Genomic DNA, 57,671 nt, shown 5'->3' with positions numbered 1-57,671 from the left:
CTAAGGTTAAAAACAGTCCAAAGCCTGTTTCTTGCCACGCTGATAGTTCATCAATGTTGAGTTTTGATGGTATTTTAATGGCAAAAGCTTGATTGCCATAATCGTAATAAATAGCTTGAACACGACAAGATAGACTTTGTTGACCTTGTTTTATTTCAATGATCTCTTGTACTGTAATCAAACGTTTGTAGGCTAGTTGTTCATTGATATAACAGCTTCTTTCTGTACTGTTAAGGGCAACCAGGCCACCTAATTTCAGTGACAAGCTTTGTTGCTGCTTTTTCGAGCTCAGACGATGGACCTCAACAGTATCTTCTTGGTACTTTGCCACCGTACTGGCAAATAAAACATATTCTTCAACACCGTTTTGTTGCTGCAACCATTGGCTTAATGGCTGCTTTTGCTCTGCGTTGTAACGCACAAACAAGTCGGCATTAAGTAACTGATTTAAATAAGACACAAAGGCACTTTGAAAACTATTCACCATTAAAGCGGCGGCAATACTGGCGGTTAAGGCTAAATAAAAAGCGGCAATGGGCAGATAACGTCTCCCCACTTGCTGACTGGCATCTTGAAAAATAAACCTTAAGCGAAAAGGCCGGCTAATTAATGCTAATGTTTGCAGAAAAAATCTCAATAAATTAGGCAATATTGCAACACTGGCGAGTAATAGCAAACCGTATTTAAACATCAAATGATGCCAGTTATTATCGGGCCACAAAACAAATAAAACCAAGAAAATAGCAGCGACGATGGCTGTGGTTTTAAAACTAAAATATTGTTGGGATAGCCGTGCAGAGAAGGCAATTTTTGCTGAGCCAATAAGTCTAAATTGTTTCAGTAACGCCGCCATAACAGCAATTGACGATATCGCAAAGGCCCATAAACTATATTGCCACTGCCATTGAAATTGCCCACTGACTTGTAATTGATAAAGTTGCTCTAGCGTCAAACCCAATAATGGCAATATAAAAGACACTAAAACAAAAGCAATAGCCATACCGAGCACACTCGCCAATAATGTTAACGATAAGGCCTCACACAGCATAACTTTCATAATGGTGTTTAATTCAATACCAAGCAAACGCAATTGTGTGGCAAGCTCACGCCTTTTAGTCCAAGCTTGATTCGCTGCCTGAAAAGCAATAAAAAGGCTAACAATAAAGCCCAAAATGGCTAATGCCGATAAATTAAGATGTAAGGCGTCAGCAAAACCTTCACGTTCTGTAATGGACCAGGTTTCTTGAATAGACAGGTAAGGAGGTAACGCCGCTTTAAGTCGTGAGATTTCGCTGACTGACATCTCGCTGACCATCAAATGGCTAAAGCCTTTAATGTCTGGGAATAGCTGCCACGCCAGTGCAATATCAAGCAAAGCAACATTGCCCCAATCGGCAACATTATTAATATTTACTGCTATCGCGTCATGGTTGCTGACCGTTAACGACACTGGCACACTATTTTTAATAGTCAAACCGAGCGAATCTGCATAGCCTTTTTTAATATTAACAGCTTTACTGGTGTAGCTTGCTGGCATGGTAAGCACTAACGGCAAAATATCTATCGCTCGAAAAGCTACTTTCTCGCCATTAGCTAAAATTTTATTGAAAACATGTGTTGGATTGAGTTGATAAAAGCCTTGTGATCTTAACTGAGCATAATCACTTATTGAAATAGTTTCCCCCGACGCCGGGACAATATGAAAAGCAACAGGCGACTCTAAACGACTATTGGCAGATTGATACTGCTGCTCACTTGCATCATTTAGCACCAAAATACTCAATAAGGTGCTGGTTGCTATTGCTAAACTAAAAATAAAGCCAAGGTTGAGTAAAGGCTTATTAATGTATTCGCCCATGTGGGCTTTTAGCACTAAGAAAAATTCAGAGTGTACTTTTTTTACGTTAAAACTAACCATCACCTTAGCCTTCAAACAAGGTTAAGGTGCCGTCAACAAGACGATAAATTTTATCCATACTGCGGGCTACATCAAGGCTATGGGTTACCATCAGTAAGGCTGTATTTTTAGATTTCGCTAAATTAACTAATTGCTCAACGACATGTTCACTGTTGGTTTTGTCAAGATTACCTGTTGGCTCATCTGCTAATAACAGCTGAGGCTTTGCATTTAATGCCCGCGCAATCGCAACGCGTTGCATTTCGCCACCGGAAAGTGTCGCAGGAAATTTAGTAAGAAGTGACGATATGCCGAGTTCTTTAGCCAAAGTTAAGCCATGATTTTCATCAAAACGACCTGATAACTTGGCGCTAAATTCAATATTGTCTTGTACTGACAAACTGCTTAATAAATTAAACTGCTGAAAAATAATACCTATGTACTGTTTTCTTAAGCGACTTAACTGTTTATCTGAGGCGTTAGATAAGGATAAATTGGCAATCGCAATTTTCCCTTGCTGAATAGGCTCTAATCCTGCAATTAAATTTAGTAAAGTGGTTTTACCACTGCCACTCTCACCCATTAATGCTACACATTCACCGGGAGCAACAGATAATGATAAATCAGTAAACAAATAACGATGATTATCACCATCGGTAACTTCATGACTTAGTGCTGTTATTTTTAAAGACAAACTCATTCCTTTTAACGCCGTTGCTTGTAACAAATAAATGCTAAGCCATTTGTCAGGATTTCCCCACTATTACTTGCTATAAAACACGGAATAGAGGCGATTAGTTATTATACTTTCGTCACTATGTATTTGGATCAGTTATATTATCAGTAAAGCGGCATTTACAGCATTTATATGGCCAGCGATAGCTCAATTGCCAATAAGTCACTGAGCGTTTTTTTTCAACTTTAACCCATAGTTTTTCTTATAACTGAACGTCCAAAAACAGCTTAATACCGTTCAAACAGCATATTTGAGCATTACGCTAGCATATAAAAAAGGCCAGTGTGAAATATCACACTGGCCTTGATAAAATAATGACTGTTTTATTCGTAAGAGCGCTTTAACCAAACAATTTTCATTTTTAGATCTGCAATTTCATCATTGGCGTCAGTTAACTGCTGCTCAATAGTTTTTGGCATTACCATAGCGTTGACGCTAAGCTCTATTACATTGACTGCTTCTTCATGAACCATGAGGCTCTCCTAATTAACGTTACCACGATTGTATTATTACACAACAAGTTTCACTTTTCCCGTATTAAACGTAAATTAAATTTCAAACCGAAAGTTAATTATGATTCTATCAATCAAAACGAAACAAAAAATATAAAAACGAAACCTAATTAAGCATAAAAAAGCCTGAGTAAATATAAAAACCTCCTGAAGTGTTAAATAACCTCATTTAGAAAGCTTTTATCTAACCTTTCACTCAAGCTTACATAAAGATTCTGTAAGCTGTATACAACTCACTATTGATTTAAACGCTATCTATCCCCATAAATGATAAACATTTAACAAAAATATTTATCATGCGCTTATTAAAATCCACTCAAGTATCAGATTTACATTCAAATATTTCACATCGTTTTACCCGTAAAGCGACTCGTGCCATTGTCTTGAACGGTGAGAATATTTTACTGCTATATACCAAGCGTTATCACGATTACACCTTACCCGGAGGCGGAATTGATGAAGGGGAAGATAATATTTCTGGCCTTATTCGTGAATTACGTGAAGAAACAGGGGCACAAAATGTCAATAACATTCAAGAATTTGGGTATTATGAAGAGTATCGTAATTGGCATAAAAATGATTATGATGTGATTCATATGCTGTCTTATTGCTATAGCTGCGAAATAGATCAAGAGCTACTAGCGCCAGAATTTGAGCCCCATGAATTGCAAAATGGTATGCAGCCCCTTTGGATGAACATCCACGCCGCTATTATACACAATGAAATGGTGATAAAAAATAGTGAAAAAAAAGGCTTATCCATCGAACGAGAAACCTTTTTATTAAAACGTATTGTTGCTGAGTTACTTTAGCACCTTAGGGGGGCTATTTTACTTAGCCATAGTAAGGCTGATATTTTTTGAGCGCTGCGGTGACCATACGGTTTATTGCTTGCTGTTTTTTCAAGCGACATAATTAAACTTTAACTACTATTTACCTAAAACTAAGACTTTTTCTTAGTTTTCGTTGCTTGGCTTATGTTGCAAAGTTGAACTCAGTATCTGCTTAGGAATAGCAGATAATTAATACTAAAATACTCCTTTATTAACAACATCTTGGTTTTTTAATAATAACAAAAGTAGTTGTTATTCTCCCTTAACTTAGCCTTAGATAAAAATGAAATTTTAGCTGATAATCGATTAAGTGATACTTGCCACTGTACATTTTTTGTTAACGCGTTAATCTATCAGCAAATATAAATGCAACAGTGCTAATTTACATGATTAAACCATTAACTCTCTCAATAGCCTTATTAATTTATTCATTACCTTCCTCAGCCTTTGAGCTCCAAACAACATCACAAGCTGCAGTGGCAATGCCTGATAGTTTTAGTGCCGAGGTTTCAGCAAAAATACTTTCACAAGGAGGTAATGCCATTGACGCGGCTATTGCTGCACAATTTGTTTTGGCGGTAACCCTGCCCGAAGCCGGTAATGTCGGTGGTGGTGGTTTTATGGTGATTTATAAGGACAATAAAGCAGAATTTTTAGATTATCGTGAAGTTGCACCATTAAAAGCCCATCGTGATATGTATTTAGATGAGCATGGCGATGTTATTCCTTATCAGTCTTTATACGGTGTTTTATCTTCTGGTGTACCTGGCACGGTAGATGGTATGTGGCAAGCCCATAAAAAACATGGCTCACTCCCTTGGAAGTCATTAGTCATGCCCGCGGTAGCTTTAGCTGAACAAGGTTTTATTGTTCATGAAAACCTGGCAGAAAACATTGCATGGCGCATTGATAGCTTCAAACAAGAAGGTATAAAGGTTAATTTCGCTGGACACTTTGCCAGTGCTAAAACCGGTACTTTGTTTAAACAAGCTAATTTAGCAAAAACACTAGAGCGCATTGCAGATGATGGCCGCAATGGTTTTTATCAAGGTGAAACCGCAAAAATAATTACTGATTTTATGACAAAAAACGGTGGCATCATTGGTTATGACGATTTAGATAATTATCGTGCGACATGGCGTAAACCACTAGAAAAAACTTGGCGTGGTCACCAAGTGCTAACGGCACCACCACCAAGTTCTGGCGGTATAGCTATTTTACAGTGGCTAAATATGTATGATTTACTATCAGATAATAAAGCGCCATTAGCACATAATTCAGCACCTTATATGCATCGCTTAGCAGAAATCGGTAAGCGTGTTTTTGCTGACCGTGCAGAATACTTAGGCGATCCTGATTTTTTTGATGTCCCTCAAGAGAAGTTACTGGCTGATAGTTACTTAAAAACACGTATTGCGGGTATTTCAGCTGATACTATTTCTGTTACTAACACGATTAAACCTGGCTTAAAAGAGAGCCCAGACACCACACATTTTTCCATTATCGATAAATGGGGTAATGCCGTATCAAATACAACAACCATTAATTATACCTTTGGTAGTGGTGTTATTGTTGAAGGCGCTGGTTTTATTTTAAATGATGAAATGGATGACTTTAGCGTTAAAGCCGGTGTGGCAAATATTTATGGCGCAGTCGGAGGTGAAGCAAATGAAATTCAAGCTAATAAGCGTATGCTGTCCTCTATGACCCCCACTATCTTGTTAAAAGACAGTAAAGTTAAATTAGTGACAGGCTCTCCCGGCGGTACCACCATCATTAGTTCGGTTTATCAGTCTATTCTTAATGTGGTTGAATTTGGCATGAACGCTGAACAAGCGGCAAATGCCCCAAGATTCCACCATCAATTATTACCAAAAGATGTTATTCAACATTACCCTGGTATTGCTGAACAAGAAAAATCAGCACTAAAAAAGATGGGCTATACCCTGAACGAACGTCGATTTGGTGCGGTACAGCTGATCATTGCCAGCGAGCAACAATTAGATGCGACAGCAGAGTCTGGTGGTCGAGGTAAATCAATTGTTATCGAGCAATAACAGCAAAATTTAAAAAATATAAAGGTAAGCGCTTCGCGGCTCAAAAATATAACCGCTTAGTGTTATATTAATACCCTGTTATGTCAGTATTTTTATGACTGGGTATTAATGCAAAGTCGCGTGATGACTGATTACAACACTATCAATAAGCACTGACTAAAAATTTGTGTCTCATTAAGTCAACTTGATTGAGATAGCAAGGTACTAATGGCTTAGCATTTCACCATAAGTAAAACCAACAACAGCTTTAAGCTTTTTAACATACTTTACATGGCAACCAATATTCGTTCTAGATTAGTACTGAATATAAATCACTCCTTAACAATCACCATTTACATGTAAATAATTCTCATTTAAAATAAGTGCCTGTATCAAGTTAGGGTATACGCAAGTAAGTAATTTGTTTGAGATACTGAATGAATAATGGACGAATATCTCCTCTGAGTTTAATAGAACTAATTGAATCCTAGGGCTACAGCGCAGAATATCAACCTATTGTTGATTTAAAATCTAAAGAAATTATGGCCTATGAGTGTTTAGCTAGGTTTACCGATATAGACAATAATAATATCCCACCAGACATTATTTATGCGGCATTACATGACAGTTCATTATCTCTCTTCCAAGTGGAGTACCAACAAAAACTTCTGCAATTAAACCGCGCTCCAATGAACAGCGATATATTTGTTAATTTAGATCAAGACTCTTATTTTTCTATTGGTGAAGGTAACGAAAACAACCTTTTTTTGAAATTATTTAAAAGCTTTAATCATGCTAATATCCTGGTTGAATTAATAGAGAGTTCAGAAGTTAACGACAGCATTAAACGTTTATCCATGATAGATATCTTAACAAATAACAGTATAAATACGGCGATTAACGATGTTTGTAACCCACTTTCTATGGTATCAACATCTGTAATTCAAATGGTCGACTATATTAAGCTTGATAAACATGTGGTCGCAGAAAGCACAATAAGCACTTTCTGTTGTTAGTTAAAGCGCTAATTAGCTATGCCCATAGTGCGGGGGGGGGGGAATCATACTTGAAGGAATAGAAACTGGAAGTGATATCATTTTTGCGCGAAAAACAAATGCTGATTACGTACAAGATTTTTTTATTTAAAAAATGGTTTCATTATCATAAGTAAAAATCATAAATAAAAGCTATCAATAAATACTAGAAAATAAAAAGCCAACGAACTTAATCGTTGGCTTAAATGTGAAGGTATTATTTATCAGCTCGGCCCATAAACTTACGATCTTCGGTATTAATTTTAATTTTATCACCCGTTGACACATGCTCTGGCACTTGCACCGTTAAGCCCGTTGATAAAATTGCCGGCTTAGTACGAGCCGTGGCAGAACCACCTTTAATTGACGGATCAGTTTCTGTAATCACTAATTCAACACTTGCTGGTAAATCAATAGCAACAGGTACACCATCAACAATAATCACTAATAAACCTTGCGTATCTTCATTAATGAATAAAGCTTCATCTGCGATTGATGCTTTGCTTAAGTTATAAGGGGTGTAGTCTTCGTTATCCATAAAGACATATTCTTCACCATCGATATAAGAGAATATCGCTGGACGACGCGTTAAATCAGCAAAGTTAAGTGTGTCTTCAGCTTTAAAGGTTTCATCAACTTTACTGCCTGTTACCACATCGTACATCCGCATTCTGTATAAACTACCACCGGCACGGCCTTGAGGTACTGAACGTTCAATATCTCTTACAATCATTACTTTACCGTTATATTCTATCGCGGCATTCTTTTTTATATCACTAGCTTTTGGCATGAAAAACCATCCTAATTAAATTTATGCAAGAAAATAGCATGAATAGCTAATTATGCAAGAAAATATTGGTTAATTGCTAGTCATATATATGTTAAACCATCAACAATAGCCATTGTTCTAATGAATAGAGAACTTAACGAGCATGAACAGCTTTATAGCGTCATTAAATAATTTAATGCACCACTGATTACCGCCACTTGAGCAACAGTGCAATTTTCATCATCAACTAGCGGACTATCAGGATAAGCTTCCGTGGTGGTAACGTAGGGCGCGTCAGTTAAGCCCATACATAAACCTAAGTCACGAGCAGCATAGTTAATCACGCCAGCTTGCGCTAAAGGTACACCGATTAATTTATCTTCACTATCCGCGGGCGCAATATGCGTCACTTTCTCTACTGACGCAATAATAGCTTGTTGAAAACTCGCTTGGGGTTTAGTGCTATCGCCAACTAAATAAAAGCCGTCTGGTATATTCCAATTTTTCTGTTCAATAGCATCTCTTGCAGAAAGTGCTGGCCTAAATTCACTGTTATCAGTATCTGTGGTTTCATGTAGATCTATATGCGCCAAAAAATCAATACCTAGGGTTTTCATATACTGCATAACTGCTGATGACTCTTGTGCCGGGCTATTCTCATAAAATGAGCGATTAGGGTCAACTGTCAAAGGGTTCCAACGATTAATAGTTTCATAACCCCAAGGACTAATACAAGGTAAAACCACAAAGTTAAACGCGTCTTGAAATGGCTGTGCAGCGGTTTGTAGAAAACGAATGGCACCCTGAACACCACTGGTTTCATAACCATGTACACCACCTGTGATTAAAATAGCCGGTTTATCTGCTAACCAATTTGACGATTTTAAAGCATATAATGGATAAATCTCTTCATCATAGAGTAAGTTTCCATACTGCTCGATAATATAACACTCGCTTAAACCCTCTAATTTAGTAACAACCTCTTCAAAGTAGCTGCGCTTTTTCTGCTGTTGTTGAAACCATATTTCCTTATCGCCATCGGTCCACTTTTTGCCAAGCTCACCAATAGGGTATGCTGCTTCTATATTCATATTGTTACCTAATAAGTTTTTCACAGTTATAAATCGTATTAACCCTTGGTATGTTAACAACTAAATATAGTTAAAAATTTAATTGTCTTATCCTCGTAAGGCTAATATATTCGGTATTATTGCCACTTGAAATCAATCTTTCAATAGCAGACTCTGCGCGTTTAATGAAAATACAACTGTATCATTTTTTCATCATAGCAATGATAGAAATAAACCAAGGCAGGTATAGATTAATAGTTACACACCTTACATAAAAATATTATCACTCTTCATATTCTATTCTTACTATTAGCTCTACGCTGAAGCGGTCGCCATTGCAGCAAATATATATTAGTTTAAAGTCGGCACTAATTGATAACTTACTAGGCCAATAAAAATAGTATCTATAAGTACAAGCCTTATTTATTTTTATTGCTAAAACCAATCTGGTTAAAATAGCAGATTAAGGGCGTAAGAATATTAATCGTATATCAATAATATTCATCAAAATTATTTAGTTCGATTGCTATAATATATGCTAATTTAAGCTATTGTAAAAAATTGATCTTGAGGACGGCATTTACCATGCCAAAAACGCTGCAAAACAACGAAATACATCCAGTTGAAATTCAGTGCTATGAGTGTGCGCTGACCATCAAATTACCTGTATTAAAAGAAAATCAAAAAGCACAATGCCCGCGTTGTGGCTATAAATTAAGCGCAATTCATCGCAATGCTAATGAAAGAATTATTGCTTTCGCTATTACCGCATTAATATTTTTATTAGCTTCATTACCTTTTACCTTCTTGTCTTTTAGTGCCAAAGGCTTAGAAAACCACTTTAACGCCATGACAAGTTTTATAGTCTTAATCGATAATAATTATCAACTTTTAGCACTCATTGAGTTTCTCACTATATTTGCCATTCCAACTGTCATTTTGTTGTCGCTTATTTACTTGCTTATTCCACTAAATAAAGGCTTATATCCTAAGTATGGCGGTCAAGTATTGGCCTTAGTTTTTAAGTTATTACCTTGGAGCATGGTGGAAATATTCCTGATTGGTACTTTGGTTAGTTTAATCAAAATTATTTCTATGGCTGATATTGAATTAGGCTTATCTTTTTATGCTTTTATTTTCTTTACATTGTCGATGACACTGGTAATTTTACATATCGATAAGCGCGAGTTGTACCAATTACTGGCTAAAGTTGAAAAAGCGCATAATATCGAAAGACACCAAAGTCACACAAAAGCAGCCCAAGAAGACCCAATAAAACAGGCACTAAGTGTGCAAAAAACTTGGGCGCTACTGCTCACCGCAGTGGTATTGTACATCCCAGCCAATACACTCCCGATCATGACTACACACTTTTGGGGCCAAGATGAGCCCAGTACAATTATTGGTGGGGTTATTTTACTGTGGAACTTAGGCTCCTACCCTATCGCTGCCATTATTTTTATTGCGAGTGTTGTTATACCTGTTGCTAAAATATTAGTGCTGGCTTGGTTAAATTATAGTGTTCAAAAACAAAGTGATAGATTAAGCTTAGAAAGAATAAAATGGTATCGTATGGCTGAATTTGTCGGTCGTTGGTCAATGGTAGATGTTTTTGTCGTTATTATTCTGGCTAGCTTAATTCAGCTTGGCCCGGTCATGAGTATAGCACCTGGAGCTGCTACCTTAGCATTTTCCGGTTTAGTGATTGTCACTATGCTAGCCGCAATGAGTTTTGAACCACAATTAATCTGGAAAAATATAAAAAATGATGAATGATGCTCAAATACCAGACGCGACAATAAAGCCAATTAAAACCGTATCAACTATCTGGTTTATTCCTGCCATTGCAATCTTTATTGGCTGTTGGATGATTTATTATCAATGGAGTAATGAAGGCACAGAAGTCACCATACATTTCCTTACCGCTGAAGGCATGGAAGCTGAAAAAACCAAAATAAAATCTCGCAATGTTGATATTGGAGAAGTAAGCTCCATTGAGCTTAATCAAAACGGTAATGGCGTAATTGTTACTGCAAAGATAAAAAAATCAGCAGAGCAATTTTTACTGGCTGACAGTAAGTTTTGGGTGGTTTCGCCACAAATATCGCATACCGGCGTATCGGGTCTCAGCACCTTAATATCCGGTGTGTATATTGAAATATCGCCAGGAAAAAGCAATGAAGAGCGCTATATTTTTGATGCCTTAAACTCGCCCCCCTTGACGCCTTCAGGCACTCCAGGCTTGCATATAACCCTTAATAGCAACGACCAGTTTGCTTACAAAAAAGGTGATCCCATTATTTATAAAGGCTTAACCGTTGGCCAATTTGAGGATATCTATTTTAATTTTGAAGAACGTGTTGTTTATTACAATGCTTTTATCAAAGCGCCTTATCATCAACTTATCACCAGTAATACTAAGTTTTGGGATGTTAGTGGTCTACAACTTGATTTAAATGCCGATGGCATATCAGTTAAAACTGGAAATTTTGAAACTATGTTAACCAACGGTGCCACCTTTGGTATTCCTAAAGGCATGAGCATTGGCGAAAAAATTGGTGAGCGCTCATATTTTGACATCTACGAGAGCTATGAAGCTGCTGACGACGAGAGATACCGCCGATCTATCGAATTTGTAGTACTGGTCAGCGACTCTATTAGAGGCCTATCTGTTGGCGCACCCGTTGAGTATCGAGGAATACAAATAGGTAAAGTGCAATCAGTCAACATGGCCTTAACTCGAAGTGAGAACAAATTTACCAAGGCTGACTTTAAAATTCCCGTGCTGATCAGTTTACAGCCAGGTCGAATAGGCCTGCCCGATAATGATGAAGGTAAAGCGCTTATGAGCAAACAAAATATTTACTGGATTGAGCATGGTTTAAAAGCCGTTCTGCGCACAGGAAATATTTTAACTGGCAGCTTATACGTTGATTTACAACACAATAAAGATCAACCCATCAGCGAAATAGCAAAATATGATGACTTCCTAATTATTCCAACCAGTAGTGATGACTTTTCGCAAATTACCGCAAAAGCGGAACAGTTTATGGATAACTTAAATAATATCCCGCTCAATAGTATGAGTGAAAATGCCGATAAACTGATGTTAGAAATGACGCAAACCGCGCAAGAGTTTCAAGGGGTAAGTCATAGCCTTGATAGCTTATTGAGTAAAGTTGAGCAGCAACAAATTAGTAGTGAACTCAGTAAAGCCTTACAAGGTATCAATACCTTAACCAAAGACTTGTCATCTGGCTCTCAGGGCTACGAAGAACTGCGCACCACACTACATACACTCACTGCAACAATGAACGAATTAAAGCCTTTGCTGAATCAACTCAAGCATAAACCTAATAGCTTACTCTTTAATAATGGTGAAGTCGCTGAGCCAATACCGACAAAACTTAATGGAGCACAACAATGAAAAAGACTTTAATCGTCACTCTTGTGTCCATTATTCTGCTTGGATCTTGTAGCTCGGCTCCCGCTAACAAAACACAATATTATTTACTTAATAGCCCAACGACCACCGGCTTAGTTAACACTGATAACATGCATAATAACAATCGTCAGCAGCTTGGTATTACCTTGTTAGCATTACCTGATTATTTAAGACAACCCAGTTTGGTTTTACAAATTTCCAATCACCAGTTGCACTACTCGCACTTTCATATGTGGGCAGAGCCATTACAAAACAGCTTTACACAAGCCTTAGCACAAGACTTAAATAATCTTGCTAGTCGTTTTCATTATATTGTCACACCAGCAAAAAACCAAGCTACAGCGGCAACAACCGTTGTTATTAACATCACAGCATTTCATTCCACTTATCAATCACAAGCCCTACTTACAGGCACTTATTGGCTACAAGGTAAAGGTGTGAAAAATCTAGAAAAAGAGCATAACTTTACCCTAACCGTAGCGCTTAATAAAGATGGCTATGAGCACGCTGTCGAACAAATGCGTAAAGTGATCACCTCATTGGCGCAAAAAATAACCTATAGCTTAAAGGCTGAATAGAGCGCCTTATGTGAAATAAGTTAGGGGTTGAATTGCTTAGATTAGATTCAAAATATTAAAGGAAAGTGAACTAATATGACACCTGCAGTTAAGCAACTGAATAAATTAACACTCGCTTATCAATTACATCACTATCAGCATGATGCTAATTGTAAATCATTCGGCCTTGAAGCGCTTGATAAGCTCAAGCTTAGCGCTGAAGTGGTTTTTAAAACGCTAGTGGTTGATGTAGATAATGCTTATTTAGCCGTTGCTATTATTCCGGTGGTTAATCAACTCAGTTTAAAAAAGCTAGCAAAAACCCTTAATGCTAAAAAAATTAAAATGGCTGATGCCAATAAAGTACAAAACTCTACCGGCTATGTCCTTGGAGGCGTTAGTCCATTAGGTCAAAAAAAAAGATTAGTAACCGTGCTTGACCAAAGCGCTGAAATGTTAAACACTATTTTTATTAGTGGTGGTAAACGTGGTTTAGAAATAGAATTATCACCAAAAAATATTATCCTCTCGTTGCAAGCTAGTTACGCTGATATTACTAGCGAAATATAAAGCCTAAGATTAAAAAAACCTTGGTAGAAATTTATATGTCAAAAAAAAATTATCTTTTTCAGCCTGATTTTCATTAACTGTTTGGAAAATAAACCATTTAAAGTGGTGCTTGGACTTTCTAAGCCACCTGGTATTATTGAAGAAAACCATTCAGATTTCGAGTTAGCGTTAATTCAGCAAATATTAACCATGATAGGTAAAGCACCAGAGTTTATTTTCATGCCCTATGGCCGTTCAGAAAAATGCTCGCGTTACCCGATATTGATGCGGTAATGACGGCGAATAAACACAGATTCACTAATATAAATACCCTAAGTAAAAATTACATCAATTATCAAAACGTGGCCATTTTGTTAAAAGAGCATGCTGTGTCACTTAATAGCATTGCAGATATAGGCCATTACTCGATTGCGTCATTTCAAATAGCACACACAATATTAGAATAAAATTTGCTGAAGCGGTTACTAATAGTCCAATTTACCTTCAAGTGGCCGATCAAGAAAAACAGCTAGAGTTACTATTTTTAGGCCGTGTAGATATAGTCGTAATGGATATGAAAATATTTTTATATTACTTAAATAAACTCAATATAAAATGACTGCTGATTCTCAAAAACTTATAGAAAAATATAATTTCTAATTATTAGGTAATAATATCACCTTGCCATCACTTTTATGTTGTGCGTAATGGTCTAATGCTTGGGCAAAATCATCAAAACCAACTCGGGCATAAATATCGGTCTTAAAAATCCCTTGAGCAAACAATTTTTGTACTTTCAAACTCAAGGCTAATACCTGTAACGGTGAAGCGTCACCAATGTATTTTGCCAACCAAAAACCCTCTATTCGCATATCGCGAAAGATCACATCAGCCACACTAAACAAGCCACCAAGTACATCTTGAGTTTCGGTTAGTCGACCATAAACCAAGGCCGTAGAACTATTAGGCATGGCGTTTAAAACTCTAGGGGTATCATCAGCTGCAACCGAATCCAACAATACTTTTGCCTTGAGTTTTTTCGCCCAATGCTTTAGTGATTGAGCAAAATTATCGTCTGACGTTAACAATACGCAATCGGCCCCTAACGCTTGCAAGACCTTAACATTCGCTGCACTGCGCACTGTCGCTATGGTCTTAATTCCTTTAAGTTTTGCATAACGAATAGCGCCCTTACCCACTTGGCTTGCCCCGGCATTAATCACAATAGCTTTACTGCCCAGTGCTATAGCTCGCTCTACTAGGCAAACAGACGTACAAGGATTAACTATAATCGTTGCCGCTTGCTCGTCACTTAATGCTTTTCGAACTGGCAAACATAAATTTGCTTGTGTAATGGCATATTCAGCCCACACGCCGTCAATACCGGGTTGTGCTGATAAAGCAACGCGCTTGCCTGTTAACCACTTACCGTAAAGTCCGGCATTGGCCGCTTCTACAATGCCACAACCTTCAAAGCCAACAAAGTCACCCTCTTGCGCGGTTAAACCGTATTTACCCAATAAGTACATTAAATCAGAGGGATTAACCGGTGTAGCCAGCATTTTAACTAATACTTGCCCAGGTTTGAGTGCTGGTAGTATTTTTTCAATGCCTGTTATTCTTTGTGAGGGGGTTAATTTTGCATCTTCACTCAGTACTAAAGCAAAACCTTTTACCGCTTTTATTATCTTTTCAGCCAAAGTAAATCCCTAATTTTTTGTATGGTTACATTATGATTTCAATATATAAACAGCATACCTTAGAATAAGTTAATACTAAATAAGCTTAATTTATACTTTAGCGTTCGCGTTAAGCGGGATGATTTTCAATATTTATCCAACATAAACAGCAAACATTAATCTCTGTAATAGAGATTAAAACCGTTATTTTGGCCAAACCGATTAATATTAGAATCTTTAGCCGTTGATATAGCTAGGTATATTAAGCCTAAACGGCTTTAGTTATTTTACTGGCGTAAGTAGTCAATAACTTGTTGATTTGCGCTTTAGGCGTTTTAGCTAATCGCTGAATCAAACTAAAGGGAATATCTTCTAATCCGTAGCGTTCGCTAATATCATTTAACATAATCAACCAGAGTTCTGCGGTCATTTCTGCGTCAAATAACGCCCGGTGAAAACTACCATCGGCGGCAATATTTTTATAATCAATTAACGTGCCTAATTTATGATTTGGCGCATCTTGATAAATACGGCGTGATATTAATAACGAACAAGTAAACTCGCCTAAAACCTGACGACCCAAACGAGCAAATTCGGCCTCGAGGAAGCGGGCATCAAAAGAGGCGTTGTGCGCTAGTAAATTACTCTCACCGATAAAGCTAGCAAAATCAGTCATCACTTTTTTACAAGGCGATGCAACCGCCAGCATTCTATTACTAATACCGGTATAGTTTTCAATAAAACTATTGATGCGTCGACCTGGATTCATCAAAGCTTGAAACCGGTCGGTAACTATGCCGTTTTCAATTTTAACGGCGCCAATTTCAATGGCACGTTCTCCTTGAGCTGGCGATAAACCCGTGGTTTCAAAATCGAGCACAACTATTGAGTTAGCTAACACAAACGCTTCCTTTGTCGGTTAATACCCATAGGATTAACCTAAATTGATTTAATACTATGACGTTAACGAAATTATCTCATAATTTATTGCGCTAAACATCAGTCACACAAGACAAGGATGCATTATATTTAAATACAAGCGGTAAAGTAAAAAATCTAATAATATCAACAAATTTAATTTTTATTTTTCTAAATTACAATTATATAACGCAATGAAAATAAAGGGTTTCATGGTGAAAAGTGACGTTTAAAATAGCGTGTCACTTGCGCCAACTATAGTTTTTAACTTTTAATTTCGAACATATAAAACTAAAAACCTTTTACAGCCGTATATAAAAACAACTAATTGAACAAAGATTGAACTTTATGTTTTTATTGTTTAAGCAAGACCCAACTAAAAAGTTAAACAAAAGTTATGAAGACAAACTTGAAAGCGCTATTTGTGCGCAAAAAAATGGCAACATTAATGATTTTTCGATGTTTACTGAAGAAGCGATAAAGATTAGAAAAAAAATACAAGCATTAGAAAATATCAACAAAGCTTAAAGCTTAAGAATTTCAGTACCTCTCACTCGAGATCACCTTCTGGCATACTATTCTTAGTTAATATTTTCTTTAAATAATAGGTAATTCTCATCTACGTAAACAAAAATTTGAACCTAATAATTAAAACGCTTGACGGTATTTTATAGCGTAAAATAGTGCTATTAAACTAAAGCCGTTATTCGATAAAATAGCTTACGCAAATGTAAGTTTGAGTTTGAGTTTGAGTTTGAGTAAGTATAATACTTGAGATTGACCACTAACATGCTCACTATAACTAACACCTATCAAACGTTTGGTTGACGCTACGTAAAATCAACCAGTTAAACGCACACTTAACTATGAAGCTGACATTTTGGGTTTAAGAAAGAGTCGGCACTATGCTGAAACTCAGAGGTTAAAGAATTGAGATATTGTTGATGTCGAGCAGACTTTTTATCCGCAATGTCAAAATAATTGGCTAAAATATAGAGGCAATAGCCCGCTGTTTTAGCCATTATTCATTAATTTATAGCACTATGGCTTTTCAAGATATAATACACGCAGTTTATTAAACACTAAGCCTAAAACCACGATGACACATGATCCAAGTAAGACTGGAGTAAGTAAAAATGACCAGCTTTGCCCTGTCAGCATAATTAATATAGGATTTGCTCCAGCCGGTGGGTGAGTGGTTTTTGTAAGCAGCATAGTCGTAACACCTAATCCGGTCGCTAAGGCCAACGACCATGGCTGCACACCAACATAAGTAATAAAAATAACGCCAATTAGCGCAGTAAAAAAATGACCTAAGATAACATTCTTAGGTTGGGCAAGTGGACTTGCCGGCACACCGAAAACTAATACAACCGAAGCTCCAAATGGTGCCATTAACCAAACGCCAGGGCTTATTGACAAGCTATCAAGGTAAGCTAGAACGCCAATAGCCAAAGTAGCAGCAATTCCCGCAACGAAAGAAAAAATAGTTTTACTCATAAAATCTCCTTTTTAGTAGAAGGAATATCTACCTCTGCCATGGTAGACTGCTTGTTCTACTTGGGTCAAGATTCATTTTAATTAGGAGTCACATATATGAATGTAAAAAAATTGCTTTTAATCAAAACAGCATTACAACTTTTCTACTCCAATGGCATTAATTCAGTTGGCATAAATGAAATAGTAAAAGAGTCAGGTGTTGCAAAAAAAACTTTATATCACCATTTCTCAAGTAAAGAGCAACTAGTATTAGCAACTCTTAAATATCGAGATCATCTTTTTTGTCAGTGGTTTGAATCAATATTAAATAGCAAGAAAACAGGTAAAGAGTCAATTCTTGCGCTATTTTACGGTCTAGATAATTGGTTTAATAACAGAGTGGCTGGACTTGATGAATTTAAAGGCTGTTATTTTATAAATACTGCGGCTGAATATGGTGACCCTAACTCTCTTGCACGACGTTCTTGTAAAGAACACAAGCATAAAATTAGCCTGCTAATAAAGGAAAAAGTGAGTATGTTCATCAATAAAACAGATGAATGTGAAGTTGTTGCAAACACCATTTCTCTACTTAAAGAAGGTGCAATCGTTTCAGCTTCAGTCGAAGGTAATATCGATGCAGCGCTAAAGTGCTTACCTACCGTACTCAGAATAATTAATGAAGATTACTGATATTGAAGTAATTATTAGTTGTTGGTTATTACCTTATGCTTGCTAATGGTTACTGGTGCGTACTTGTGTTTACTTGTGCTTACTAAGAGTTAAATATATTCCACCTAACTCAGTATTATAGCTGACTGGTTTACGGCAAAGAAGTTGGTGGCCACAAATGATCTGTAACGGTTTAAATATCGTATAAGGTGTTAACTAGTCAAACTAAAAAAATTACTTTTTGGTATGCTAAGTCGGTTTATTGTTCAAACCTATCGCTCTTTTAATCATTTTTTCCTTAAAAAAAATCACAGACTTTATGCTTATGTAACCTTAAGTTAAGCCTACGATTTTACCAAAGAGCTGCTAAATTTTATCAGGAAATTTAGCTAGTCTTTAATTGATTTGAGCATAGATGACACTGTCATCAATCATCTGTTTTCATACCGAGTCAATAAAGCTTATTTTTTATTTAGTCAAAAGTTGCTTACAGGACAAACCATGCAAAAAAAATTTAATCCCGAAAAAGTCATCGATGTTGTTCATTGGAACGATAGTCTTTTTTCTTTTAAGACTACCCGTAGTCAAGGTCTCCGCTTTAGGAATGGTGAATATATCATCATTGGCTTAGCACAAGAAAATACTCGGCCCATTCTACGCGCCTACAGTCTCGCCAGTGCAAACCATGAAGATTATTTGGAGTTTTTCAGCATTAAAGTTGAAGGAGGGGCTTTTACCTCCAAATTACAACATTTAGCTATTGGTGATGAAGTTATTATCGGCAGTAAACCAACCGGAACTTTGGTTATAGATGACTTACGAGATGGTCGAAACCTATTCTTGATCGGCACAGGAACAGGCTTGGCGCCCTTTTTAAGTATTATCAAAGATCCAGAAACTTATCAGCGTTTTGACAAAGTAATTTTATTTCATGGCGTAAGGTACGTGAATGAACTGGCTTACCACAAAATAATAACCACAGATCTGCCTCATCATGAATATCTTGGTGACATGATTGCTGAACAGCTAATCTACTATCCCAGTGTGACTCGTGAGAGCTATAAAAATGAAGGACGCATTACTGATTTAATAAAAACAGGTAAGCTCTGTCTTGATATTGACATACCTGAAATTGATCCCGAGTTTGACCGCGTGATGTTATGTGGCAGCCCTGCTATGCTAAAAGACACCTGTGCCATGTTAGATGAAAGAGGTTTTCAGGAAAGTCGTAAAAAAGGCGTGCAAGGCGACTACGTTGTTGAAAGAGCTTTTGTTGAAAAATAGTACTTCTTAACCTTAACAAGACTAAAAGTCAGCTTTATTTATGAAGTATTTATGTAGCTAACAAATCGCCATTTTTTGCATTTTAGCTAATAAATGTAGGGGGATTGTAGCTTGGTTTACATCATCTAATGCTAGGTGATGTAATGAATACAAATTTGGACTCACAAATAACAAAGGTTTTTCACGACCAAGAGAAGAAAAGAACCGCTGTTGACACAAATAATACCTGTACAGTAAATGACAAATCTTATAACCATTATGTAATAAACAACCATAAATTAGCCGGTAATAGGTCAATTGAGCGTTACTTATATAAATTAAAGTGTTTATTTCAAATCGGCAATGCCACCCACAGGATAGAATTTATGAGTAGCTTAACTACTGGTAAAATTTTATGGTTGGTATTTATCCATTTTTCCTCGTAGAAAAGCAGATCACTTCATGAGTGATCTTGCTATTAAAATGCTTGTTGCTTTCAAAATATACAGCAGTATCTGTAAAATAACCTATCATCCCAGACATATGTTACCGGTTATGGGTAATTTATCTTCTCAGCTGTTACTCTCTAAAACTCTTTGAAGATGATGGCAGTATAAAGTATAACTTTTTGTCAGATACATCCTTAAAAACAGGCATTATTATAGAGGGAGTAATTGGGATGTTATTGCAAAAGAAGTAAACTAACCAATCAATGCCAGTTATAAAGCTGAGGTCAGATACTGAAAGCAGCGTTGCCTATAATATAAAGCAACGTAGCTATAAAAAGAAAACCTAAAAAAGGCAATAATAGGTCTTAATGCATATTTTGGCTCACAACAAACCCAAGAATTTAAGACACTGGCTATTAATTCTTAGCAAATATTACAAACATGCTACAAATTTTAAACAATAAATATGTTGCCATCTAGTTAGGATTTTGTGGCACTTTCTAACGCTTTTATTTCAACTGCTATTTTTTCAGCTTCAGCAGTAACCATTGAGTAGCCTTTGATATCACCTTTTCTTTGTAAATGCATAGCTTCTTCAAGTTTAGCTTCGTAACGTTTATTTAACTTTTTTAATGGGTTTGACTTAAATATTGAAAACATAAAAACTTATTATTTAATGAGGTGATAGTCATCATACGTTTGAAAACCCATTTAAGTTTTTATTAATTACACTTTTTTAATAAAAAACATATCAAAAGTTATTTTTATACCCATTTGACTAAGTAAGTGATCTACTTTTTCATGAAGGAAATGGATAAAGCTAAAGACCATTGCAAGCGCTCTAAAGATGCATTCAAAAATAGCTACTTATTCTAAAGAGCAAGCTATGAACCCTTATTGGAAATTCACATCAGTTGTGCCACCCAATTACATCAAAACTGCCCGTCATTATCATCCAACACTGCATCCTAATGACATCTACTGTGACCACTGAATAACATTAAGTTTATCACGATTAAATAAGATCACTTTGTGCACATCCCTGACATTCTAGCTAAAAATATTGCATATATTTTCTAATGAATTAACTACTAGCGTAAATGATGTCATGCCTTTTTATATGGAAGTCAGTATGATTTTTCTAGGTGTGTTACTAAGACGTATTAGTAACACACCATTTATTATAATACACACTAAACAAATTCAATTAACCGCATGAATTTAAAATGTTTTATTTATTAAGGCTGTATTGCTGATAGACCTTAGTAACGCACCCTAATATACATGTGATTTAGCATTATTAGTTTCTAATGCTTTGAAAGTATGAAACATTAATGTTAATTTAATGTTGTTTATGGTGTATGTGATACTGAGTCGTATACATAATGAGCTATTATATTTATCAAAGGAATTGAGTAAGCATGAAATCTTTAATTATACTTTTGCCCTTTTTTCTATCTGCTTGTTCAGCTATTCAAACAGGAAATAATGTTTTTGATGCCATATATTCAGGAACCTCTGCTGTAATAGACAGTAAAGGCGCTTCGTCAAAATGCGAACAAGGTCATGCACAAGATAGGGTGAATTGCCTTAAAAGAAAACAGACACAAGTAGATGCAATTGATAAGTCTTTAAAGAAAAACAGTAATAAATGAATATAACAAGAGCTTCAAATGGAAAAAATAATATGGCTGATCCACTCATAATAAAGCACTCTGACATCAAAGTAGCTAATGCAGATTATGAAAGCTTATTTCTCAAGCACGGGAATATTTTGTTTGAGTTAAACATTGAGGAAAATAGAGAGCTTGTTCACGCTGTAGGTCAGTTTGAGAAATATACGGGTCAAGAATCTAATATTGACCAGAGAGAGTGGATTAAGGAAAACATTAATCCTCTGCCATCCCTTAAGCCTTTAGCAGTATTTATATTCCTGATTACACAATGGCGAGCAACGACAATTGTAGGGAATGCAGAGTCACCAAATGATGGATATATTTACGTCAGCATCACTACAGAAGGTTCAGGGCACTGAAATTACTTAAAAAGCAATGTTGTGGCATTATCGATACAAAACCTAATCCAAAGTGATTAAGTGTCTTTAAAATCTAATCACTCGAATGTGGCATTAATCGATGTTTTAGTAATGTTTTTTGGGCAATTAATGCTTAAATTAAATTGTTACACATATGCTAAAAAAGCAGTCTACTTGTTGTTGATTTTATTGCTACTCGTTGTATTTAATCATTAAGTACAAGTAATTAACAGGGCGTTATATGCTCCAAAAGTTTAGAGAGGGAATTCAAAGTAATATGTCAAAATTAGAATTAATAATTGCTGAGTACGTTTCAAATGCAGAAGTACACGCCAGTAAATGTGAGGAGTTAATTACAGAGCAAGGATTAGCTGATGCTCTAGAGTATTGTCAAAATCACAAAATAGATCCTCCTCAATGCTCGTTAACTGCAAAATCTTCTAATGCTGTAAATTTAAGAGCTAATGCAAAACGAATGCTTAGTGAAATAAAATGGTGGTCTCGTAGGCTTGAGATTAAAGCTGTTCAAGATTTTGAAATGGCTAAAATAAAATCGGGTCAAACGAGCAGTTTTATATCAGAAGAGGCTTATGAGTATCAGCAAAATAAGCGAGTTAAGTAAGTCGCATATAAGCCATTCAAAAGGACAAATAACAGTTATTTTTGCTTCTTTGTCGCTTATAACCGACAATTATTCATCTCTTAATAAGGCATTATTGGTACAATAATATAATTCAAAGTGTTCAGTTTATTTAAAAGTTAATATCTGGAATGTGGCATAAGTGTGCACTAGCAGTGTGCACTTTATCCAAGGAGACAGTTCTAATAAGGTCGAAATAATGTTGTCACGGTAAATATAAAATATAAACACCCAAGATGTAACATAAAATAAATTTCAGGTCAGTTGTTAACTATTCAAATAAATAAAAGTTAGTTAAACGTTTACAACATAATATATGGTTAGCTGCACGAGCAACCATGGAGTCAATATGAAATTTTCACCTATTAATTTCAACGAAAAATTCACAAAATTCTCTGAACATTGGTCACCTCGTGTCATTGCTGAAATGAATGAATACCAATTTAAATTAGTTAAAGTAGCAGCTGAGTTTATTTGGCACGATCACCCGGAAACTGACGAGGTGTTTATTGTTATTGAAGGCTGCCTTACTATTGAATTTCGTGATGGTATAGTTTCACTAGAGTCAGGTGAAATGTTTGTTATTCCAAAAGGTGTAGAGCATAAACCCTCTGCAAGCAGGGAGTGTAAAATTATGATTGTGGAACCCAAGGGTATTGTTAATACTGGCGATACGGCTGGTAACCTTACGGCTAAAAATGATCTCTGGGTTTGAAGCGCAGCTAAATGAGTTATAAGATTAATGCTACTGGCCAATACTCATTCCTCACTAATTTTAGCCTCTTATTGTGATATAGGTGTTTTTATGGATACAAGTAAGTATTATCACGAGTATTTACCTCACATTCGCACTATAAGCCGAAGCTTAACATTACATCTAGGTCTTGATTTTAGAACTTTTTTACCCGCTTAACCAGCCAGCTTACATTTGTTTATCAATACGTACTGTGCCATTGGCAAGATAAATCATGCGAACCGCGTCTTTTGGCTGAAATAACATACGATGGTCTAGGTCTTGTATCACCATGTATTCATCACCGTTATTAACTTTGATCATTAACTCAACTAACAGTAGGGTTTTTTCTTGATATTTGGGGTTTCTATCATGGCTGATTGAACCACCAATAATAGCGCCTAATATGGTTGCTACGCCGCGGCCACTACCGCTACCGCTACCGCTACCAAATTGATTGCCTATTGCACCACCAATTAACGCACCACCAAAGGTTTTCCAGCCTTGGTTTTTATCTTGAATCAACTCCTGTTCGGTAATATTTCGTACTGATAATACCTGACCAAATAAAACTTTTTCAACCGGCACAGCTTTATTGCGCTCATAATCAGCATTAGCGAAAGGGATCAATGCCAACCAGAAAATTAACGCTAGAGTGATTGTTTTCATTTTTCTCTCCTTTATTTATTAAATATAAAGTAATAAATAGAGTGTAATAAATAGCACTTGAAGTATAACGTCTATGAGCGTGCTGCTGTTTACCACACTATCTGTTTTTTAAGCAGCACGCTCAAGGTCTCTAAAACTATCTCACTTTAGCTCTTACCAACCCACTGATTCTTTGGCTTTCGTTTTACGAATTTCGGTTTCATCGGCCCATTCAACTAAACCACTTTCAAGATCCATTAAACGTAAAGTGAATTTATAGTAAACATCAGACTTATCTTGGTTGCTTTTAACGATACTCGATAAGTTACCGTATAACATGTATTGCGCGCCAATTTGACGGCCAAACTGTGATGCTGTGTTTGGGTCAACCATGCCGCCGTCATGTTGAAAGTTTAATTGCTCACGTGCCGCTTCTACTCGACCCATATCTACAAAACGGAATTTGCCAGAGCGTAAAAGCTTAGTAGAAATAGAGTCGGTGATTGACTCGGTATCAATATGCTCACTGGTTTTATTTTTTAAGCGTTCAACAAACATTACTGGGCGGGCATTTTGCGTTAATGTGCCCACTACTGGTGACAATAATAACGAGTCGGTCATTTGGGCAGCAACTTTTTGTAAGTCGGTTGAACCAAAGTTAATATCGGTAGTTTCTACTGCGGTGGCATCGCCATAGCGAACCACGGCTTTATTAGCACAACCCGTGGCGAATACTAGGGTTAAGCCGAGTGTTGTTACCAGTGCTAATTTATTCATAATGCTATTCCTTAACGATTAATATTTATATGCTTTTTCAGGGATTGCACGAACATAAACATTAAATGTACTGACATTAATATTCGGCGCTAATCCGGGTAAAGTGGTGGATTGTTTTCCGTGTAATTCCAATGGTATCCAGGGTGTTTTTCCGGCTTCAATAACAAAGCCTGCTTCGTCAAACCAATTGAAATGATATTGTAATTTTTGTGATTTTTCATAACGGCTGGTCAAGGTTAAGTTGACTTGTAACAAGCCATTATTTTTGCGTGATTTAACGTCGCTAATCACGAGTTTTTTCGCTAAATCATCGTTTTGTACTTCAAGGTGTTTACTAAAGTCATCACCTTGGGTGATGGCACTGGTGCCTGTACCAGAGGTCACAGGAGGCTTATTATTCGCACAGCCGGGGGTAATAAAAACGCTCACTAATATCACAGCTAAACATCTACTGATATTTTGGCCCATGCTAGTTATATTTATGCTATTGAACATACTCCCTCCTAAGGCATCCATTATTTATAAATTTATTGTTTGATAACCAGTATAGCTACCGATAGCAGAAAAATTAATTAAGGTGATTCTATTTGGCTGCACGTCAACTTCAATATTTTTTTGTTGTCCATTTAGCTGCACTTGTAATACTTGCTTACCAGCGGGTAAATTCATCCGCACAATATCCACTTGATCGGGCAAGGTTGACCAACTTCGAGTATCTGCTCTTTCGGAGGCAATATTGTAAATACTGGCTAAAATATTACCGACATCGCCCGCCTCTCGACTCAATTTTTGTCGCATTTTTTCTTTAGCAACAACGCGAACGACTTGTCGGGTCAGCAGTGCGGGTAATTGTTCTTGTAAGTCTTTCGCGGCTAACGATTGAATACCCACAATTTCATTCGAAAAATAACTTTGGTCTTGATTTTTAAAGGTAAGTTTACTGTGCTTTGGTAAAGTCTCTTGATACACAGGTAAAGAAAAACTGAAAAACTTTAAGCCGCTGTTGCTTCGACCTACTGGCAGATTTAAGCCAATATCTTGCTTACTATTGACAATATCTTGCTCAATAAGCACAACTACTTGCCCTTGCTCTTTTGACGTTTGTGCTTGATATTTTCCAAAACGTTGCTGCAAGCTCGCTAAGTCGTCTTGCATACCTAACTTAGCGGCTAAGCGTAAAACATCTTGTTGTAAATAATGGTTCTCTGGGTATATTTCTATGGCGCGCTTATAATCTATATAAGCGTCATTTAGCTCGCCACTGGCTTCATACAAGATGCCAGAAAGATAAAAAGTAAAGGCATTTTGAAAACCATTTTTCACTTTACCAATCGCACTTGCCATACTTGGATAACCACTATATAGGCTATCTGTGGTCATGCCTGAGTTATTAAGCTCCTTTTGCGCTTGATAAACTTCGTTTTTATAAGCTTTCAGTGCCTTCTCTTGCACTAAATTTGCCCGACGTACTTCAACTAACGCGCCAACTAAATCATGTTGAAATAAGTAATTTAGCGCCTGATAACTATGCAACATACTTTGTTCATAATAAGGCACTTGATAAGAAGTCACATTGTCGTTACTGACGACTGCGCTTAAATTTTCAAAACCTTTACTGATTTGAATTTTTGCCTTATTACCTTGTTCTTCAATCTCAACATAGGCTTGAGCAAAGCTTTTTTGGCTAGCTTGCCAATCGGCGGCTAAAAACTCTAAGCGCCCTCTTTCAAGTAAATTTAAGACGTAACTGTTATTACCTTGAGCACGTTCACCTAGTAGGTTTTGCGCTTTAACAAATTCACCTTGGCGTTGGGCTGCTTTAACAGGCTTCATTTGGCTGTTATAGCCCTGAAAAAGATCAGTGAGCTCAAATGATGCACAGCCAGATAAAGTTGTGATAATAATGCTGACAACAAAACTGACAACAGGGCGCTTAGGGAGGAAGTTGATCATAAGAGTTAATTTATTTCCATAACATTTACTTACTACCGGTATTTGTCTCATTATATATGAACGAGTTTATGAAGGTTATTAACTCTATTACTTGCAAATAAAAGTAGTCTTATTTGAGCATGGTAGCAATACTTACTTTGTTGTTAAATTGTAAAAAGAGGTAAGCAATTTATATCAACACTCTAAAAGCACTGCATCCTAAGCGTCGCATTATTGTTAACCTGCAACAGCTAGTGCAACTGCTGCACCTTAAAATTTAGTTTTTGCTATGTTAATTCATTATATTCTACGATTATTGTTGTATTTTTATCTTTGTAAGTTATTTATGCATTTGGTAATACTTTTCGTTTGAACCAGTAATCAAGGCTGACATAGCGCCCACTTCCAATAAAAAACAGTGCCAATAACATAATGAAATAAGTTGCTGCGAACTCAATGCCGTTATTTAAAATAGTAATATTACCGCTACTGGTAAGCCACTCGTAGTTACCGTGTTCTTGCAAAATAGAAACAATCATTTCTTTTTTCTCAACGCTTGCCTCTACTCGCTCGTTAGCAAATGGTGCATTAGCATCTGCAATCGCTTGCCAGCCATATTGTCCGTGCACAGATGTCATCGCTATAAACATAGTAAACATCAAAGGCACAGCCATGAGGCGCACACCTAAGCCAAGTAATAAGGCAATAGCACCAATAACTTCAGCACCTACAGCTAAAATGGCCATAATATAAGGAAAGGGTAAACCTAAGCCCCAATCGTCATTACCAAACCATTGCACAATATTATCAAAACCCTCTATTTTAGTGGTACCCGCCATCCAAAAAATAGGCACCAGATACAAACGTAATAATAATGGCGCAAGAAAATCCAATTTTTTCGTTGAATTTAATATGCTATAACTTTTTTCCAATATTGCTTTAATCATGCTTTATTCCTATTTTTTAAGTGTAATTTTTAACTTTATTTTGTATGACCCGTTCATTGCCAAAATAATAAATTTGGTTCTACAGCTTTAGTTCGACAGTTTTATCTCTGCATCAAAGGTAACTGCATAATTTGACCCGATAAGTTGTAAAGCTATTTCATTATTTTAGTGAAGGTAGGGTTAAAATATAACTAATGATTTTTTGAAATATAAATGAAGTTTATTGCTTCAACATACCGCAAAGGCTTTAATGACTATTTTAAAGAGCGATATAAACCATTAATAACTTAATGTAACAGACTGGAATTAAATTTAAAAAACAGTCTGTTACTTTATGTGTGGGTGGTTTATGTGTAGGTGGTTTAGCTAATCTCTGAAAATGAGTAAATGACACCTGAATTGAGAAAACAAGTAGCCACTTTAGGAGGATTTGGGGCTTAAAAATAAATAACGGGCAATAATAACCACTGAATATTTGCCTAGAGGGAGCTATGAACACACATATTGCAAGAGTAATTCATTGGTATTGCAATATGTGTGTTCACTAATGCGATAGTAGGCGCTTATAAGCTTAACATCGTAACCGTTTGGCTTGGCTAGTTATAACGTTTCAACTGCTGCCAATGCTTGAGTAAACTCAGGCAGTTCTAACTCCAAACACTCATCATTTTCTTGCCAATTGATACCGATAATAACGCCATCTTCGAGTAAGTCTTCAATCCAGAATTCCATCCAATCAGCTAACGTTATAGCCGCAGGTATATAATCAGCCCACTCTTCAATACAATGACTTTTGGCCAGTGCTTGTGTTGACCAAAGTGGCATAACTTCAGTGTTTTCAAAGTTAATTGAATCAAGTACCACCCAATCTTCGCTGTTTTTATCTTGTAACGCCCAAATTATTTGTGTTTCTTTAACTTGATTTAAAAATGACTTCAGTGTTTTTTCAATGCTCATTGGTTTCATTACCCTAATTACGTTTTTAACATTATACCAAGTGAATTAAATCTAAAGATATGAATTTGTTGTTACGGGTAAATATTGCTCATAAATTGCCAGACATTAGTTACTTAAAAAGCTTTATACCTATTAAATTAACCATCTGTTAAGCTGCAGAGATTAGTAACTTAAGTAACAGAATAATCATTGAAAATTGAAATCATAAATAATATTTCAGCTATAGCTGAACAAGACTGGCAACGGCTAAATCGACAGCCGTCGGTGTTTTCAAATTATCAATTCCTCCAGTGTTTAGAAACTAGTGGATCGGTTAGTAGTGCTCAAGGTTGGCAACCTCATCATTTACAATTGCGTGATAATGATAAAAGTGAAATTAACGCTATTCTGCCCATGTATGTTAAATCCCATTCGTGGGGAGAATATGTTTTTGATTGGGCATGGGCCGAAGCCTATGAAAAACATAATATGCCCTACTACCCTAAATTAGTCGCTACCACACCTTTTACACCGGTAACTAGCCATAAATTGTTATCCAACCATGTTGTCCTTGCTGATGTCTTCGAGGTATTAACACACCATTGCCAACATAAAAACTTAAATAGCTGGCACTTATTATATTGCTTACCAACACAGCAAAAGTCTGATGATGTTTACCAACGTAACACGGTGCAATTTCATTGGCTAAACTATAACTACCGTGACTTTGACGATTTCCTCTCACGCTTTACCGCCAGAAAAAGAAAAAACACTCGCAAAGAACGTTTTTCAATTGCGCAACAAAATATTGAGATTAGACGCATTATGGGTAAAGATATTAGTGAAAAAGAACTTGAGTTTTTCTATTTAACTTATCAGCTAACTTATTTAAAACGTGGACATACGCCACATTTATCGTTTGATTTTTTTAAGTCAGTAGTAGAAAAGTTACCTGAGCATATCTTGCTGATCATCGCTAACTGTAACGGTGAAGACATCGCTTGTGCTTGGTTCTTTTTTGACGACAAGCATTTATATGGTCGCTATTGGGGTTGCACGAAGAGCTATAACAATTTACATTTTGAATTGTGTTACTACCAAGGCATAGAGTTTTGTATTGAAAATAAACTGAGCTTATTTCACCCGGGTACCCAAGGTGAACATAAAATAGCCCGAGGTTTTGAACCTAAGCTAACCACGTCATATCATTGGATCAAACATGCGGGTTTTAAACCTGCTATCAAAGATTTTTGTTTGCAAGAACAGCAACAAATGCGTACTTATCAAGCCCAGTGCCAAGCACTACTACCTTATAAGTTAAACGATGAAAACTGTTAGTCACACTAGTAATCATATGAGTAAAGAACTGAGTGAAAAATTGAGTAAACAGCCATGAACAAACCCTTCTCCCAAGCCTGTGAGAACAATAAAGTTGCTATTTTATCTGCGCTAGCTGATAGCTTTAGTGCCAGTAAAACTGTGTTAGAAGTCGGTTCAGGATCTGGCCAACATGCAGTGTTTTTTGCGCCCAACATGCCGTGGTTAAGTTGGCAGACTAGCGATATATTGGTAAATCATCAAGGCATTAGCCAATGGTTAAGAGAATATCCTGCAGGTAACTTACTTCACCCTATTGCACTTGATCTAAACCATCCTTGGCCAATTGAAAAAATTGACGCCATATACACAGCAAATACCTTGCATATTATTAGCTGGCCATTAGTGCAAGCATTTTTTAGTGGGGCATCACAACATTTAAATCAACAGGGTAAATGTTGTATTTATGGGCCATTTAATTATCAAGGCCAGTACACAAGCGAGAGTAATGCCAGTTTTGATATCTGGCTCAAAGAGCGTGATAGCCAAAGTGCTATTCGCGATATGGAGGCAATAATAGCCTTAGCGGAGAGTGTAGGTTTATCGCTAGAAAATGATCATGCTATGCCAGCAAACAATCGCTTATTAGTCTTTCAAAAGCTGGGTTAATTCATTTATCTGCTAAGGGGATTAGTATTGAAACCGTTATTGTTATTAAACCTGTTATGGTGAAAAATGCACTACGTTGAGCTAGTTATGGACAAACTAACCATAACTAGGCCAAGCGCAACAAAAAACTACAGCGCTTGAGCTGCAAGACTTTTACCTATGGGTTTGGAGCTCAAAACAGTAGAAGAATACAAAATGAGTCAGAGAAAAGATACTGATTAGAATATAAATCAGTATCCAGTTTTACTTGACCACTACAGTTGGCCACTACAAATGAGATGAAGTTGTTGTCGACGCGAAAGGCTCTGGTATATTCTGCTTAGACAAACATCCCCTGTTCTAAGCAACCTATTAGGTTTAATACCGTTTGTGTATCTTCAACCGTGTCAGCCATATCAACAGGCCGCTGGTTTTTAAGACCGTGAACTGAGTGATTTAACCAGCGTTGGGTGGCTTCATTATCATTATTGAAAAACTCTAATGCCTTATTGGTAATGGCTGTAAGCCTCTCTTTAGGTTCATAAATCATACTTAAAAATTGTCCATATTAGTGGCTGTTCAGTCGCAGCAGCTTTGCGAGTTGTAAACACAAGCGTCTTAGCTTTCGAACTTGTCTCTATATTCTGCATAATCGCCTGCACACAACGTTTTATTTATTCCCCCCATGACTAGGCATGAACTATTCTTCACATTCAGTAAAAGGGGGGGGCAGGTCCTAAATTTCCTTCGGCTTTACTTAAAAACTCTTTTTCAGCTGCACCTGTAATTTATAGACTTAGGTGCATAGAGCCTTAAATGTGCTTCTCGTTTTCGCCTAAACGCAGGGTACTCTTAGTCTTCATTCTTTTTCATAAAGGCTACCTTTTAACTACAAAACTTGGTGTTTCGTCGAAATAACTGAGCAATCGCCAACTAAAAAACAATTAAAAACCACTAGTCTGGAACTTTCACCAAAATTTCAATTGCTTTAGCATCACCCACAAGCCACTTTTGTAAATAGATACTACCCATAGCTTCAGCCTTACCTGGCTCAGCTACTTCTTTAAAACGTATGCTATTTTTGTTTTCTTTCTCAAAAACAAGCTTAACCTTAACTTCTGGCATTTTATCTCCCCTTTGATGATTTAGCTTTACACTAAGTTTAAACGTGCCACTAACCAGGTGGCAATATCACGGATTTGTGTTGGATGAACACTATGCGTCATCGGATAAGTTTGCCATGTTACTGGGTAGTTTTTCGCATTAAGTAAGGTATTAGCCATTTTACCCGCACTTAAAGGCACAACATCGTCATTGTCGCCGTGTTGTTGCAAAATTGCTGTATCACTATTTGCCGCACTTAGTTGCTCGGGTAATGCATCAGCATTAGGTAAATAACATGATAACGCCATAATACCTGCAAGCTTTTCAGGGTAACGCAAACCAGTAAACAGGCTCATCACACCGCCTTGGCTAAAGCCCGCTAAAATAATATTCTTTGCAGGTATACCCGCTGTAACTTGCTCTGCAATTAATGCTCGAATTTTGACTTCAGATTTAAGCACACCGTCCATATCAGCACGATTATGTAAATCCATACTTTTTATGTCATACCATGAACGCATGACATGGCCTTGGTTAATAGTCACGGCTTGCTCTGGCGCATGTGGAAACACAAAACGTACCGCGTGGTTTTTAGGCAAACCTAGTTCTGGCACAATAGGCGAAAATCCTGCACCTGAGTCTCCTAATCCATGTAACCAGATAACACAGGCTGTGGCGGGTGAAGTAGGTTCTATGGTAATACGTTCTAATGGAACAGCTGACATGCGTCTCTCTTTATAGTCTTTGCGTGAAAAATGCCAATATCATAGCGCTTCTATAGCGTAATTAAAATATGCTCATGAATGAGAAAGTCATGATTTTGATTGATCCTATTACTCAACAGCCATAAAGTAGCGGTACAAAATGGATTAAGCAAAGCCAAAAGCGCTTGGACGAAGGAATAAATACGCAAAGATGATGCTCCCAAAAAAAAGCTTAATTACACTTGCCCTTGTACTAAGCACTATTATGACTAGCCTCTTTTTACTCTATTTTGCCCGCGTTGCTATTGTACAAAACTTTAGTCACGATGAATTGGCGTTATATGACGCAAAAATCACCTGTCTAGACTTTCACTTCACCACAGATTTAAAGCTGGCGATAAGTCACTTATGCCTGCAAATACCGCAAGCAGATATCAATATTGAAGATATAACAATAACCTTGGCATTAGCTGCTGAGCAAAAAATTAAACGTATCGATGTTGCATCAATAACGGTCAAAGGCAGAGCAGACTTGCTTACACTATTCAAAAGTAGTCCGAAAAAAAATAACCCGGCAAGGTTAACAGCACAGCTAAAGACTTATTTAACGCAACTTGAACAGCTTAAGTTACCTTTTAATATTCAGGTGGCAGCGTTAAGTTATTCGCCTTTCTCAAAGGAAAATAGCGGCACAATAAATAGCAATAATGGCGAACAAAAAGCACCTTATACAGGCCAATTTTCCTTTATAGAAGATACCTTAGCGTTTTCATTAAAAAATCTTCAGCATAACGTTTTATTATCTGTTGATTTATCAAATACTAACCAGCATAAAAAAGCTCTCTTGGACTTAAAAGTATCTGGTCAGTTAACCCCATTAAAACAGTTTTTACTTGCACATAAACTACCGCTAGCGCCTGCAATAATAAAATTTTTAGGCTCGCTTAATACTAGCGGTGAGTTTTATAGCTTATTAAATTATCAAGCAGGACAATTAATCTTAAACTGGCAATTGAAAAACTTTTCACTTGTTGCTGCTCAAGGTATTAAAGCGAGTGGACCTCTTGAACTCTCCGGCGCGCTTAATCTGCACAGCAAAGTTAACTTAAACACGGCTAACTTAAGCAGGGAAGATAAAGCGCTTAACAGACATGCTGAACTTACAGTTGAGTTTCAACATAACAACAGCTTGCAGTTGCAATATAGTCACCCACACCTGATTGATTACTTAAACAACAATGCACTATCACCTTTACTCATCAGCCTACTAAAAGACAACCCAGTTGAGCAATTAAATTTTCAGCCAAAAGGAAAATTAGCTTTTAACCTAAACGATCAGCAGCTGTCGTTATCAGCTATAGCCATAAAGGCAGAAAGGGCTCAGCAAGTGCATCAACTGAACTTAGATAACCTGGCCTTTAACCTAAAGCATTATCTCAACGGTGACCTAAGTCGCCACAATAATCCAGTAACAGAAGACCCAGCAAAACAAAGTCCACTATTGGCACAACTAAATTTTAAACTTGCTAGCCCATTGTTACTCTCAAGCATTAATAATTTCACTGATGCACCGGTTATAGTCAAGCTGCAAGGTTCTATTAGCCAAAACCACGCGCAAACAATAATAAACCTTGATGAAAACTCATCGTTTACTAGCAACAACATCGCCATGTCGACAAATAAAAAAACAGCAGATAAAAAATTATTATCGATCAAGATATTAGCCACGAAAATACAAGGCAGTGTAAAAATACACCACCCGATTCAACAACAAACCGCTATGCAAGGTCAAAACCCTGTACAAGTTAACAATAAGGCGCACATTCAAGGGAAGCGTGTCATTAACTTAAATCTAAAAGTGAAAAGTCAGGCTGAAAAATTGCGTGTGGGTGAAATGATTGTAGTCAAAAAATTAGCGCTAAGCAGTACTATTGCCGGTAATTTAAATAACATTCAAATAAATGCTACGGCCACTGCCGATAATGTACCGCTAGGAAATTTAACAATCTTGGGCGCAGTAACTAAACCTTACATCACCTTAACCGCTGAAGCGTTACAGTTAACTGACCTACTTTCTCTAAACCTTCAATTACCAACAAAAATAGCCTTAGTTAAAGGAAAACTGAGCTACAGCGTAGAAGGTCAGGTAACTGATTTAACATATTTTGAAAAAACTCCACTAGCCATATCAATAGCGATGACATCAGTCAGCGGTGAAGTAGATGGCATTTGGTTACAAGAGCTTAATTGGCAGCAAAACTTTCAATTTTTAGCGGGTAAGTTAACCACGCCTGATGATGTATCTAAAGAACGAAAAGAAAACCTAACGATTGCATTGATAGATATCCCAACACCGATATCAAAACTCTCCGTTAATACCCGTTTGAGTTATGAAAAAGACTTTACAATATCAGCGACAAAAGTCAAAGGTGATATATTAGGTGGTAGCTTTGCCATTCCAAAAATTCAATGGCCACTTAAGCATGGCCATTCAGTTGACGTTCAGTTAACTAGTATAGACTTAGAGCAGGTGTTGGCGCTAGACAAAAAGCAAGGTATTGTAGTGACCGGAAACATATCAGGCCAGTTGCCTATTAGTTATGATGGCGAAAAGTATACTATGGGAAAAGGCGAACTGCATAATGTGACTAATGGCCTTATTCAGGTGATAAATAATCCAGCGGTAGCTGAGCTAAAAGCGAATAACAGCCAGTTAAAGTTAGCGTTTGATGCCTTACAGAACTTGCACTATCATCAGTTGTCTTCTGATATTTCAATGGCAGATGACGGCTATATGTTATTAAAAACCGTGATCAAAGGCCAAAACCCAGACATAGATAACGATGTGAATCTGAACTTGAACTTAAACTATGACTTATTAGGCTTGCTTGAATCAATGTCAATTACCAAAAAATTTGAAGAACGTATTATCAAAGATTTACAAAAAAATAAGGAGTGAGTATGAATAAAATACTAACCACGGTGTTAGCTCTTTTTATAATCAGTGGCTGTACACATAAAATAGAAGTTAGCGCCAAAGAACCGATCACGATTAATTTAAATTTAAAAATTGATCATGAAATCAGGGTAAAAGTCGACAAACAACTTGATGAAATTTTTAGTGCTGATAGTGACGTATTTTAAGGAGCAATTATGAATAACTTATCTAATAGATTAACGAGTAAATTTACTAGTAAACAATCTAATAACATGACCAACAACATAGTTAAAAAATTAATGTGTGCGCTGCTAGCTGTAACTTTGACATTTTCCGCATGGGCTATTTCACTAGATGACGCCAAGCAACAAGGTTTGATTGGAGAAATGCAAAACGGTTACCTAGGCCTAGTGGTAGAGAACGCCGAAGCGCGAAGCTTAGTTGCAAGTGTTAACGAAAAGCGTAAAAACATTTACCTTAACCTAGCGCGTAAAAATAACATCACCATGGCGCAAGTCACCGCACTAGCCGCTGAAAAAGCCTTAAATAAAACTCAGCCCGGCTATTTTATTCAAAATGCTGCTGGGCAGTGGATAAAAAAATAACCTTGTAACAAAATTGTCCACAAAGTCAAAACAATAGCAATATAAAGAGGGGTAAAATAAGTCCCTCTTCTTTAACCTCAGCTCAACTAAATCAAACTCCATTCAGCACTCTCAACTTTAGCTTAATCTAGCTAACAGACGCCTGTAACATCAAAAAACACCCTGTTTCTATTTTCAATTATCATTTACAACTTAGCTCTAGCTAGTTCTTTGCTAGTTCTCAATAGAATTAATTCCTTACGACTAAAATATATCAATATTCTCAGTTGGTCTTAATCAAAATAAAAGAGGTAATATGTAGCGTTTTATAAAAATAATTGTCAAAATGCATATTAGAAACTTAGCTGATAAATTAATTTATGACTTTCTTTAATTATCTTCGTTATACAAAAAAATTTATTAATATTATTTAGACCTAAACAAGGAATTACCAATGAAAGCATTTAAAATCTCTCTACTCGCAGCCCTTATCAGCTCACCACTAACTGCTGAAACTATTGATAAAACATGGGAACTTGGCGTCTTTGGCGATTATATAAAATCGAGTAGTAACAAAGAAGCAATAATGGATTGGTACCAAATTGAGGCCGGTAAATCTATCGGTATCGATTTACAAAAAATTATTAATGACTACTGGAATGTGCGCTTTGAAATTGCAGGAACTCGCTATGACATAGATAACGGTACAGATAAAGATTATGGCATTCGTGGAGGCGTTGACGCTATTTACAAACTAGAAGATAGCGATTTGTATATGTTTGCTGGCGTGAAACGCTTTAGTAACGCGAAAAGCTACAATGCATTAAATGTTGGTGCCGGTTACAGCTTTGAGGTTAACGACCGTTTATCTTTTTACAGTGAAGCCGCTATTTATAAAGATGTTGATTATGGTTATATCGATCAAAGTTTAAAATTAGGCCTTAAATATGCCTTTGGCGATGTTAAGCAAGCAGCGGTAAGTATCAAACCTACACTAGCAGCAGTATCAGCTGTTGTAGCAAAAGTTGTAGACAGTGATAACGATGGTGTTAGCGACAACATTGATCGCTGTGCTGACACACCTGTGACCGTAAAAGTCGATTCTATGGGCTGTACTTTATATTCAGAACAGGCGGTTGAAATTAAGCTTAATATTGCCTTTGCTCATAACAGCTCTATTGTTGAGCCTGCATTAGTCGATGATATTCAAAGATTAGCTGATTTCATGAAAGAATATACTAATACTTCAGTTGAGATTGAAGGACACACTTCGATTACCGGTACTACCGACTATAACTTAATGATGTCGAAAAAACGTGCAGAATCAGTAAAAAGCATCCTGGTAAACAAATTCAATATTGACGCTAGTCGATTAACGACTAAAGGCTATGGTCAAACTCAATTATTATCAACAGATAATAACATTGCTGCCCATAAGTTAAATCGTCGTGTAGTTGCAAAAGTCGCCACAAGCGTAAAAGAAGTCGTCACTAAAGACTAGTTATTCGCTTATGACTGAGAACAAAGTTATTTTAATCACTTTGTTCTCAAATTAGCAACGAAATGTATGCCTATAGCCAAGCTACTTCAATAAGTATAATTTTGCTACTTTTGATGGTTTGGCTGTATATTTATTAAGATCAAAAGCATATATTGAAGGAGATGCATAAGTCTAGCGCAGACTTTATTAATAAAAATATTCAAACTAACGCTAACTCATCATCTTATTACCCCTTACGTAGATAATAATAAGAAGAAAAAATAATATTGCCTCCTACTTTAACACCAATCAAGCTCACACTGCTGATGAACACAAAGATTAATGCATATTTTTAGTTTTTACTCGAGTAAGTCTTGTTTATATTCAAATCCTCAAAACTATAAATTGGTTAACTACCAGCAAATTTTTAACATCAACTACAGCTCTTTCAATTTATCTCATCAATACTCTAAAAAAATATGAGTAATATTACCAGTATTTTCACTATCGTTATTGCCTTCATTAGTACATTAACTTCGTTTTATAGCTTATGTTTTTTTAACCAATCCATAAGAAATTTTAAAACGCTATTTTGACTAATGACTAAGATTAAAAACCAATGTAAATTAAAATCCTGAAATTTATTATTTTTAATCTCGGTCTAGACTGACATAACATTTTTAATAAGTTCATAATCAAGCATGATTAATAACAAAAAATTAGGTACTCTCAAATGAAATACAGTTTAATAGCCCTTAGTATGCACTTTATTTTTCACGCTCAAATAGCCAGTGCTGAAGAAGCTAAGGAAACTGATGTTGAAGTTATTGAAGTTGCAGGTCAACGCATTATTAATCATGGTTTTTCGCCCAAAAACACCAAAATCAGTGGCCCATTTGGCGATGATTTAGGCTTGGCTGACATTGCACGATCTATGACGCCTATTACTAGCGCCATGATGGAACAATTAAACATAACTGACTTACAAGATATTTTAGCCGTAACGCCTAACAGCTACTCAGCAAGTGGTTTTGGTGCGCCAAGCTTACCTACTTTACGTGGTCAATTAGGTGAACTTTTTCAAGATGGTATGCGTCGCCAAGCAGGAAATAATGGCTTTGGTGTACCACTTTCGTTTAATTCTGTCGATCAGCTAGATGTAATAAAAGGTGCGCCACCAGTGTTATTTGGTAGTAGCCAACGTAACGGTGGTTTTGTTAATTTACAATCTAAACGCGCATCGACTGAAAAAAGTGCTGCAAAAGTAAAGTTGACTGCTGGGCGATGGGATCAATACAGTGCACAACTGGATATAGGTGCGCCAATTGTTAAAGGTGAGAGTGGTTTTAGAATCAGCGCTGAGCATATTGATAATGGTAGTTTTTATGATTACTCAAGCTTTAAAAGTGACAGTTTTTACGCCGCCTTTCGTTTATTGCCTGATAGCCAAAGCACGTGGGATATTAATCTTGAATTATACCAAGTTGAATTTACCGACAATGCTGGCATTAATAGGCCAACACAAGCACTAATCGACAGCGGCGCATATATTACCGGCCAAGGCGTACAACCTAATGGTAGCCTTATACCCGGCGCTGGAGCCATAATTTCGCCAACCGGACAAGTACAAATTAGCCGTAGTACGGTATTAACCGATCCTGATAATGAAAACGAAGCTAACACTTTTTTATTGCACAGCATCTACACCCACGAACTAAGCAGCCAAACACAATTAAAAAATAGCACTTATTATCAACATTTAACCCGTGATGAAATTGCTCAAAATAGCTTTGTTGAAATCATAGATGCTGCCGATACCGCGCAAAACCGACTTGAGCTAAGTCATGATTGGAACAATCAGCAACAAACTATTCTCGCCTTTGATGTCCGTTATAATAAAGTGCGAGGTTATAGCCAATTTACCACCGAAGCTGACGACCCTATTGATTTAACGGGTCCTGTTGAGAGCCGCCGCATTCCCCTAACAGTAGAACAACAAGCTAGACTTGTAGAGCTGCGCCCCGGTGTATTTGTTTCACCCGGTGGTCAGTATGATGTCAATAATGACAACCTTGGTGACTATTCGTTATCAGATACTACCGACTCTACCAGCTGGCAAACGGGCTTTGCTATTCAACAAGACAGTCAATGGAGCGATCGTCTAAGAACAAACTTTGGTTATCGTATTGATTTTTATGATGTACAAGCACGAGATCCTATTGCACCTACTGGGCAGAAAGCGGCACAAGATAGTATTAATAAAACCTTACATTCAGGTCAAGCCAGCGTTAATTACAAGCTTAATACTGATTTAACTGTTTATGCTGCAACGAGTTATAACGAAGCAACTTCAAATAGCATGGCCGGTGGTAATTCATTAGGCGCTGATAACTTAATTAATACACAGAACTTTGCTACTGAAAACACGCTAAATGAAGTGGGCATTAAATATATACCCGACAACAGCGCTTGGTATATTGACGGAGCATTGTTTAATCAAAGTCGTAGCTTACGTAATCGCGATGGCAGTAACACCGGCATAAAAACCAAAGGTGTTGAACTGCAGGTGTTTTATGATGCTGCGCCCTATTGGTTTAACATAGGTTACAGTTATCTTGATGCTCGTTATGACAATTCTGCCAGTAGTCAAAGTTCGTCGCAAATTGCTGATGCCTTTGATAATTCTCGTCCTGACATTATTCAAGGTACTAGCGTAGGTGCACCAAACTTCACCGCTTTTCCTCGTTCTAATAGGCGTGTACAAGGCATACCAGAGCAATCATTAAGTATTAATGGTGGCCTTTATATTACAGAATCTTGGCAAGCAGGCTTTGCGGCATTATATACCTCAAGTTACCCACTAGATTTTTTAGCAACCGTAAACATACGCGATCAATACACCTTAGGTCTTAACACCAGTTACCTAATTGGCGAGCACACTAAATTGCGTTTCGATATCAATAATGTCACGAATCAAAAGAATTGGCGGCCAGTCTTTGAAGGCGGATATTTTGGTTCAACCTTGGTTTTTCCTGAATTACCTATTAATGCTAAGTTCACAATACAGCACAGTTTTTAAGGACAGTTTTTATGTTTAAGAAGATACTATTATTCGTTATCGCCATTACACTGGTGGCATTGTTTTTTCATTTTGATCTCAATAGGTTACTTACTTTAGAGGGATTAAAAGCTTCAATGGCGCAATTTGGCCAGTGGCGCGAACAATCGCCATTATTGGTTATTGGGGGCTTTTTTACCCTTTACGTTTTGGTCGCTGCGCTGTCATTACCTGGGGCTGCCATTTTAACCTTGGCTTCAGGCGCTTTGTTTGGCTTAGCCCAAGGCTTGGTTATTGCCTCATTTGCCTCTAGCCTTGGTGCACTATTAGCCTTCTTGGTCTCACGTTATCTGCTGCGCGATACCATTAAGGCTAAATTTCCTGAACGCTTAAAAGCCATTGATGCTGGTGTAAAAAAAGAAGGGGCATTTTATCTGTTCACCTTACGTTTAGTGCCTGTTTTTCCTTTCTTTTTAGTTAATTTATTAATCGCAGTTACCGGTATTAAAGCCTGGACGTTTTATTGGGTTAGCCAAATAGGCATGTTTTTAGGCACCATGGTTTATGTTAACGCAGGTACGCAATTAGCTGAAATAGAGAGCTTGTCAGGTATATTATCACCTAAGCTTATTTTCTCTTTTGTGTTACTCGGTCTTTTACCCCTTATTGCTAACGCTATCATTAACAAAATAAAACAACGTCAAGTCTATAAAAAATGGCAAAAACCTAAAAGCTTTGATCGTAACTTAATTGTTATCGGTGCCGGCGCTGGTGGTTTGGTAACAAGCTATATCGCATCGGCTGTAAAAGCAAAAGTAACGTTAATTGAAGCGGGTGAAATGGGCGGCGACTGTTTAAATTATGGTTGTGTTCCAAGTAAGGCAATCATTAAAAGTGCAAAAATAGTTGATCAAATTAAACATGGTGAACACTATGGTCTAGAGAACGCTACCCCAGAGTTTTCTTTTAAGAAAGTAATGGCACGTGTTCATCAAGTGATTGCCGATATTGCTCCACACGACAGTGTTGAACGTTACACGGACTTAGGTGTTGAAGTCATTAAAGGTTACGGTAAGCTAACCAACCCGTGGACTGTAGAAATTAAACTTAACGATGGCAGTACGCAAACACTAACCGCTCGCAGTATTGTTATTGCCACGGGTGCTCGTCCATTTGTACCGCCACTACCGGGTATTGAAACCAGTGGTTATGTTACTAGTGATACTTTATGGACAGAATTTTCCAAACTTGATAGCGCACCAAAAAAATTAGTGGTGTTAGGCGGCGGACCTATTGGCAGTGAACTTGCCCAAAGTTTCGCTCGTTTAGGCTCACAAGTGATACAAATTGAAATGGCTGAACGCATCATGATCAGAGAAGACCTTGAAGTCTCTGAATTTGCTAGTCAGTCATTACAAAAAAGTGGTGTGAATATTTTAACTTCGCACCAAGCTTTACGTTGTGAACAACGTGACGGTAAAAGATTCATCATTGTGAAAAACCTTAAGCACGAACAAGGTACAGATCAAGAAGAAGAAATGGCCATTGAATACGACCAGTTATTATGTGCTGTTGGCCGCGCTGCTCGCTTAGAAGGTTATGGCCTTGAAACATTAGGTATAGAAACTAACCGCACCATTCAAACCAATGAATATTTAGAGACTTTATACCCTAATATATTTGCCGCAGGAGATATTGTTGGTCCTTATCAATTTACCCATGTTGCCGCACATCAAGGTTGGTATGCCGCAGTTAATGCCTTATTTGGCACCTTTAAGAAATTTAAAGTCGATTACCGCGTTATTCCATGGACAACCTTTATTGATCCAGAAGTGGCACGTGTCGGTATTAATGAACAAGAAGCTATTGAACAGGCTATCGATTATGAAATTACCCGATATGACTTTGCAGAGTTAGACCGGGCGATTACTGACAGTGCGGCCAATGGTTTTATTAAAGTGATCACACCAAAAGGTAAAGATAAAATACTGGGTGTCACTATTGTCTCTGAACATGCTGGTGATTTAATCGCTGAGTTCGTATTAGCAATGAAGCATGGCTTAGGCTTAAACAAAATTTTAGGCACGATTCACAGCTACCCAACGTGGGCTGAAGGCAATAAATACGCAGCAGGTGAGTGGAAACGTAACCATGCACCAGAAACCGTTTTAAGCTGGTTAGAGAAATTCCACACCTGGAGAAGAGGTTAATACCCATGACTAACTTAAACAAAGCCCTCTCAAGGGCTAAATCTTTGCCGTTAGCTGTATTGTTACTGTTAAGCACAGTTTTTAGCGCTGTCAGTACGGCGCAAGAGACCTTGCATCAACCATGGCAGGCCTTATTAACTCAGCACGTTTCACCAATTAATTATGGTCATTCAAGCCAAGTAAATTATGCCGGCATGAAAACTGATCATGTAAAGCTAACGGCTTATTTAACTGCCCTTGGTAATATTGATAAACAAACATTTGAGCAATGGCCTGCACCTAAGCAATTGTCATTTTTGATTAATGCCTACAATGCTTGGACAGTTGAACTGATTCTAACGGCTTACCCTGATATAAAGTCGATAAAAGATCTGGGGAGCTTTTTTAGTTCACCGTGGAGTAAGAAATTTATTCCTCTGCTTGGTGAAACGCGCAGCTTAGACAATATTGAACATGAGTTAATTCGTGGTGATAATAAATATGCTGATCCTCGTATTCATTTTGCTGTTAACTGTGCCAGCATTGGCTGCCCTGCTTTACGTGAAGAAGCTTATAGTGCTAACAAACTAGAGCAACAATTAAGTGAGCAAACGATACGTTTTTTAACTGATAAGAGCCGTAATCGTTTTACTGAAGATGCAATGGAGCTTTCCGCTATTTTCAAATGGTATGGCGATGACTTCACACAAGGCTTTCGTAGCAGTAATTCTCTATCTGCTTTCGTATTGCTCTATCATAAAGCCTTAAATTTAACGCCAGCCCAACAAGCAGGTTTAAAGTCGGAAGATATGGCGACTAATTTTTTAAACTATGATTGGGCACTCAATGCCGTTAGGTAAATCGAAGTGTTATTTGAATGGTGAAAGGGGGCGTTTCTCGACTCTTTTTGCCACTCATTTTCCGCATCAAGCCTTCATGTCGTTATCGTATCAACAAGCCAATGACTTTATGTCACAAGTATCAAGAGTTAAGGCAGTTATGCCAGCTGTTTGGTTATCTAGGTTAAGGTTTTTAGCTTGGTTCACCCTGCTGTTTGCCATGCTATTTACTACAAACTCATTAAGTTATGCCAACACTGCCTTTGCAGCACCCCCTGAAACAGGCTCTATACCAATTACTGAAACAAGCTCAGTCGCTAAAGTGAACAGCGTATTAATATCAAACAACTCACCGATAAAAACACAGTGGAGTACGGGAGAAACATTAGGAAAAAACCCCTCCGTTTATTTTCATGCTTGGGGTGGTGACCCGCAAATTAATAGCTATATTCAATGGCTTGCTAAGCGAGTAAAGCAAGAATATAACATTCACTTACAACATGTAAAACTAACCGATACCAGCGAAGCTGTTAGTCGTGTTTTAGCAGAAAAGTCAGCAAATAATCATCAGCAAGGGCAAGTTGATTTAGTCTGGATCAATGGCGAAAATTTTGCATCAATGGCAAAGTATCAGCTCTTAGCGCAAGGTTGGGTTTCACAACTACCTAATTTTTCGTTAACAAATCCGAGTGAGAATGAGGCAATGACCCGTGATTTTGGCTTGCCAACGCAAGGCATGGAAGCGCCTTGGGGACAAGCTTCACTAACCTTTTATTACACACCTTCAATTAATGTCAATAAGCAAAAAAAAGCATATCAATATAGTATTCGCCATGCGCCAAAAAACATTAGCCAGTTATTAACTTGGGCTGAGCAAAACCCTGGTCGTTTTACTTACCCAAAACCGCCTGACTTTTTATCATTAAGCTTTTTAAAATATGCCTTAATCACACTTAATCAACATCAACCAGCGCAAGTAAAGTCAGGTCTATATCAAGCAGTAACAACGCAAAGCCAAGCGACATTGCTACCCGTTTTATGGGCATTTTTAGATAAACTGCATCCGTATTTGTGGCATCAAGGGCGATATTTTGTTGCTAATGGTACAGCATTACAAAGACTGGTTGGTGACGGTGAGATAAACTTAGGCTTTACTTTCTCTGCTGCACAAGTACCGGCAGCGGTTGAGCGCTATAACTTACCCAAAAACACCCGTAGTTTTGTCATGCAAGATGGTAGTTTAAGTAATATTCATTTTATCGCTATTCCTTATAATGCCGCGAATAGTGATGCCGCAAAAGTGTTAGCCAATTTTATGCTCAGCGTTGAGGCACAAGCTAAAAAACAACAAGCTAAAATCTGGGGTGACAGCACGGTTCTCGATGTGTCGCAATTAAGTCAGCAAGAGCAATTATTGTTTAGTATTGATCAGCAGCACCCAAGCGCCTTACCTGTTAGCAGTAAAATCACAGCATTAAGTGAGCCCCATCCCAGTTGGTCAATATTATTAACCCGTGAATGGTTAAAACGTTATGGAGCGCGATAACAAATGAGCCATAACCTGACAAGTAATTCCTTAAAAAACCGTCCTCTAAAAGATGAGACCAAACTGCTCGACAAACTTTTTAGTACAGTGGTAAAGTTCAGCCCTAAATTATTAATAGCGATATTAATTTTACCTGTGCTAGGTGGTTTATTAGGTGTGCTTTTACCAGCATTTGGTTGGTTACCGGCTTTAGACAAAACTCAGTTTGGCTTACAAGGCTTTCAGCAACTAGTACAAACACCCGGCATAGCTCAAATGATCAGCTTGAGTTTTTTCAGCAGTATTGTCAGTGGTTTATTGGCTTTTGTTATTACACTTTTACTGTTAGCCAATTATTTTGATAGCCCGTGGTTAGCCCGTATTCAACGTTTGTTAGGACCTATTTTAGTGATACCCCATGCCGCAGCCGCAATAGCTATTGCCTTTTTGATCACACCTTCAGGCATGATTGCTCGCCTACTGTCACCCTGGTTAACCGGTTGGCAAAGTCCAACAGATTGGTTACTGCCCCATGACCCTTACGGTATTAGCATTATCATGGGTTTAACGCTAAAAGAGCTGCCTTTTTTATTATTAATGACCTTGAGCGCTATTGCCCAACCTGAGCTTAGTATCAAGTTGCGGGCGCAATATCGTGTTGCGCTTAGCTTAGGCTATTATCCGATAACGGCGTTTTTCAAGGCCGTGCTACCTAACATTTATCCGTTAATGCGTTTACCCATGTTAGCCATACTCGCATACGCCAGTGCCAGTGTAGAAATGCCTTTAATATTGGGGCCAAATACACCTCCGACATTAGCAGTGGCCATTATGAACTGGTTTCATGATGTCGATTTAAGCTTGCGAATAAAAGCCTCTGCTGGGGCAATATTACAATTGTTCATTACGCTTTCGGTGCTATTCACTTGGTGGCTATTAGAAAAACTAAGCCAAGCTATAAGCAGTAAAAGCTTAAGTAATGGTCAGCGCACATACGGTGATGTTTTCTGGTCTAAAGTCATCAATATTTTTACCCTGTTGTTAATCGGTTTTATTGCCTTGGCGTTGCTTGGTATGGTGTTTTGGTCGTTTGCCGGCTTCTGGAATTTTCCGTTAGCAGTGCCTGAACAATGGGTAATGGTGCATTGGCAATCGGCTTTGCTACAAGTACAAACACCGATAATAAACTCACTCGCCATTGGCTTGGTCGCGACTAGCATTGCCCTCATTTTAACCTTGCTAACCTTAGAGTTTGAAAAACAAAACGGGGCTCAGCTCTCACACTTTAGTAGTGTGATTATTTATTTGCCATTAATGATCCCCAGCATTGCTTTTTTATTTGGCTTAGTCTGGCTTCAAGAAGCGGTTCACAGCAAAGCAACCTTTATCAATGTTGCCTTGGCACATTTACTGTTTGTTTTACCTTATGTATTTTTATCTTTAGCCACCAGTTATCGCCTGCTTGACTCACGTTATGCACAAGTGGCAGCAAGCTTAGGTGCATCGCCGATTAAAATATTTTTACAGCTGAGTTTGCCACAATTATTAATGCCTATAATGATGGCCAGTGCATTAGGACTTGCCATTAGTTTTAGCCAATATTTACCAACGTTATTAGTCGGTGGTGGACGACTTAATACCGTGACCACCGAAGCGGTAAGCTTAGCAAACGGCGCTAGTCGCCGCACAAGTGCGGTCTATGCGCTAATACAGATGCTTTTACCCGCCATCGCTTTTTCACTCATTTGGCTAATGTCGATGCAAAAAAACAGACAAAAGGCTCAAGTAAAGCACAATAACAAAACAGCACGTTATATCACTAAGGTTAACCGATGAGCAGTTCTTTTGAGATCAACAGTTTACAGATAAAAAGCTTAACCATAATGCGCCAGCAAACACCTTTACTATCACTTAACGAAACGATAATAGGTGGTGACGTACTGACCATAATGGGGCCATCAGGCAGTGGAAAATCAACCTTATTAAATTGGCTAACCGGTATGTTACCCAAAGAATTTCAAGCCGATGGTCAGCTTTATCTCAACGGCGAAAATATTACCCAAGTCGTCAGTTATCGGCGTAATATCGGATTATTGTTTCAAGACGCTTTGTTATTTTCGCATTTATCTGTTGCCGGTAATATTGCTTTTGCGATGCCTAAAGGCGATAGCAAAACACGCGCAATAAAAATTAATCAGGCACTATCTGATGTCGGTTTAGCCGGTTTAGAGAATCGCCAACCTGAGAGTTTATCTGGCGGACAGCAAGCACGCGTGGCCTTGTTACGGGTATTATTGAGTCAACCTAAAGCCATATTATTGGATGAACCATTTAGTAAATTAGATAGTCAGTTACGCCAAGAAACTCGACAGTTAGTCTTTGAACAAATTAGACAACACCAATTACCTGTTATTATGGTGACACATGACGAGTCAGACGCTATAGCGGCTAATGGCAAAGTGTTGCACTTGAAAACACCACAACAAGACATTTAAGAAACAGACTTATGCTAGATAAATATATTACTCCTTTGATAAAGCCTTTGTTACAGCCTGTGGTTAGTTTGTTAGATAAACGCCAAGTTACCGCAGATCAACTGACCCTAGTCGGTTTTATAATAGGTTTGTTAGCCGTGCCTTTTTTAGCCTTAAACTTATGGAATTTAGCTTTAGCTGCCATTGTACTAAACCGGCTATTGGATGGTTTAGATGGCGCACTAGCACGGCACCAAAACAACAGCACCAGCTCAGGTGGCTTTTTAGATATTTGCCTCGACTTTTTGTTTTATGCCGCCATACCCTTAGGTTTTGCCCTGGCTAACCCCGAGCAAAATGCTTTAGCCGCCGCAGTATTGTTAGCAGTATTTATCGGTACTGGATCGAGTTTTTTAGCTTTTGCTATTCCGGCCGAAAAACTCAACTTGGACAAACCTCAATTTGCTTATAAAAGTTTTTATTATTTAAATGGCTTAACCGAAGGCACCGAGACCATTCTTATTTTTGTCGCATTTTGTTTATGGCCACAATATTTTGCTGAACTTGCCTATGGCTTTGCTTCATTAGCGACAATAACAATTGTTACACGGGTTTATGGCGGCTATCATACGTTGAAAGAACACACCTTAAAAAAGCCAACTAAGACGGCGAAAAACAATGATAAAGATAAGTTAACCGAGGGGCAATAAATGTCAGATACCAGTTTACGATTAAGTATTTTCTTTGCCATTTTTATCACTATGTTAGTGCTAGAAAGCTGCTTTCCTGCGCGTAAAAGCAAACTGACTAAAGGTGTTCGTTGGTTAGGTAACTTTTCTTTGTTAATTTTATCGTCAGTCGTTGCTAGGCTATTAGTACCTATTGGTGTTACTGGTATTGCTTTGTATAGCTCCGCACAAGGTATTGGCCTATTCAATGTCATTAACTTACCAAATTGGCTAATTATCGCTTTGAGTTTATTATTATTAGATTTAATGATTTATTGGCAACATCGACTTTTTCATCTTGTGCCCATACTCTGGCGTGTTCATAAAGTTCATCATGCCGACAGTCATACCGATGCCAGTACAGGTTTGCGCTTTCATCCCATTGAAATTGTGTTGAGTATATTACTGAAAGGCTTGGCGGTTATTGTACTTGGCGTACCTGCACTTGCGGTGATTATTTTTGAAGTAGCGCTCAATGGTTTTTCGCTATTCAATCATGCCAATATTCGACTACCCCCTTGGTTAGAGAGACCATTACGAACCATACTTATTACGCAAGAATTACACCGTATTCATCATAGCCAAGTAGTAGAAGAAACTAATAGCAATTACGGGTTTAGTGTTAGTTGGTGGGATAGAATATTTGCTAGTTATAAGTCACAGGCACAAAAAAATGATGAGGACTTAGCTATAGGTCTTAAAAGTTTTCCCGCCAATAAAAAAAATGCGAACTTATTTACCTTATTAAAAATGCCTTTTAATCATCCTAAATAAACTCAACAAAGTAATTGGGTCAACTAATGTCAGACACCCTAATTAAGCGAATTTTTTCAATTTCATCATTTCGCTTTCATTATGATTTAGGCTTTTGTAACCCAAATAAAAATCTAAGCGACAACGGTTATAGAACATCACCATGTAATTCACTATGTCATTCAATATGTCTTGCTGTGCTTCAAAGTGTGTTTGGTCATTTTTCCATTGAATTCGTTCTTGTTTCAAACCACCAACAAAACTCATATGGCTGAAAATCAACCACGGTATCTAAACCATCACGCTATACAATAAACGCTTGATATAAAAATGGGGCAACGCAATGTTGCCCCATTAATACGATTAAACAATCAGTTTAAATTTATAAACGTTCAAATATAACGGCAATACCTTGTCCACCACCAATGCACATAGTCACAAGTGCATACTTGCCACCTACACGATGTAGCTCGTGAATAGCTTTAGTGGCAATGACTGCTCCTGAAGCACCAATAGGGTGACCTAAAGCAATTGCGCCACCATTTGGATTAGTTTTTAGTGGGTCTAAATCTAGTCCTTTAGCAACGGTTAACGCTTGTGCTGCAAAGGCTTCGTTGGATTCAATAACGTCCATATCAGTAATAGATAGGCCGGCTTTAGCTAATGCTGCTTTAGAGGCTGGAATAGGACCTTCGCCCATGACATCGTTAGGAACACCGGCAACTGCATAAGAAACCATGCGTGCAATTGGTGATAAATTATTATGGCTTGCATAGTTTTCACTCGCTAGCGTTAAGAAGCATGCAGCATCGTTTATACCGGAGGCATTACCTGCGGTTACGCTACCGTCTTTTTTAAATGCTGGACGCATTTTAGCTAAAAAATCTGCCGTTGTGCCTGCTTTTATATGTTCATCAGTTTCAAAAAAGGTGCTACCACGGCGACTCTTAAGCTCTATTGGCACAATCTGACTTTTAAAATAACCCGCTTCTGTGGCTTTAGCGGCACGAGCGTGTGACTCTGCAGCGTAAGCATCTTGTGCTTCACGGCTTAAATGCCATTTAGTCGCTAGGTTTTCAGCCGTAATACCCATGTGACCAACGCCAAACGGGTCAGTTAATGTCGACACCATCATATCAATCATTGCACTGTCGCCCATACGTGCACCGGCACGCATAGCAGGTGACAAATATCCGCCACGTGACATATTTTCAACACCACCACCAATCGCCAGCTGATGATCACCTAACATAATACCTTGGGCCGAACTCACCACTGCTTGCAAGCCAGAACTGCATAAGCGATTAAGCGCCATTGCAGTAGAGTTTAAAGACATCCCAGCTTGAATAGAGGCTACTCGCGCAATATAGGGAAAGCGGGATTCGGTGGGTATAGTATTACCCACTATGACTGATTCATATTGCTGCGCATCTATCCCTGATTTTTTGATACTTTCGGCTAATACTTGTCCTGCCAACTCAGCCGGTTCTATATCTTTTAATCCACCCGCAAAAGTACCAACAGCAGAACGCACGGCACTTAACACTACAACACTATTTACACTCATAATAATTTTTCCTACCTAATTTAACAGATTCATATGTATATTGGTTTCAGCACTCAATGTAAAACTTAAATAACTCTCTGCAAACAACAAAATATAAGTCAATGAAAAAGTCTAAAGAGTTAGACAAAAGTGCTATACATGCAAAATAAAAAGTAAATAATTATTTATTTACTTTAATAATATAAAAGTTATAAAATAATATTTTCTATATCCTTTCCACTTTAAAATGTAGTTTTAGCGTTAAGCTAGGAAGTCGGATTAAGTTACGATATAAAGATAATGGTTACACTCTTATCAAGTATCACACAGTTTTTTAGACTACACCTGTGTACCTAACCCTTCTCAACTTACTGAAATCTTCATCTTAAAGTTAAGCAGGCATATAATTAGTACATGTGCTGACCACCATTAATGGATAAGGTCGAGCCAGTAACAAAACCAGCTTCATCAGCCACTAAAAATAATACAGAACGTGCGATATCTTCTGGTTGACCTAATCGCCCTACCGGTATTGTTCTAACAATTTTTTCTAAAACATCAGTGGGAACTGCTCGAACCATATCCGTTTCAACATAACCTGGGGCAATCGCATTGACAGTAATGCCTTTTGCAGCGCCTTCTTGCGCTAATGCTTTGGTAAAACCATGGATACCAGATTTAGCAGCTGCATAGTTCACTTGACCATATTGACCTGCCTGGCCATTAACCGATCCTATATTAACAATACGTCCAAATGAACGCGCTCTCATACCTTCAATAACAGCGCGAGAGGTATTAAAACAAGAAGATAAATTGGTTTGAATAACTTTATTCCATTGCTCAAAATCCATTCTGTGCATAGTGCCATCCCTAGTAATACCGGCGTTATTGATAAGAATGTCGATTGACCCGATTTCAGACTCTATCTCATGGATACTTTTGCTTACACTTTCAAAATCGCTGACGTCAAATTTAAACGACTTAATACCTGTTCGCTCTGTGAACTCTTGAGCTGCTTGATCATTACCAGCATAATTAGCGATAACAGTGTAACCATGTTCTTTTAGCATTATGCTAATAGACTCGCCTATCCCACGTGTGCCACCTGTTACTAATGCAATGCGTCCCATATTTGTACTCCTTGTTGTATTTTATAATGACTCTATAAAGATTTATAATCCATTTACTAACACTGCTTTTATTTTCAATGATGAGCAATATACCAACACCTATCGTACAACTGGCATACTAAAGTTTGAAATAAATCGATGTTAATTTTTTTAATGCTACATATTTTACATTTTTTACTTTTCACTATGTTACTAAGTTGTTAAATAATTGTAGTCACTGTTTGTATTTAAAACAACTTTTTAGTGGTTCTTTATTGTTCTAAAACAACTTTTTACTGGTTATTCATTGCTCTAAAATAATTAGTGTTATTTACTTTAATGTCTACACATTAAAGTAAATATTGCTTTATAAAAATACAATTAGTTCAATTATCACTCAAAAATGAAATGGTTTTGTTAACATTATGGGCGTATCATTATATTCTGTTGTTATTTGACACAATAAATAAAGGGAAGTAAAACATGACTCAAAAGAAAACAGCTTTGGTAACGGGTTCTGTCAGTGGTATTGGTTTAGGAATAGCAAAGAATTTAGCTAGGCAAGGTTATAAAACTCTTGTTAGCGATATTAATTTAGTTGTGGCACAAGAAGTTGCTCAAGGTATTAACCAGTCAGGAGGAGATGCCTTAGCGTTTAAGCTTGATGTGACGGTTCAAGCTGATATTGATAATGTTATTGCTCATGCAAATGAATTTAATAACCGTATAGATGTTTTAGTCAATAATGCCGGTATTCAATATGTTGCTAAATTAGAAGATTTTCCAACTGAGAAATGGCAATTAATTACTAATGTATTATTAGTCGGACCCGCAATGATGACCAAAGCGGTATTACCTTTGATGAGAGCCAATAATTTTGGCCGCATTATTAATATTGGCTCTTTACATGGTTTAGTAGCGTCTCCATACAAAAGTGCCTATGTTGCTGCCAAGCACGGCATTATTGGTTTTTCTAAAGTGATTGCCTTAGAAACTGGCGATCAAGATATTACTATTAATACCATCTGTCCTGCCTATGTAAAAACGCCACTAGTTGAAAAACAAATTGCTGATACCGCAAAAGAACACGGCATTAGTGAAGAAGAAGTTGTTAACAATATTATGTTGGCCCCCATGCCAAAAAAAGCATTTATTGATATAGAAGAAATATGTGCTTCAGTGACTTATTTAGCCAGTGAACTAGCTAAAAATATGACAGGACAAACTATGGTATTAGATGGTGGTTGGGTAGCAAGATAATCGAGTTACCCAAGTCGGTTGCTCATATCCGTTGCCATCAAAAATATAAAATTTTAGTACTGATTAACCTGACTTTAGTCAAGCATAGTAATTTTAAGCCCATCGAAGCTGTATTTGCACCCTATTATTTTATCCTTGCGCTGACTTGTAACAAAATAACCCTTTTTACATTACAGCGCCTTAAATTAGACTAACTCAAGCACTAAAACATACAACTTAATGGCTACGGACGTACAAATAATGAGAAAGTAGATTTGATCAAACCTACTGTTGGGTTAGTTAGTAAACTATTACCTCAATAAAACAGTTAGTTATATTTTTTAATAAATTTTGTGATACTAGGCGCGATCCTATTGCGAAAAGCTGAACCACTGAACGTGCCAAAATGACCGACACCATCAAAAATTTCATGCAGTTTATCTTGCGCTGAAATATTAGCACATAAAGATTGTGCTGCTTCAGTTTGACCTAAAGCACAAATATCATCATTTCGTCCTTCAATGGTATGCAAAGGAGTATGAATTATTGCCGACAAATCAACTATTTCACCTCGGTAAGTCATTTTACCATTGGCTAGGTCTTGATTAATAAAAACTCGGTCAATCGTTTCTAAATAGAACTCACCATTAAGATCTAATACCGCTAAGTATTCATCATAAAAATCACGGTGACTTGCTCTCTTTTCTTCTTTGCCATGAAAAACATGGCTAAGATAATCAGTATGTTTATTTATATGGCTTTCAATATTCATCGACATAAAAGAGGCTAATTGAACAAAGCCAGGATATACTTTTCTTCCAGCACCAGGAAAGCGATTAGGCACGGTCATAATAACGTTATTTTCAAACCAACTTAAATCTTTACTATTTGCATATCTATTAAGCTCGTTAGGATTAATACTAGTATCAATAGGACCCGCCATCAATGTAAGTGATTTAGGGATGCAAGGATCTTTCGCTTTAGCCATCACAGCTGTTGCTATTAACGCCTGAACCGTAGGTTGACAAACGGCTAATATGTGAGTGTTTTCACCGATCTCATGCATAAAATCAATTAGGTAACTTACATAATCATCAAAACCAAAACTTCCTTCAGATAAAGGCACATGTTTAGCATCTAGCCAATCAGTAATGTAAACATCATGGTCTGCAACTAAACGCTCTATTGTGGCTTTTAATAAAGTGCCATGATGACCTGAAAGCGGTGCCACTAAAAATAGTTTCGGTTGCTTAACATTGGTATTCTGTGCGAAATGAATTAAATTACAAAAAGGTTTTTCTAGAATAACTTGTTCGGTAACGCCAACAGTTTTACCATCAATTAAGGTTGTTTTAATATCATAAGCTTGTTTGTCATAAACTTTAGTGTAGTGATAGGCACTATCAAGTCCCGCACTGATGCTTTTTCCTAATAAGGTCTTTGCATAAGGGTTAAACGGGTGAGCTATAAGTTGTTGACTCAAGGCAATAAAACCATTCATCATTTCGGCTGATCGAGTATATAAATCGTAAGTTTGATACATCATCTGTAGTTTATCCTGCGGTGCAGCATTTATATATAAAATGAGTTTACCTAGCAAATTTGTATTGGTCAATAAAATTTTGCTGCACCGCATCAAAAATAAATATGTTCTAAGTTGTCACTCATTATATGGCTTAAATTTAAGTTTGAAGATAGGGTTAAAATAAATAATAATCAAATATGTTTGTATCTTATTAATATTGTTTGTAACTTGTTTGTTGATAGTTTGTTAAAAAAAATTTATTTTGTGTTTTTTGACGGCAGATAAATTGTAACCATATAATTTAAAGGGATATATAATGGAATCAAGTCAACAGAAGGAAGTAATTGATTTTTTAGGGCAATACTCAGAGGTATTTAATAGTCTGGTCAAACAAGTTTTACATGATCCTGATAAAAAAAGTTTAAATTCAATGATAGATTCAGAAAAATTATCTCAACTTTTATCTAAAGGGGTAAAAGTTGATACCGCCATGTTATTTAATAAACAAATGTCTTTTATGAATCAGCAGGCTGAACTTTGGCAGAGTGCGACTAAAGCATTAATGGGCACAAAAGTTGAGCCTGTGGTGTCTGAGAAGCATAATGATCGAAGGTTTAAAGACAGCGAATGGTCTGAAAACCCTGTTTATAACTATTTAAAACAGTCTTATCTATTAAATTCTAACATGATGCAAGAAATGGTTAACAGTTTACATTTCGACGATGCTAAAGCCGAAGAGCAAGTTAAATTTTATACTCGACAATATATCAATTCGGTTTCTCCAACCAATAATGCATTAACCAATCCAGAAGTTTGTCGAGACATATTAGAGTCTAAAGGTGAGAACCTAATCAAGGGGTTACAAAACTTTATCCAAGACTTACAACAAAGTCCAACCGATGCGCTTAAGATCACCCAAACAGACCCTGATGCGTTTACTTTAGGTGAAAACCTAGCCTATACTCCTGGTGATGTAATTTACCAAAATGACTTAATTCAACTGATTCAGTACAAAGCCAGCACTAAAAAAGTTAATGAAGTTCCACTATTGTTTATTCCACCTTGTGTTAATAAGTATTATGTCTTGGACATGGACGAAAAAAAATCACTGATAAAATGGGCAGTAAGTCAGGGGCATACGGTATTTATCATTTCATGGGTAAATCCAGATGCGAAACTTTCTCATAAAGGCTTTAATGACTATATGAAAGAAGGACCCATTGCCGCACTCGATGTGATTGAAAAAGTAACAAAGTCAAACAAAATCAATACTGTAGGTTATTGTATTGGCGGCACGTTATTAGCAACAACCCAGTCATACTTATTGTCAAAAGGTGATAATCGAATAAACTCGTTAACCTTTTTAACCACATTATTAGATTTTAAAGAACCGGGTGAAATAGGCGTTTATCTGTCTGAGGAAGTATTACCTTTCTTGAAAAAAAATATTAAAGAAAAAGGCATCTTAGATGGCCGCGTGCTTGGTTTAGCGTTTAGCATGTTACGTGAAAACAGCCTGTTTTGGTCATATTTTGTCAATAACTACTTAAAGGGCAAAGACCCTGCGCCGTTCGATCTTTTATACTGGAACAGCGACTCTTCAAACTTACCAGCAGAAACCTTTGATTTTTATATAAAGCATACCTATCAAGAAAATAACTTGATACAAGATGGTGCAGTTGAAATTGAGGGTGTTGCTATAGAACTCAGTAAAATTAAAACACCCAGTTATTTCTTAGCCACCATTGCCGATCACATTGTTTTGTGGCAGGCATCATACAAAGGAGCTAAAGTTCTTTCTGGACCTACAAGATTCGTTTTAGCTGGCTCTGGTCACTTAGCCGGTGTGGTTAACTCTGTAGATCATGGCAAATATCCACATTGGGTTAATGACGAACTTTCTGACTCTGCAGAACATTGGTTTGAAGGCGCAACCAAAAAAGAAGGGTCTTGGTGGACAGATTGGGAAAATTGGGTTGCTCCTCAATCAGGTCAGCAAGTAACTGCACGTAAACAAGGCTCTAAAAAATATGCAAGTATTGAAGCGGCGCCCGGCAGTTACGTTAAAAAGCGTAATTAATATCATGATAATCCCCCTCTTTTCAGGATTATCTTGTTAACCTAATAGCTAGTTGAAAGTTAAATTGAAAAGCGACCAGAAAGGCCGCTTTTTTTCTAGATAGTATATCTGTTATACTGAACACCAATAATGCTTACACTAAATTTTTAGTAACTTATCGTAAGTGAAAATTAATAACCAACAGAGATTACCCTTGATCACAATTAAAAGATATCCAAACAGGCGTCTGTATGACACTACAAAGAGTCATTATGTAAATTTGGATTATATTAGAGAATTAGTTATTTCGAATCAAGAGTTTAAAATAGTTGACTCAAAAACAAGTGAAGATAAAACCCGTAGTATTTTAGTTCAAATTATAAGTGAAGAAGAAACAAGTGAGCGACAATCCTTGTTAACCAATACCTTATTAAAGCGCTTAATATGTTTTTATGGCAATGATAATCAAGATTATTTACAACAGTTTCTTGAACAAAGTCTTGCTGCTTTTATTGAACATCAGGATGATATTTTAAAGTTGAGCAATGACATTAATAAAAACTCTCCTTTTGGTTTATTTAGCAGTATTGTCGAACAGAATATGAATATTTGGACTCAATTCCAGAAGCCAACAGATAAAAAGTAACAACTTGTTGCAACGCAAAAAAATAACAATTGACTAAAAACTTAAGAATTGGTTAAATTCTCACCAAATAATGCTGCCTATCAGCAAAAATTAAGGAGAAGTCTATGTTTAATCAATTTACAGATTTATTTCAAACCTCATCAGATCCAATTGATAAGTTGGTCAAATTAAATATATCAACAGCAAATGCTATTGCACATCAGCAAGGATTGCTCATTACCAGTTTGTTTAATGACAGTATGTCATTTAGTCAAAAGATGATGACAACACCAGACATAAACATTTTTGTTGCCGAACAAGCAAAATTTAGTACCTATGTACAAAATGAATTAACTGATGCTATAAAGCAAACATCTGAAACACTCACCCATGCGCAAAAAGATGCAGAAGAAATTCTTAATGATTCTTTTGCCGTATTTTCAACTAAAGTGAGTGACACTTTAGTTGAAAATATAGCCGTTGTTCCAGAAGTACTCAATAAAAATAAAACTCAGCCAGCGAAACCGGCTGCAGAACAAACATCAGCACAAACAACAGTTAAAGCCGAACCAAAGAAGGTTAAAGTAAAAACCACACCAAAATCTGAAGTTAAAGCTACGCCAAAAGCTGAAGTTAAAGCTACGCCAAAAGCTGCAGTTAAAGCTACGCCAAAAGCTGAAG

At 37.1% G+C, this 57,671-nt stretch carries 54 protein-coding genes and 1 pseudogene (1 of these 55 running past the window's edge); 33 read left to right on the top strand and 22 right to left on the bottom strand.

Annotated features, from left to right (window positions below; translation table 11 throughout):
* The 3 genes from H4J46_RS15220 to H4J46_RS15210 form a co-directional block, all read right to left on the bottom strand.
* Positions 1–1,918: the 5' portion of an FtsX-like permease family protein gene (locus H4J46_RS15220; RefSeq protein ID WP_182234344.1), read on the bottom strand. Its footprint begins 497 nt before the window's first position; only the first 1,918 of its 2,415 coding nucleotides appear in the window; its start codon is at positions 1,916–1,918; the stop codon falls past the left edge of the window.
* A gap of 4 nt (positions 1,919–1,922) precedes the next feature.
* Positions 1,923–2,597 carry an ABC transporter ATP-binding protein gene (locus tag H4J46_RS15215; RefSeq protein WP_310650253.1) on the bottom strand — a complete coding sequence of 225 codons (675 nt, stop codon included), beginning with the start codon at positions 2,595–2,597 and terminating at the stop codon, positions 1,923–1,925.
* A 359-nt stretch (positions 2,598–2,956) separates the two neighbouring features.
* Complete coding sequence (locus H4J46_RS15210) at positions 2,957–3,106, bottom strand: hypothetical protein (RefSeq protein WP_182234899.1); 150 nt, start codon at positions 3,104–3,106, stop codon at positions 2,957–2,959.
* A gap of 335 nt (positions 3,107–3,441) precedes the next feature.
* Between H4J46_RS15210 and H4J46_RS15205 the strand changes: the two genes are divergently transcribed.
* The 3 genes from H4J46_RS15205 to H4J46_RS15195 all read left to right on the top strand — a co-directional run bounded on the left by H4J46_RS15205 (position 3,442) and on the right by H4J46_RS15195 (position 7,030).
* Entirely contained in the window at positions 3,442–3,957 is a 516-nt protein-coding gene (locus H4J46_RS15205; protein WP_182234340.1) for an NUDIX hydrolase, read from the top strand.
* A 407-nt stretch (positions 3,958–4,364) separates the two neighbouring features.
* Positions 4,365–6,035, top strand: coding sequence for a gamma-glutamyltransferase (gene ggt / locus H4J46_RS15200; protein WP_182234338.1), 1,671 nt, complete (start codon positions 4,365–4,367; stop codon positions 6,033–6,035).
* A 521-nt stretch (positions 6,036–6,556) separates the two neighbouring features.
* Complete coding sequence (locus H4J46_RS15195) at positions 6,557–7,030, top strand: EAL domain-containing protein (protein WP_259365899.1); 474 nt, start codon at positions 6,557–6,559, stop codon at positions 7,028–7,030.
* A 235-nt stretch (positions 7,031–7,265) separates the two neighbouring features.
* Here H4J46_RS15195 and yeiP read toward each other — a convergent pair whose 3' ends face one another.
* Together yeiP and H4J46_RS15185 are read right to left on the bottom strand one after the other, a co-directional pair.
* Positions 7,266–7,838, bottom strand: coding sequence for an elongation factor P-like protein YeiP (gene yeiP / locus H4J46_RS15190; protein WP_182234336.1), 573 nt, complete (start codon positions 7,836–7,838; stop codon positions 7,266–7,268).
* 152 nt (positions 7,839–7,990) lie between these two features.
* A complete protein-coding gene (locus H4J46_RS15185; RefSeq protein ID WP_182234334.1) occupies positions 7,991–8,908 on the bottom strand; it encodes a M14 family metallocarboxypeptidase in 918 nt (305 codons plus the stop codon).
* A 564-nt stretch (positions 8,909–9,472) separates the two neighbouring features.
* On the opposite strand from H4J46_RS15185, the gene H4J46_RS15180 reads away from it, so the two are divergent.
* From H4J46_RS15180 to H4J46_RS15160, 5 genes are all read left to right on the top strand, one after another.
* Positions 9,473–10,663 (top strand): paraquat-inducible protein A, encoded by a 1,191-nt coding sequence (locus tag H4J46_RS15180; protein WP_182234332.1) that lies wholly within the window; start codon positions 9,473–9,475, stop codon positions 10,661–10,663.
* Entirely contained in the window at positions 10,653–12,314 is a 1,662-nt protein-coding gene (gene pqiB, locus H4J46_RS15175; protein WP_182234330.1) for an intermembrane transport protein PqiB, read from the top strand. The genes H4J46_RS15180 and pqiB overlap by 11 nt, the downstream gene beginning before the upstream one ends.
* Positions 12,311–12,910 (top strand): membrane integrity-associated transporter subunit PqiC, encoded by a 600-nt coding sequence (locus tag H4J46_RS15170; protein ID WP_182234328.1) that lies wholly within the window; start codon positions 12,311–12,313, stop codon positions 12,908–12,910. The genes pqiB and H4J46_RS15170 overlap by 4 nt, the downstream gene beginning before the upstream one ends.
* Before the next feature lie 75 nt (positions 12,911–12,985).
* Complete coding sequence (gene ybaK / locus H4J46_RS15165) at positions 12,986–13,459, top strand: Cys-tRNA(Pro) deacylase (RefSeq protein ID WP_182234326.1); 474 nt, start codon at positions 12,986–12,988, stop codon at positions 13,457–13,459.
* A gap of 81 nt (positions 13,460–13,540) precedes the next feature.
* Positions 13,541–13,732 carry a hypothetical protein gene (locus tag H4J46_RS15160; RefSeq protein WP_182234324.1) on the top strand — a complete coding sequence of 64 codons (192 nt, stop codon included), beginning with the start codon at positions 13,541–13,543 and terminating at the stop codon, positions 13,730–13,732.
* 362 nt (positions 13,733–14,094) lie between these two features.
* On the opposite strand, the gene H4J46_RS15155 is transcribed toward H4J46_RS15160, so the two are convergent.
* Positions 14,095–15,138 carry a zinc-binding dehydrogenase gene (locus tag H4J46_RS15155; protein ID WP_182234322.1) on the bottom strand — a complete coding sequence of 348 codons (1,044 nt, stop codon included), beginning with the start codon at positions 15,136–15,138 and terminating at the stop codon, positions 14,095–14,097.
* A gap of 247 nt (positions 15,139–15,385) precedes the next feature.
* On the bottom strand, positions 15,386–16,018 hold the full coding sequence (locus H4J46_RS15150; protein WP_182234320.1) for a PolC-type DNA polymerase III: 633 nt from the start codon (positions 16,016–16,018) through the stop codon (positions 15,386–15,388).
* A 365-nt stretch (positions 16,019–16,383) separates the two neighbouring features.
* Here H4J46_RS15150 and H4J46_RS15145 point away from each other — a divergent pair, with 365 nt between their 5' ends.
* Positions 16,384–16,563 (top strand): DUF6435 family protein, encoded by a 180-nt coding sequence (locus tag H4J46_RS15145; protein ID WP_182234318.1) that lies wholly within the window; start codon positions 16,384–16,386, stop codon positions 16,561–16,563.
* 513 nt (positions 16,564–17,076) lie between these two features.
* On the opposite strand, the gene H4J46_RS15140 is transcribed toward H4J46_RS15145, so the two are convergent.
* Positions 17,077–17,535, bottom strand: a complete 459-nt coding sequence (locus H4J46_RS15140; RefSeq protein ID WP_182234316.1) for an HPP family protein — start codon at positions 17,533–17,535, stop codon at positions 17,077–17,079.
* Between the two features lie 96 nt (positions 17,536–17,631).
* Here H4J46_RS15140 and H4J46_RS15135 point away from each other — a divergent pair, with 96 nt between their 5' ends.
* Positions 17,632–18,207, top strand: a complete 576-nt coding sequence (locus H4J46_RS15135) for a TetR/AcrR family transcriptional regulator (RefSeq protein ID WP_182234314.1) — start codon at positions 17,632–17,634, stop codon at positions 18,205–18,207.
* 480 nt (positions 18,208–18,687) lie between these two features.
* The gene (locus H4J46_RS15130) at positions 18,688–19,470 is read left to right on the top strand and encodes a ferredoxin--NADP reductase (protein ID WP_182234312.1); all 783 of its coding nucleotides are present in this window, start codon (positions 18,688–18,690) and stop codon (positions 19,468–19,470) included.
* A gap of 908 nt (positions 19,471–20,378) precedes the next feature.
* Here the strand turns inward: H4J46_RS15130 and H4J46_RS15125 are convergent.
* Positions 20,379–20,558, bottom strand: a complete 180-nt coding sequence (locus tag H4J46_RS15125; protein WP_182234310.1) for a DUF6435 family protein — start codon at positions 20,556–20,558, stop codon at positions 20,379–20,381.
* Between the two features lie 761 nt (positions 20,559–21,319).
* Here H4J46_RS15125 and H4J46_RS15120 point away from each other — a divergent pair.
* The 4 genes from H4J46_RS15120 to H4J46_RS15105 all read left to right on the top strand — a co-directional run bounded on the left by H4J46_RS15120 (position 21,320) and on the right by H4J46_RS15105 (position 23,288).
* Positions 21,320–21,553, top strand: coding sequence for a hypothetical protein (locus H4J46_RS15120; RefSeq protein WP_182234308.1), 234 nt, complete (start codon positions 21,320–21,322; stop codon positions 21,551–21,553).
* Positions 21,550–21,933 carry a hypothetical protein gene (locus H4J46_RS15115; RefSeq protein ID WP_182234305.1) on the top strand — a complete coding sequence of 128 codons (384 nt, stop codon included), beginning with the start codon at positions 21,550–21,552 and terminating at the stop codon, positions 21,931–21,933. The genes H4J46_RS15120 and H4J46_RS15115 overlap by 4 nt, the downstream gene beginning before the upstream one ends.
* 277 nt (positions 21,934–22,210) lie before the next feature.
* Positions 22,211–22,555, top strand: a complete 345-nt coding sequence (locus H4J46_RS15110; RefSeq protein ID WP_182234303.1) for a hypothetical protein — start codon at positions 22,211–22,213, stop codon at positions 22,553–22,555.
* A gap of 367 nt (positions 22,556–22,922) precedes the next feature.
* Entirely contained in the window at positions 22,923–23,288 is a 366-nt protein-coding gene (locus tag H4J46_RS15105; protein ID WP_182234301.1) for a cupin domain-containing protein, read from the top strand.
* A 207-nt stretch (positions 23,289–23,495) separates the two neighbouring features.
* On the opposite strand, the gene H4J46_RS15100 is transcribed toward H4J46_RS15105, so the two are convergent.
* From H4J46_RS15100 to H4J46_RS15075, 6 genes are all read right to left on the bottom strand, one after another.
* On the bottom strand, positions 23,496–23,975 hold the full coding sequence (locus H4J46_RS15100) for a glycine zipper 2TM domain-containing protein (RefSeq protein WP_182234299.1): 480 nt from the start codon (positions 23,973–23,975) through the stop codon (positions 23,496–23,498).
* Positions 23,976–24,128: 153 nt separating this feature from the next.
* Positions 24,129–24,731 carry a penicillin-binding protein activator LpoB gene (lpoB, locus tag H4J46_RS15095; protein WP_182234297.1) on the bottom strand — a complete coding sequence of 201 codons (603 nt, stop codon included), beginning with the start codon at positions 24,729–24,731 and terminating at the stop codon, positions 24,129–24,131.
* A gap of 18 nt (positions 24,732–24,749) precedes the next feature.
* Positions 24,750–25,226: a YcfL family protein gene (locus tag H4J46_RS15090; RefSeq protein ID WP_259365898.1), complete on the bottom strand. Its 477-nt coding sequence runs from the start codon at positions 25,224–25,226 to the stop codon at positions 24,750–24,752.
* Between the two features lie 24 nt (positions 25,227–25,250).
* Positions 25,251–26,684 carry a COG3014 family protein gene (locus tag H4J46_RS15085; protein WP_182234295.1) on the bottom strand — a complete coding sequence of 478 codons (1,434 nt, stop codon included), beginning with the start codon at positions 26,682–26,684 and terminating at the stop codon, positions 25,251–25,253.
* A gap of 323 nt (positions 26,685–27,007) precedes the next feature.
* Positions 27,008–27,610: a DoxX family protein gene (locus H4J46_RS15080; protein WP_182234293.1), complete on the bottom strand. Its 603-nt coding sequence runs from the start codon at positions 27,608–27,610 to the stop codon at positions 27,008–27,010.
* Positions 27,611–28,210: 600 nt separating this feature from the next.
* Complete coding sequence (locus tag H4J46_RS15075) at positions 28,211–28,567, bottom strand: DUF2750 domain-containing protein (protein WP_182237225.1); 357 nt, start codon at positions 28,565–28,567, stop codon at positions 28,211–28,213.
* A gap of 189 nt (positions 28,568–28,756) precedes the next feature.
* On the opposite strand from H4J46_RS15075, the gene H4J46_RS15070 reads away from it, so the two are divergent.
* Positions 28,757–29,884 carry a GNAT family N-acetyltransferase gene (locus tag H4J46_RS15070; RefSeq protein ID WP_182234291.1) on the top strand — a complete coding sequence of 376 codons (1,128 nt, stop codon included), beginning with the start codon at positions 28,757–28,759 and terminating at the stop codon, positions 29,882–29,884.
* A gap of 54 nt (positions 29,885–29,938) precedes the next feature.
* Positions 29,939–30,532 (top strand): DUF938 domain-containing protein, encoded by a 594-nt coding sequence (locus H4J46_RS15065; RefSeq protein WP_182234289.1) that lies wholly within the window; start codon positions 29,939–29,941, stop codon positions 30,530–30,532.
* 319 nt (positions 30,533–30,851) lie between these two features.
* Here the strand turns inward: H4J46_RS15065 and H4J46_RS15060 are convergent, their stop codons facing one another.
* The 3 genes from H4J46_RS15060 to H4J46_RS15050 all read right to left on the bottom strand — a co-directional run bounded on the left by H4J46_RS15060 (position 30,852) and on the right by H4J46_RS15050 (position 32,340).
* Positions 30,852–31,061, bottom strand: coding sequence for an antitoxin Xre/MbcA/ParS toxin-binding domain-containing protein (locus H4J46_RS15060; protein WP_182234287.1), 210 nt, complete (start codon positions 31,059–31,061; stop codon positions 30,852–30,854).
* Positions 31,062–31,465: 404 nt separating this feature from the next.
* Entirely contained in the window at positions 31,466–31,636 is a 171-nt protein-coding gene (locus H4J46_RS15055; RefSeq protein WP_182234285.1) for a hypothetical protein, read from the bottom strand.
* Positions 31,637–31,662: 26 nt separating this feature from the next.
* Positions 31,663–32,340, bottom strand: coding sequence for an alpha/beta hydrolase (locus H4J46_RS15050; protein ID WP_182234284.1), 678 nt, complete (start codon positions 32,338–32,340; stop codon positions 31,663–31,665).
* A 244-nt stretch (positions 32,341–32,584) separates the two neighbouring features.
* Between H4J46_RS15050 and H4J46_RS15045 the strand changes: the two genes are divergently transcribed.
* The 12 genes from H4J46_RS15045 (at position 32,585) to H4J46_RS14990 (ending at position 48,908) form a co-directional block, all read left to right on the top strand.
* Positions 32,585–35,278, top strand: a complete 2,694-nt coding sequence (locus H4J46_RS15045) for a YdbH domain-containing protein (RefSeq protein ID WP_182234282.1) — start codon at positions 32,585–32,587, stop codon at positions 35,276–35,278.
* 2 nt (positions 35,279–35,280) lie between these two features.
* Positions 35,281–35,463, top strand: coding sequence for a YnbE family lipoprotein (locus H4J46_RS15040; protein ID WP_182234280.1), 183 nt, complete (start codon positions 35,281–35,283; stop codon positions 35,461–35,463).
* A gap of 66 nt (positions 35,464–35,529) precedes the next feature.
* On the top strand, positions 35,530–35,862 hold the full coding sequence (locus H4J46_RS15035) for a YdbL family protein (RefSeq protein ID WP_182234853.1): 333 nt from the start codon (positions 35,530–35,532) through the stop codon (positions 35,860–35,862).
* A gap of 433 nt (positions 35,863–36,295) precedes the next feature.
* On the top strand, positions 36,296–37,342 hold the full coding sequence (locus H4J46_RS15030) for an OmpA family protein (protein ID WP_182234278.1): 1,047 nt from the start codon (positions 36,296–36,298) through the stop codon (positions 37,340–37,342).
* 712 nt (positions 37,343–38,054) lie between these two features.
* Entirely contained in the window at positions 38,055–40,400 is a 2,346-nt protein-coding gene (locus H4J46_RS15025) for a TonB-dependent siderophore receptor (RefSeq protein WP_182234276.1), read from the top strand.
* Between the two features lie 11 nt (positions 40,401–40,411).
* On the top strand, positions 40,412–42,589 hold the full coding sequence (locus H4J46_RS15020; RefSeq protein WP_182234274.1) for an FAD-dependent oxidoreductase: 2,178 nt from the start codon (positions 40,412–40,414) through the stop codon (positions 42,587–42,589).
* A 5-nt stretch (positions 42,590–42,594) separates the two neighbouring features.
* Positions 42,595–43,428: a DUF547 domain-containing protein gene (locus H4J46_RS15015; RefSeq protein ID WP_182234272.1), complete on the top strand. Its 834-nt coding sequence runs from the start codon at positions 42,595–42,597 to the stop codon at positions 43,426–43,428.
* The gene (locus H4J46_RS15010) at positions 43,415–44,953 is read left to right on the top strand and encodes an ABC transporter substrate-binding protein (RefSeq protein WP_259365897.1); all 1,539 of its coding nucleotides are present in this window, start codon (positions 43,415–43,417) and stop codon (positions 44,951–44,953) included. The genes H4J46_RS15015 and H4J46_RS15010 overlap by 14 nt, the downstream gene beginning before the upstream one ends.
* A 3-nt stretch (positions 44,954–44,956) precedes the next feature.
* Positions 44,957–46,768 (top strand): ABC transporter permease, encoded by a 1,812-nt coding sequence (locus H4J46_RS15005; protein WP_182234270.1) that lies wholly within the window; start codon positions 44,957–44,959, stop codon positions 46,766–46,768.
* Positions 46,765–47,427: an ATP-binding cassette domain-containing protein gene (locus tag H4J46_RS15000; protein ID WP_182234268.1), complete on the top strand. Its 663-nt coding sequence runs from the start codon at positions 46,765–46,767 to the stop codon at positions 47,425–47,427. The genes H4J46_RS15005 and H4J46_RS15000 overlap by 4 nt, the downstream gene beginning before the upstream one ends.
* A gap of 11 nt (positions 47,428–47,438) precedes the next feature.
* Positions 47,439–48,116, top strand: a complete 678-nt coding sequence (locus H4J46_RS14995; RefSeq protein ID WP_182234267.1) for a CDP-alcohol phosphatidyltransferase family protein — start codon at positions 47,439–47,441, stop codon at positions 48,114–48,116.
* Entirely contained in the window at positions 48,117–48,908 is a 792-nt protein-coding gene (locus H4J46_RS14990) for a sterol desaturase family protein (protein WP_182234266.1), read from the top strand.
* A 42-nt stretch (positions 48,909–48,950) separates the two neighbouring features.
* Here the strand turns inward: H4J46_RS14990 and H4J46_RS14985 are convergent.
* The 3 genes and pseudogenes from H4J46_RS14985 to phbB all read right to left on the bottom strand — a co-directional run.
* Positions 48,951–49,151: pseudogene (locus H4J46_RS14985) on the bottom strand (IS3 family transposase); the annotation flags it as partial.
* A 118-nt stretch (positions 49,152–49,269) separates the two neighbouring features.
* Positions 49,270–50,454, bottom strand: a complete 1,185-nt coding sequence (gene bktB / locus H4J46_RS14980) for a beta-ketothiolase BktB (RefSeq protein ID WP_182234264.1) — start codon at positions 50,452–50,454, stop codon at positions 49,270–49,272.
* A 386-nt stretch (positions 50,455–50,840) separates the two neighbouring features.
* Entirely contained in the window at positions 50,841–51,563 is a 723-nt protein-coding gene (phbB, locus tag H4J46_RS14975; protein WP_182234263.1) for an acetoacetyl-CoA reductase, read from the bottom strand.
* 462 nt (positions 51,564–52,025) lie between these two features.
* Between phbB and H4J46_RS14970 the strand changes: the two genes are divergently transcribed.
* Positions 52,026–52,802: a 3-hydroxybutyrate dehydrogenase gene (locus tag H4J46_RS14970; protein ID WP_182234262.1), complete on the top strand. Its 777-nt coding sequence runs from the start codon at positions 52,026–52,028 to the stop codon at positions 52,800–52,802.
* Positions 52,803–53,109: 307 nt separating this feature from the next.
* Here the strand turns inward: H4J46_RS14970 and H4J46_RS14965 are convergent, their stop codons facing one another.
* Positions 53,110–54,327, bottom strand: a complete 1,218-nt coding sequence (locus H4J46_RS14965) for a polyhydroxyalkanoate depolymerase (RefSeq protein ID WP_182234261.1) — start codon at positions 54,325–54,327, stop codon at positions 53,110–53,112.
* A gap of 295 nt (positions 54,328–54,622) precedes the next feature.
* On the opposite strand from H4J46_RS14965, the gene H4J46_RS14960 reads away from it, so the two are divergent.
* The 3 genes from H4J46_RS14960 to phaP all read left to right on the top strand — a co-directional run.
* Positions 54,623–56,386 (top strand): alpha/beta hydrolase, encoded by a 1,764-nt coding sequence (locus H4J46_RS14960; protein WP_182234260.1) that lies wholly within the window; start codon positions 54,623–54,625, stop codon positions 56,384–56,386.
* A gap of 193 nt (positions 56,387–56,579) precedes the next feature.
* Positions 56,580–57,011: a polyhydroxyalkanoate synthesis repressor PhaR gene (gene phaR, locus H4J46_RS14955; RefSeq protein ID WP_182234259.1), complete on the top strand. Its 432-nt coding sequence runs from the start codon at positions 56,580–56,582 to the stop codon at positions 57,009–57,011.
* Positions 57,012–57,115: 104 nt separating this feature from the next.
* Positions 57,116–57,671 (top strand): TIGR01841 family phasin (gene phaP, locus H4J46_RS14950; RefSeq protein ID WP_182234258.1); only part of this gene is annotated, 556 nt, incomplete at its 3' end.

The sequence above is a fragment of the Colwellia sp. MB02u-6 genome (assembly GCF_014077095.1).
Lineage (GTDB): Bacteria > Pseudomonadota > Gammaproteobacteria > Enterobacterales > Alteromonadaceae > Cognaticolwellia.
This window is presented reverse-complemented; position numbering and strand designations above follow the sequence as displayed.

Bases quoted from the DNA above. Each gene is read 5' to 3' on its own strand.
- ybaK (WP_182234326.1), top strand. From the start codon at position 12,986: ATGACACCTGCAGTTAAGCAACTGAATAAATTAACACTCGCTTATCAA.
- H4J46_RS15195 (WP_259365899.1), top strand. From the start codon at position 6,557: ATGGCCTATGAGTGTTTAGCTAGGTTTACCGATATAGACAATAATAAT.
- H4J46_RS14965 (WP_182234261.1), bottom strand. From the start codon at position 54,327: ATGATGTATCAAACTTACGATTTATATACTCGATCAGCCGAAATGATG.
- H4J46_RS14960 (WP_182234260.1), top strand. From the start codon at position 54,623: ATGGAATCAAGTCAACAGAAGGAAGTAATTGATTTTTTAGGGCAATAC.
- pqiB (WP_182234330.1), top strand. From the start codon at position 10,653: ATGATGAATGATGCTCAAATACCAGACGCGACAATAAAGCCAATTAAA.
- H4J46_RS15125 (WP_182234310.1), bottom strand. From the start codon at position 20,558: ATGTTTTCAATATTTAAGTCAAACCCATTAAAAAAGTTAAATAAACGT.
- H4J46_RS15135 (WP_182234314.1), top strand. From the start codon at position 17,632: ATGAATGTAAAAAAATTGCTTTTAATCAAAACAGCATTACAACTTTTC.
- H4J46_RS15120 (WP_182234308.1), top strand. From the start codon at position 21,320: ATGAAATCTTTAATTATACTTTTGCCCTTTTTTCTATCTGCTTGTTCA.
- H4J46_RS15010 (WP_259365897.1), top strand. From the start codon at position 43,415: ATGCCGTTAGGTAAATCGAAGTGTTATTTGAATGGTGAAAGGGGGCGT.
- H4J46_RS15145 (WP_182234318.1), top strand. From the start codon at position 16,384: ATGTTTTTATTGTTTAAGCAAGACCCAACTAAAAAGTTAAACAAAAGT.
- H4J46_RS15045 (WP_182234282.1), top strand. From the start codon at position 32,585: ATGACTAGCCTCTTTTTACTCTATTTTGCCCGCGTTGCTATTGTACAA.
- ggt (WP_182234338.1), top strand. From the start codon at position 4,365: ATGATTAAACCATTAACTCTCTCAATAGCCTTATTAATTTATTCATTA.
- H4J46_RS15085 (WP_182234295.1), bottom strand. From the start codon at position 26,684: ATGATCAACTTCCTCCCTAAGCGCCCTGTTGTCAGTTTTGTTGTCAGC.
- H4J46_RS15060 (WP_182234287.1), bottom strand. From the start codon at position 31,061: ATGATTTATGAACCTAAAGAGAGGCTTACAGCCATTACCAATAAGGCA.
- H4J46_RS15115 (WP_182234305.1), top strand. From the start codon at position 21,550: ATGAATATAACAAGAGCTTCAAATGGAAAAAATAATATGGCTGATCCA.
- H4J46_RS15180 (WP_182234332.1), top strand. From the start codon at position 9,473: ATGCCAAAAACGCTGCAAAACAACGAAATACATCCAGTTGAAATTCAG.
- H4J46_RS14990 (WP_182234266.1), top strand. From the start codon at position 48,117: ATGTCAGATACCAGTTTACGATTAAGTATTTTCTTTGCCATTTTTATC.
- H4J46_RS15005 (WP_182234270.1), top strand. From the start codon at position 44,957: ATGAGCCATAACCTGACAAGTAATTCCTTAAAAAACCGTCCTCTAAAA.
- H4J46_RS15075 (WP_182237225.1), bottom strand. From the start codon at position 28,567: ATGAGCATTGAAAAAACACTGAAGTCATTTTTAAATCAAGTTAAAGAA.
- H4J46_RS15140 (WP_182234316.1), bottom strand. From the start codon at position 17,535: ATGAGTAAAACTATTTTTTCTTTCGTTGCGGGAATTGCTGCTACTTTG.
- H4J46_RS15000 (WP_182234268.1), top strand. From the start codon at position 46,765: ATGAGCAGTTCTTTTGAGATCAACAGTTTACAGATAAAAAGCTTAACC.
- bktB (WP_182234264.1), bottom strand. From the start codon at position 50,454: ATGAGTGTAAATAGTGTTGTAGTGTTAAGTGCCGTGCGTTCTGCTGTT.
- H4J46_RS15210 (WP_182234899.1), bottom strand. From the start codon at position 3,106: ATGGTTCATGAAGAAGCAGTCAATGTAATAGAGCTTAGCGTCAACGCT.
- phbB (WP_182234263.1), bottom strand. From the start codon at position 51,563: ATGGGACGCATTGCATTAGTAACAGGTGGCACACGTGGGATAGGCGAG.
- H4J46_RS15020 (WP_182234274.1), top strand. From the start codon at position 40,412: ATGTTTAAGAAGATACTATTATTCGTTATCGCCATTACACTGGTGGCA.
- H4J46_RS15080 (WP_182234293.1), bottom strand. From the start codon at position 27,610: ATGATTAAAGCAATATTGGAAAAAAGTTATAGCATATTAAATTCAACG.
- H4J46_RS15130 (WP_182234312.1), top strand. From the start codon at position 18,688: ATGCAAAAAAAATTTAATCCCGAAAAAGTCATCGATGTTGTTCATTGG.
- H4J46_RS15035 (WP_182234853.1), top strand. From the start codon at position 35,530: ATGACCAACAACATAGTTAAAAAATTAATGTGTGCGCTGCTAGCTGTA.
- H4J46_RS15030 (WP_182234278.1), top strand. From the start codon at position 36,296: ATGAAAGCATTTAAAATCTCTCTACTCGCAGCCCTTATCAGCTCACCA.
- H4J46_RS15015 (WP_182234272.1), top strand. From the start codon at position 42,595: ATGACTAACTTAAACAAAGCCCTCTCAAGGGCTAAATCTTTGCCGTTA.
- H4J46_RS15185 (WP_182234334.1), bottom strand. From the start codon at position 8,908: ATGAATATAGAAGCAGCATACCCTATTGGTGAGCTTGGCAAAAAGTGG.
- H4J46_RS15065 (WP_182234289.1), top strand. From the start codon at position 29,939: ATGAACAAACCCTTCTCCCAAGCCTGTGAGAACAATAAAGTTGCTATT.
- lpoB (WP_182234297.1), bottom strand. From the start codon at position 24,731: ATGAATAAATTAGCACTGGTAACAACACTCGGCTTAACCCTAGTATTC.
- H4J46_RS15215 (WP_310650253.1), bottom strand. From the start codon at position 2,597: ATGAGTTTGTCTTTAAAAATAACAGCACTAAGTCATGAAGTTACCGAT.
- H4J46_RS15040 (WP_182234280.1), top strand. From the start codon at position 35,281: ATGAATAAAATACTAACCACGGTGTTAGCTCTTTTTATAATCAGTGGC.
- H4J46_RS15205 (WP_182234340.1), top strand. From the start codon at position 3,442: ATGCGCTTATTAAAATCCACTCAAGTATCAGATTTACATTCAAATATT.
- H4J46_RS15100 (WP_182234299.1), bottom strand. From the start codon at position 23,975: ATGAAAACAATCACTCTAGCGTTAATTTTCTGGTTGGCATTGATCCCT.
- H4J46_RS15050 (WP_182234284.1), bottom strand. From the start codon at position 32,340: ATGTCAGCTGTTCCATTAGAACGTATTACCATAGAACCTACTTCACCC.
- H4J46_RS14995 (WP_182234267.1), top strand. From the start codon at position 47,439: ATGCTAGATAAATATATTACTCCTTTGATAAAGCCTTTGTTACAGCCT.
- H4J46_RS14970 (WP_182234262.1), top strand. From the start codon at position 52,026: ATGACTCAAAAGAAAACAGCTTTGGTAACGGGTTCTGTCAGTGGTATT.
- H4J46_RS15090 (WP_259365898.1), bottom strand. From the start codon at position 25,226: ATGTTCAATAGCATAAATATAACTAGCATGGGCCAAAATATCAGTAGA.
- H4J46_RS15025 (WP_182234276.1), top strand. From the start codon at position 38,055: ATGAAATACAGTTTAATAGCCCTTAGTATGCACTTTATTTTTCACGCT.
- H4J46_RS15170 (WP_182234328.1), top strand. From the start codon at position 12,311: ATGAAAAAGACTTTAATCGTCACTCTTGTGTCCATTATTCTGCTTGGA.
- H4J46_RS15110 (WP_182234303.1), top strand. From the start codon at position 22,211: ATGTCAAAATTAGAATTAATAATTGCTGAGTACGTTTCAAATGCAGAA.
- H4J46_RS15105 (WP_182234301.1), top strand. From the start codon at position 22,923: ATGAAATTTTCACCTATTAATTTCAACGAAAAATTCACAAAATTCTCT.
- H4J46_RS15055 (WP_182234285.1), bottom strand. From the start codon at position 31,636: ATGCCAGAAGTTAAGGTTAAGCTTGTTTTTGAGAAAGAAAACAAAAAT.
- yeiP (WP_182234336.1), bottom strand. From the start codon at position 7,838: ATGCCAAAAGCTAGTGATATAAAAAAGAATGCCGCGATAGAATATAAC.